This is a genomic window from Klebsiella ornithinolytica NBRC 105727 = ATCC 31898, assembly GCF_001598295.1.
Lineage (GTDB): Bacteria > Pseudomonadota > Gammaproteobacteria > Enterobacterales > Enterobacteriaceae > Klebsiella > Klebsiella ornithinolytica.
In genome coordinates, this window is sequence record NZ_BCYR01000010.1 from 113,836 (window position 1) to 170,953 (window position 57,118).

52 protein-coding genes and 1 pseudogene (2 of these 53 running past the window's edge) are annotated in these 57,118 nt (G+C 58.8%); 11 read left to right on the plus strand and 42 right to left on the minus strand.

What is annotated here, in order from left to right:
* From ROR01S_RS19035 to ROR01S_RS19100, 14 genes are all read right to left on the minus strand, one after another.
* Nucleotides 1-337, minus strand: partial view of a heme lyase CcmF/NrfE family subunit gene (locus ROR01S_RS19035; protein WP_064359786.1) — the 5' portion only. It extends 1,616 nt beyond the left edge of the window; the window shows 337 of its 1,953 coding nt (coding positions 1-337); the start codon lies at nt 335-337; its stop codon lies beyond the left edge, outside the window.
* Nucleotides 334-792 (minus strand): cytochrome c maturation protein CcmE, encoded by a 459-nt coding sequence (gene ccmE / locus ROR01S_RS19040; protein ID WP_004862993.1) that lies wholly within the window; start codon nt 790-792, stop codon nt 334-336. The genes ROR01S_RS19035 and ccmE overlap by 4 nt, the downstream gene beginning before the upstream one ends.
* Complete coding sequence (gene ccmD, locus ROR01S_RS19045) at nt 776-1,009, minus strand: heme exporter protein CcmD (RefSeq protein ID WP_004862998.1); 234 nt, start codon at nt 1,007-1,009, stop codon at nt 776-778. Before ccmD ends, ccmE begins: the two co-directional genes overlap by 17 nt.
* A complete protein-coding gene (locus ROR01S_RS19050; protein ID WP_004863001.1) occupies nt 1,006-1,749 on the minus strand; it encodes a heme ABC transporter permease in 744 nt (247 codons plus the stop codon). Before ROR01S_RS19050 ends, ccmD begins: the two co-directional genes overlap by 4 nt.
* Nucleotides 1,750-1,802: 53 nt before the next feature.
* Nucleotides 1,803-2,462, minus strand: coding sequence for a heme exporter protein CcmB (ccmB, locus tag ROR01S_RS19055; RefSeq protein ID WP_064359787.1), 660 nt, complete (start codon nt 2,460-2,462; stop codon nt 1,803-1,805).
* Nucleotides 2,459-3,082, minus strand: a complete 624-nt coding sequence (gene ccmA, locus ROR01S_RS19060; RefSeq protein WP_015584146.1) for a cytochrome c biogenesis heme-transporting ATPase CcmA — start codon at nt 3,080-3,082, stop codon at nt 2,459-2,461. Before ccmA ends, ccmB begins: the two co-directional genes overlap by 4 nt.
* Nucleotides 3,083-3,165: 83 nt before the next feature.
* Nucleotides 3,166-4,509 carry a c-type cytochrome gene (locus ROR01S_RS19065; protein ID WP_160873501.1) on the minus strand — a complete coding sequence of 448 codons (1,344 nt, stop codon included), beginning with the start codon at nt 4,507-4,509 and terminating at the stop codon, nt 3,166-3,168.
* Between the two features lie 10 nt (nt 4,510-4,519).
* Nucleotides 4,520-6,304 (minus strand): GMC family oxidoreductase, encoded by a 1,785-nt coding sequence (locus ROR01S_RS19070; RefSeq protein ID WP_064359788.1) that lies wholly within the window; start codon nt 6,302-6,304, stop codon nt 4,520-4,522.
* A gap of 2 nt (nt 6,305-6,306) precedes the next feature.
* Nucleotides 6,307-7,053, minus strand: a complete 747-nt coding sequence (locus tag ROR01S_RS19075; protein ID WP_004863012.1) for a gluconate 2-dehydrogenase subunit 3 family protein — start codon at nt 7,051-7,053, stop codon at nt 6,307-6,309.
* A 650-nt stretch (nt 7,054-7,703) separates the two neighbouring features.
* Nucleotides 7,704-8,774, minus strand: coding sequence for an ABC transporter ATP-binding protein (locus ROR01S_RS19080; protein WP_004863014.1), 1,071 nt, complete (start codon nt 8,772-8,774; stop codon nt 7,704-7,706).
* The gene (locus ROR01S_RS19085) at nt 8,767-10,536 is read right to left on the minus strand and encodes an ABC transporter permease (protein ID WP_004863017.1); all 1,770 of its coding nucleotides are present in this window, start codon (nt 10,534-10,536) and stop codon (nt 8,767-8,769) included. The genes ROR01S_RS19080 and ROR01S_RS19085 overlap by 8 nt, the downstream gene beginning before the upstream one ends.
* Before the next feature lie 107 nt (nt 10,537-10,643).
* On the minus strand, nt 10,644-11,732 hold the full coding sequence (locus ROR01S_RS19090) for an ABC transporter substrate-binding protein (protein ID WP_004863020.1): 1,089 nt from the start codon (nt 11,730-11,732) through the stop codon (nt 10,644-10,646).
* 400 nt (nt 11,733-12,132) lie between these two features.
* Nucleotides 12,133-12,957 (minus strand): phytanoyl-CoA dioxygenase family protein, encoded by an 825-nt coding sequence (locus ROR01S_RS19095; RefSeq protein WP_032717708.1) that lies wholly within the window; start codon nt 12,955-12,957, stop codon nt 12,133-12,135.
* Nucleotides 12,958-13,162: 205 nt separating this feature from the next.
* A complete protein-coding gene (locus ROR01S_RS19100) occupies nt 13,163-14,077 on the minus strand; it encodes a LysR family transcriptional regulator (RefSeq protein WP_004863024.1) in 915 nt (304 codons plus the stop codon).
* Between the two features lie 499 nt (nt 14,078-14,576).
* On the opposite strand from ROR01S_RS19100, the gene ROR01S_RS19105 reads away from it, so the two are divergent.
* Genes ROR01S_RS19105 through ROR01S_RS19120 form a run of 4 tightly spaced genes read left to right on the plus strand, consistent with a single transcriptional unit; the run spans nt 14,577 to nt 18,570 of the window.
* Nucleotides 14,577-16,097 (plus strand): amino acid ABC transporter permease/ATP-binding protein, encoded by a 1,521-nt coding sequence (locus tag ROR01S_RS19105; protein ID WP_004863028.1) that lies wholly within the window; start codon nt 14,577-14,579, stop codon nt 16,095-16,097.
* Between the two features lie 25 nt (nt 16,098-16,122).
* Nucleotides 16,123-16,995 carry a phytanoyl-CoA dioxygenase family protein gene (locus ROR01S_RS19110; RefSeq protein ID WP_004863029.1) on the plus strand — a complete coding sequence of 291 codons (873 nt, stop codon included), beginning with the start codon at nt 16,123-16,125 and terminating at the stop codon, nt 16,993-16,995.
* A gap of 20 nt (nt 16,996-17,015) precedes the next feature.
* Nucleotides 17,016-17,834: a transporter substrate-binding domain-containing protein gene (locus tag ROR01S_RS19115; RefSeq protein ID WP_064359789.1), complete on the plus strand. Its 819-nt coding sequence runs from the start codon at nt 17,016-17,018 to the stop codon at nt 17,832-17,834.
* 4 nt (nt 17,835-17,838) lie between these two features.
* Complete coding sequence (locus ROR01S_RS19120; protein WP_004863037.1) at nt 17,839-18,570, plus strand: class II aldolase and adducin N-terminal domain-containing protein; 732 nt, start codon at nt 17,839-17,841, stop codon at nt 18,568-18,570.
* A 40-nt stretch (nt 18,571-18,610) separates the two neighbouring features.
* Here ROR01S_RS19120 and ROR01S_RS19125 read toward each other — a convergent pair whose 3' ends face one another.
* The 8 genes from ROR01S_RS19125 to nqrC all read right to left on the minus strand — a co-directional run bounded on the left by ROR01S_RS19125 (nt 18,611) and on the right by nqrC (nt 27,149).
* Entirely contained in the window at nt 18,611-19,102 is a 492-nt protein-coding gene (locus ROR01S_RS19125; RefSeq protein WP_048024842.1) for a TlpA family protein disulfide reductase, read from the minus strand.
* Nucleotides 19,089-19,784, minus strand: coding sequence for an ABC transporter ATP-binding protein (locus tag ROR01S_RS19130; protein WP_004863043.1), 696 nt, complete (start codon nt 19,782-19,784; stop codon nt 19,089-19,091). The genes ROR01S_RS19125 and ROR01S_RS19130 overlap by 14 nt, the downstream gene beginning before the upstream one ends.
* A gap of 4 nt (nt 19,785-19,788) precedes the next feature.
* Nucleotides 19,789-20,919: an ABC transporter permease gene (locus ROR01S_RS19135; RefSeq protein WP_032717712.1), complete on the minus strand. Its 1,131-nt coding sequence runs from the start codon at nt 20,917-20,919 to the stop codon at nt 19,789-19,791.
* Nucleotides 20,909-22,192 carry an ABC transporter permease gene (locus tag ROR01S_RS19140; RefSeq protein ID WP_064359790.1) on the minus strand — a complete coding sequence of 428 codons (1,284 nt, stop codon included), beginning with the start codon at nt 22,190-22,192 and terminating at the stop codon, nt 20,909-20,911. Before ROR01S_RS19140 ends, ROR01S_RS19135 begins: the two co-directional genes overlap by 11 nt.
* A 2-nt stretch (nt 22,193-22,194) precedes the next feature.
* On the minus strand, nt 22,195-23,574 hold the full coding sequence (locus tag ROR01S_RS19145; protein ID WP_064359815.1) for a Fe-S-containing protein: 1,380 nt from the start codon (nt 23,572-23,574) through the stop codon (nt 22,195-22,197).
* 88 nt (nt 23,575-23,662) lie between these two features.
* Entirely contained in the window at nt 23,663-24,190 is a 528-nt protein-coding gene (locus ROR01S_RS19150; RefSeq protein WP_004863053.1) for an iron transporter, read from the minus strand.
* A gap of 18 nt (nt 24,191-24,208) precedes the next feature.
* Nucleotides 24,209-26,158 (minus strand): FTR1 family iron permease, encoded by a 1,950-nt coding sequence (locus ROR01S_RS19155; protein WP_064359791.1) that lies wholly within the window; start codon nt 26,156-26,158, stop codon nt 24,209-24,211.
* Nucleotides 26,159-26,387: 229 nt separating this feature from the next.
* Nucleotides 26,388-27,149: an NADH:ubiquinone reductase (Na(+)-transporting) subunit C gene (gene nqrC, locus ROR01S_RS19160; RefSeq protein WP_004863059.1), complete on the minus strand. Its 762-nt coding sequence runs from the start codon at nt 27,147-27,149 to the stop codon at nt 26,388-26,390.
* A gap of 443 nt (nt 27,150-27,592) precedes the next feature.
* On the opposite strand from nqrC, the gene ROR01S_RS19165 reads away from it, so the two are divergent.
* The gene (locus ROR01S_RS19165) at nt 27,593-28,552 is read left to right on the plus strand and encodes an AraC family transcriptional regulator (protein WP_064359792.1); all 960 of its coding nucleotides are present in this window, start codon (nt 27,593-27,595) and stop codon (nt 28,550-28,552) included.
* 15 nt (nt 28,553-28,567) lie between these two features.
* Here the strand turns inward: ROR01S_RS19165 and ROR01S_RS27140 are convergent, their stop codons facing one another.
* On the minus strand, nt 28,568-28,687 hold the full coding sequence (locus ROR01S_RS27140) for a small membrane protein (RefSeq protein WP_099144820.1): 120 nt from the start codon (nt 28,685-28,687) through the stop codon (nt 28,568-28,570).
* Between the two features lie 211 nt (nt 28,688-28,898).
* Between ROR01S_RS27140 and ROR01S_RS19175 the strand changes: the two genes are divergently transcribed.
* Together ROR01S_RS19175 and fdhF are read left to right on the plus strand one after the other, a co-directional pair.
* Nucleotides 28,899-29,981: a malate/lactate/ureidoglycolate dehydrogenase gene (locus ROR01S_RS19175; protein ID WP_004863067.1), complete on the plus strand. Its 1,083-nt coding sequence runs from the start codon at nt 28,899-28,901 to the stop codon at nt 29,979-29,981.
* 240 nt (nt 29,982-30,221) lie between these two features.
* On the plus strand, nt 30,222-32,372 hold the full coding sequence (fdhF, locus tag ROR01S_RS19180) for a formate dehydrogenase subunit alpha (RefSeq protein WP_004863070.1): 2,151 nt from the start codon (nt 30,222-30,224) through the stop codon (nt 32,370-32,372).
* A gap of 62 nt (nt 32,373-32,434) precedes the next feature.
* On the opposite strand, the gene ROR01S_RS19185 is transcribed toward fdhF, so the two are convergent.
* Nucleotides 32,435-33,592: a M20 aminoacylase family protein gene (locus tag ROR01S_RS19185; protein ID WP_064359793.1), complete on the minus strand. Its 1,158-nt coding sequence runs from the start codon at nt 33,590-33,592 to the stop codon at nt 32,435-32,437.
* Nucleotides 33,593-33,881: 289 nt separating this feature from the next.
* Between ROR01S_RS19185 and ROR01S_RS19190 the strand changes: the two genes are divergently transcribed.
* The gene (locus ROR01S_RS19190) at nt 33,882-35,084 is read left to right on the plus strand and encodes an MFS transporter (RefSeq protein WP_064359794.1); all 1,203 of its coding nucleotides are present in this window, start codon (nt 33,882-33,884) and stop codon (nt 35,082-35,084) included.
* Between the two features lie 57 nt (nt 35,085-35,141).
* Here the strand turns inward: ROR01S_RS19190 and ROR01S_RS19195 are convergent, their stop codons facing one another.
* The 8 genes from ROR01S_RS19195 to ROR01S_RS19230 all read right to left on the minus strand — a co-directional run bounded on the left by ROR01S_RS19195 (nt 35,142) and on the right by ROR01S_RS19230 (nt 42,298).
* Nucleotides 35,142-35,864, minus strand: coding sequence for an amino acid ABC transporter ATP-binding protein (locus tag ROR01S_RS19195; RefSeq protein WP_064359816.1), 723 nt, complete (start codon nt 35,862-35,864; stop codon nt 35,142-35,144).
* Nucleotides 35,851-36,615: an amino acid ABC transporter permease gene (locus ROR01S_RS19200; protein ID WP_004863083.1), complete on the minus strand. Its 765-nt coding sequence runs from the start codon at nt 36,613-36,615 to the stop codon at nt 35,851-35,853. Before ROR01S_RS19200 ends, ROR01S_RS19195 begins: the two co-directional genes overlap by 14 nt.
* A gap of 65 nt (nt 36,616-36,680) precedes the next feature.
* The gene (locus ROR01S_RS19205; protein ID WP_004863087.1) at nt 36,681-37,448 is read right to left on the minus strand and encodes a basic amino acid ABC transporter substrate-binding protein; all 768 of its coding nucleotides are present in this window, start codon (nt 37,446-37,448) and stop codon (nt 36,681-36,683) included.
* Between the two features lie 95 nt (nt 37,449-37,543).
* A complete protein-coding gene (locus ROR01S_RS19210; protein WP_004863091.1) occupies nt 37,544-38,443 on the minus strand; it encodes a MurR/RpiR family transcriptional regulator in 900 nt (299 codons plus the stop codon).
* Nucleotides 38,440-39,393, minus strand: a complete 954-nt coding sequence (locus ROR01S_RS19215) for an iron-siderophore ABC transporter substrate-binding protein (RefSeq protein ID WP_004863094.1) — start codon at nt 39,391-39,393, stop codon at nt 38,440-38,442. The genes ROR01S_RS19210 and ROR01S_RS19215 overlap by 4 nt, the downstream gene beginning before the upstream one ends.
* A 15-nt stretch (nt 39,394-39,408) precedes the next feature.
* Nucleotides 39,409-40,461 (minus strand): FecCD family ABC transporter permease, encoded by a 1,053-nt coding sequence (locus ROR01S_RS19220; protein ID WP_004863097.1) that lies wholly within the window; start codon nt 40,459-40,461, stop codon nt 39,409-39,411.
* Entirely contained in the window at nt 40,458-41,480 is a 1,023-nt protein-coding gene (locus tag ROR01S_RS19225; RefSeq protein WP_064359795.1) for a FecCD family ABC transporter permease, read from the minus strand. The genes ROR01S_RS19220 and ROR01S_RS19225 overlap by 4 nt, the downstream gene beginning before the upstream one ends.
* Complete coding sequence (locus ROR01S_RS19230) at nt 41,477-42,298, minus strand: ABC transporter ATP-binding protein (protein WP_064359796.1); 822 nt, start codon at nt 42,296-42,298, stop codon at nt 41,477-41,479. The genes ROR01S_RS19225 and ROR01S_RS19230 overlap by 4 nt, the downstream gene beginning before the upstream one ends.
* 516 nt (nt 42,299-42,814) lie before the next feature.
* On the opposite strand from ROR01S_RS19230, the gene ROR01S_RS19235 reads away from it, so the two are divergent.
* Nucleotides 42,815-44,884 carry a TonB-dependent siderophore receptor gene (locus ROR01S_RS19235; protein WP_086817543.1) on the plus strand — a complete coding sequence of 690 codons (2,070 nt, stop codon included), beginning with the start codon at nt 42,815-42,817 and terminating at the stop codon, nt 44,882-44,884.
* A gap of 67 nt (nt 44,885-44,951) precedes the next feature.
* Here ROR01S_RS19235 and ROR01S_RS19240 read toward each other — a convergent pair whose 3' ends face one another.
* The 7 genes and pseudogenes from ROR01S_RS19240 to ROR01S_RS19270 form a co-directional block, all read right to left on the minus strand.
* The gene (locus ROR01S_RS19240; protein ID WP_004863109.1) at nt 44,952-45,740 is read right to left on the minus strand and encodes an ABC transporter ATP-binding protein; all 789 of its coding nucleotides are present in this window, start codon (nt 45,738-45,740) and stop codon (nt 44,952-44,954) included.
* Nucleotides 45,734-46,729 (minus strand): ABC transporter permease, encoded by a 996-nt coding sequence (locus ROR01S_RS19245; protein ID WP_004863112.1) that lies wholly within the window; start codon nt 46,727-46,729, stop codon nt 45,734-45,736. Before ROR01S_RS19245 ends, ROR01S_RS19240 begins: the two co-directional genes overlap by 7 nt.
* Entirely contained in the window at nt 46,710-47,756 is a 1,047-nt protein-coding gene (locus tag ROR01S_RS19250; protein WP_004863115.1) for an ABC transporter substrate-binding protein, read from the minus strand. The genes ROR01S_RS19245 and ROR01S_RS19250 overlap by 20 nt, the downstream gene beginning before the upstream one ends.
* On the minus strand, nt 47,753-48,727 hold the full coding sequence (locus ROR01S_RS19255) for an ABC transporter substrate-binding protein (protein ID WP_004863118.1): 975 nt from the start codon (nt 48,725-48,727) through the stop codon (nt 47,753-47,755). Before ROR01S_RS19255 ends, ROR01S_RS19250 begins: the two co-directional genes overlap by 4 nt.
* An 11-nt stretch (nt 48,728-48,738) precedes the next feature.
* Nucleotides 48,739-49,827: an acyl-CoA dehydrogenase family protein gene (locus ROR01S_RS19260; RefSeq protein ID WP_044348910.1), complete on the minus strand. Its 1,089-nt coding sequence runs from the start codon at nt 49,825-49,827 to the stop codon at nt 48,739-48,741.
* A gap of 70 nt (nt 49,828-49,897) precedes the next feature.
* Nucleotides 49,898-50,984, minus strand: a pseudogene (locus ROR01S_RS19265) (LLM class flavin-dependent oxidoreductase); the annotation flags it as partial.
* Between the two features lie 141 nt (nt 50,985-51,125).
* On the minus strand, nt 51,126-52,019 hold the full coding sequence (locus ROR01S_RS19270; protein WP_064359797.1) for a LysR family transcriptional regulator: 894 nt from the start codon (nt 52,017-52,019) through the stop codon (nt 51,126-51,128).
* A gap of 107 nt (nt 52,020-52,126) precedes the next feature.
* Between ROR01S_RS19270 and ROR01S_RS19275 the strand changes: the two genes are divergently transcribed.
* Complete coding sequence (locus tag ROR01S_RS19275; protein WP_064359798.1) at nt 52,127-52,723, plus strand: cysteine dioxygenase family protein; 597 nt, start codon at nt 52,127-52,129, stop codon at nt 52,721-52,723.
* Between the two features lies 1 nt (nt 52,724).
* A complete protein-coding gene (locus ROR01S_RS19280) occupies nt 52,725-54,305 on the plus strand; it encodes a rhodanese homology domain-containing protein (protein ID WP_064359799.1) in 1,581 nt (526 codons plus the stop codon).
* A gap of 25 nt (nt 54,306-54,330) precedes the next feature.
* On the opposite strand, the gene ROR01S_RS19285 is transcribed toward ROR01S_RS19280, so the two are convergent.
* The 3 genes from ROR01S_RS19285 to mhpE all read right to left on the minus strand — a co-directional run.
* On the minus strand, nt 54,331-55,062 hold the full coding sequence (locus tag ROR01S_RS19285; RefSeq protein WP_004863137.1) for a purine nucleoside phosphorylase YfiH/LACC1 family protein: 732 nt from the start codon (nt 55,060-55,062) through the stop codon (nt 54,331-54,333).
* A 103-nt stretch (nt 55,063-55,165) separates the two neighbouring features.
* Nucleotides 55,166-56,362 (minus strand): 3-(3-hydroxy-phenyl)propionate transporter MhpT, encoded by a 1,197-nt coding sequence (gene mhpT / locus ROR01S_RS19290; protein ID WP_004863142.1) that lies wholly within the window; start codon nt 56,360-56,362, stop codon nt 55,166-55,168.
* Nucleotides 56,363-56,430: 68 nt separating this feature from the next.
* On the minus strand, nt 56,431-57,118 hold the 3' portion of the coding sequence (mhpE, locus tag ROR01S_RS19295; RefSeq protein ID WP_064359800.1) for a 4-hydroxy-2-oxovalerate aldolase. The gene runs 329 nt beyond the window's last position; the window shows 688 of its 1,017 coding nt (coding positions 330-1,017); its start codon lies beyond the right edge, outside the window — the gene reads right to left on this strand; the stop codon is at nt 56,431-56,433.

Genomic DNA, 57,118 nt, shown 5'->3' on the forward strand with positions numbered 1-57,118 from the left:
ACAGCGCCACCGCGAAAGTCCAGACGCTCAGCAGGAGCACCCACAGCAGCAATGAGCCTTCATGGGCGCCCCAGGTCGCCGCGACCCGGTACCACACCGGCAGCGCGCTGTTCGAGTTATCCGCGACATAGCGCACGGTGAAATCATTGACCACGAAGGCATGGACCAGCACGAGAAAAGCGCCCGCGACGCAGAAAAAGAGCGCGCAGGCCAGAGGCCGCGCCAGCGCCATTAGCCGCGGGTCCTGCCGCGCCGCGCCCCATTGCGGATAAATGCCCAGCAGTAGCGCGAGGCCTGTCGCCAGGCACAGCAGATAGTGCCCCAGTTCCGGCATCATGGTTGTTCTCCTTTCTTCTCCGGCTGCAGCGCCTCTTTCACTTCCGGCGGCGTATAGTTCTCATCGTGCTTTGCCAGCACCTGCCGGGCGGTAATGTGCCGATCGCCATCGAGCACCCCCTGGGCTACCACTCCCTGCCCCTCGCGGAAGAGGTCCGGCAGAATGCCCCGATAGCTGACCTCCACCACACCGCGAGCGTCGTACAGTCGGAAACTGACGTCCAGGGTCTGCGGATCACGCTTGACGCTGCCGGGCTGTACATAGCCGCCGATCCGCAGACGCTGGCCGTGATGTGGCCGCTGATGAGTTTCCGTTTTGCCATACAGGATCTCCCCCGGCGTGTAGAAGAGATCGATATTGGCGCTGAGGGCATACAGCGTCAGGCCAATGGTCAACCCGAGGCCAACCAGCACCGCCAGCGCGATCCCGAGCCGGGTTTTACGACGCGTTTGCATCGGCGCCCTCCGCTTCTGCACGGCGGCGAGCGGCGGCGATACGCCGCTCCCGGGCCTGCTGACGACTCAGCTCGCGGAACAGCGTCCGTCGCTGCCACCAGGTATGCAGCGTCAGAACCCCGAAGATCAGCAGCGTCGCCGCCACCGCCAGCCAGACATAAAATGCGTAGCCGCCCATCGCCAGAAAGGCGGCGACAGATGAAAAGGCGGGGGTCATTTCTCCGCTCCTTTTGGGGCCGTGACCAGCGCCTGGACCCAGGGCCGGCGCCGCTCCTGTAACAGAATCAAATTGCGCAGGCGCATCAGGGTCAGCGTGGCCACCAGGCTCAGGAAGGCCAGAATACAGATTCGCAACGGCAGACGCATACTGGGGTCAATCGACTGTTGCATGTTGGTCGACCCTTGATGCAGCGTGTTCCACCAGATGACCGAATAGTGAATGACAGGCAGATTCACCACCCCCACCAGCACCAGAATACCGACCGCCCTGCCCGCCAGACGGCGATCGTCGAAGGCGTGCCAGAGGGCGATAATCCCGGCATAGAGAAACAGCAAAACCAGCTCCGACGTCAGGCGCGCGTCCCAGATCCACCACGTTCCCCACATCGGTTTCCCCCATGCCGCCCCGCTGACCAACGCGATGGCCGTGCAGGCGGCGCCCACCGGCGCCAGCGCCGCCACCGTCAGATCGGCCATTTTCATCTGCCAGACCAGCCCCACAAAGGCGGCGACGGCCATCGCCAGATAGACGCCCATCGACCACATGGCCGCCGGGACATGCAGATACATAATCCGATAGCTTTGCCCCTGCTGATAATCCGCCGGCGCGTAGACAAATCCCCACACCAGCCCCACCGCCAGCAGCAGTGCGCTCAAGGCCGTCAGCCAGGGAATACAGCGGCCGCACAGGCCGTACAGCCGTTCGGGTATCGCCAGTTGATGTAATGCTTTCCACATAACGTTTGCTCACACTACTGTTTTTATGACTGCGGCAGCGTCACCGCAGCGAATTATTGCACCGTCAGCCGTAATGCGGCGGCGGTGGCGAACGGACACAACGTGGCGCTGGCGGCTAAAAACGCCGCCAGAATCGCCAGATAGCCATCCACCGGTAGCCCCGCGGCGCCAGCCTGAATGGCGCCGCAGGCAAAAATAAGCAGCGGAACCAACAGCGGCAGCACCAGCAGACTCAGCAGAACCCCGCCGCGCCGCAGCCCTACCGTCAGGCCGACGCCAACCGCACCGAGAAAACTCAGGGTCGGCGTCCCCAGCAGCAGGGTCAGCGCCAGTACGCCGGCATCGTGGGGGGCCATCCCCAGCAGCAGCGCCGCCAGCGGAGATACCACCAGCAGCGGCAGACCGGTCATCGCCCAATGGGCGAGCACCTTGACCACAACCACCGCCACCAGCGGTGTCGGCAGCAGCAGCAGTTGCTCAAGCGAACCGTCCTGCCAGTCGTCGCGAAACAGGCGGTCCATCACCAGCAGCGCCGCCAGCAGCGCGGCAACCCAGACAATGCCGGGCGCGATCTGTACCAGCAGCTGCGGGTCGGCGCCGACGCCAAACGGAAACAGGGTGATCACCACCAGGAAAAACCACAGCGGATTGAGAATCTCTGCCCCGTTGCGCCATGCCAGGCGCATTTCGCGGGCAAACAGCGTCCACATCATGCGTTTTCTTCCTCTCCGGCGCCGAGCCTTAACGTGCGCAGAGCGCAGGCCAGCGGACGCAGGGGCTGATGAGTCGTGAGAATCGCGCTGCCACCCGCCAGAACATGCTGCTCCAGCCGACGACTTAAGGTCGCAATAGCCGACGCGTCGAGCGCGGTAAACGGCTCGTCAAGGATCCACAGCGTCGCCGACGTCAACCACAGACGGGTCAACGCCACCCGCCGCTGCTGTCCGGCGGAGAGCTGACTCAGCGGGACATCTTCATAACCCGCCAGCCCCATTTCGGCCAGCGCCGCTTCTCGCGTCTGCTGCCGGGTTTGCGGGAAGAAGAAATGCAAATTTTCGTCCGCGGTCAGCGCCGTTTTGACGCCGGGCTTATGCCCGAGCCACAGCAGCTGACGATGAAACGCTTCACGCACGCTCGCCAGCGGTTCGCCCTGCCAGCTCACCGTACCGCTTTCCGGACGCGTCAGGCCGCACAGCATCCGCAGCAGCGAGGTTTTCCCGGCGCCGTTATCGCCGGCCACCTGCAGGAGTTCGCCTGGCCCGACCGTCAGAGTCAGCGCCTGGAACAGCACCCGGTCATCAAAGATGCCGCTCAGTCCTTCGGCATGCAGCATGAATGTACTCTCCTTGGTTCAGACCGCCGTTAGCGTCGACAATCCGTTCGGGATGCGCCACCCGGGCGGCGCATCCACGACGGTTACTGACCGGAAACCGGCAGTTTCGAGATGTCGACATTACCTGTCGCCTTCTCATCGCGAACGATCGACTTGTCCTTACGCACTTTTGCCACATCGCTGGCGCTCACCGGCGAGGCGTGGTTCCCCCAGCTGGTGCGGATAAAGTTGACCACATCCGCCACCTGCTGGTCATCCAGACGCCAGCCGAACGAGGGCATGGTCAGATTAGACACCGCATTTTTCACCGCCGGCGTGGTGCTGCCGGTGAGGATGATGTGGATGAGCGACGTCGCATCATCGGTCTGCACTACCGGGTTGCCCTTCAGCGACGGGAAGGCGCGCTTGTAACCCACGCCATCGGTACGGTGGCAGGCCGCACAGTTATCCACGTACAGCGCCGCGCCGGGCTTGCTGTCATCGCCCTTCCACAGATCCTTCGCTACGCTGTCTTCAACCGGCGCCGGGGTCTGTTTTCCACCGCGCGGCGGCAGCGATTTCAGATAGCGGGCAATCGCGGTGATATCGTCGTCAGAGAGATACTGCAGGCTGTGTTCCACCACATCGCTCATTCCCCCGAAGACCACGGACTTATCGTTACGCCCGGTTTTCAGGAACTCCGCCAGTTCGGCTTCGCTCCAGGTGCCCAGACCGTCGCGATTTTCGCCGCGCAGGCTGGAAGCCACCCAGCCGTCAATCGGCGCATTGCTGCCTGCCAGATAGTCGTCACCCTCGCTTTCGCTAAGCGCTTTTTCCTGCATCGTCAGGCTACGCGGAGTGTGGCAGGCCCCGCAGTGACCGAGTCCCTCCACCAGATAGCGCCCGCGCTCCAGCACCGGGTCGACCTGCGGATTCGCGACAAAATCGGCCGGCGTCGGAGCGAAGATCCCGCGCCAGAACGCCAGCGGCCAGCGCATTGACAGCGGCCACGGAATATCGGTATCGCGATTCGCCTCGGCAACCGGCGCCACGCCATGCATAAAGTAGGCGTACATCGCCCGCATATCCGCTTCGCTCACCCGGGCGAATGACGGGTACGGCATCGCCGGATAGAGGGTTGAGCCATCCTTGCGAACCCCTTTGCGCACCGCGTCGTCGAACTCCTCGAAGGTATAGCCGCCGATGCCGTGGGCGCTGTCCGGGGTAATGTTGGTGGAGTAAATCGTGCCAATAGGCGTCTCCATCGCCAGGCCGCCGGCAAAAGGTTTCCCCTCTTTACCGTTGGTATGACAGGCCACGCAGTCCCCGGCCCGCGCCAGATACTCGCCCTGCTGAATCAAATTGCTGTCCGCGGGCGCCTCTTCGGCAAACGCCGCACAGCTTAACGCACCGAGCACCAGTGCCGATAACCATTGCATTTTCATCATTTGCCTTCCTTTATGCCTGCACCAGTGGACCCGGGTTTTTCAGGTACCGTTCACGGATCGCTTTTGCTGACCAGTAGGCCAGCGCGGCCACCGTCCCCGTCGGGTTATATCCCAGCCCCTGCGGGAAGGCCGAAGCGCCGATAACGAAGACGTTATGCACGTCCCAGCTTTGCAGATAGCGGTTCACCGCGCTGGTTTTCGGATCTTCGCCCATTACCGCGCCGCCGTTCATATGGGTGGTCTGGTAGCTGGTGGTGTCAAAGTGGCTGTTGGCATTTTTCGGGCTGCCGAGCAGATATTTTGGCTTCATCGCTTTGGCGATCGGCGCCATCTTATCGAACATGAACTGCGCCATCTTGATGTCGTTTTCCTGCCAGTCAAAGGTCATTCGCAGCAGCGGCTGGCCGAAGACGTTTTTGTAGTTCGGGTCGAGATCGAGATAGTTCTGGCGGTAGGACTGGTGCGCGCCGTGGGCGTCCATCGACAGATGATGGGTGTAGGTATCGGCAACCGCCAATTTCCACTTGCTGCCCCATGCCGGCGTCCCCGGAGGAACCGGAAGTCCGGAGATGGGTTTGGTCCCGGCCTGGTTGACCCAGAACGGCGAGCCGCCGACAAAGCCGGCCTCGGCATGGTCGAAGTTATCGGCGTTAAAGTCATCCACCCCGACACCGTTACCACCGGCGCCGATAAACGGATTGGTAAAGGTATTCTTATCAAAAATAGCCTTGATGGTGGTCATATTCTGATAGGCGAAGTTGCGACCCACCACCCCTTCCCCGGTTTGCGGATCGTAGGGTTTACCAATGCCGGAAAGCAGCATCAGGTGAACGTTGTGGAACTGGAAGGCGCCGATAATCACCAGATCTGCCGGCTGCTCCATTTCGCGCCCCTGTCCGTCGACGTAAGTCACGCCGGTGGCGCGCTGCTTATCGGCGGTCAGATTGACCTTCAGAACATTAGCGTTGGTGCGCAGCTCAAAGCGCTTTTCCTGGCGCAGCGCGGGCAGGATGTTGACGTTCGGCGAGGCTTTGGAATACATGTAGCAGGCGTAGCCGCTGCAGTAGCCGCAGAAGTTGCACGGTCCCATCTGCGCGCCGTAAGGGTTGGTGTAGGAGTCCGAGGTGTTCGCCGACGGCAGATTGTAGGGGTGGTAACCCACTTCCCGCGCCGCTTTCTCAAACAGCTGCGCCGACCAGGTGTTTTTCTGCGCCGGCAGCGGGAAGTCGTCCGAACGGTCCGGCGCAAAGGCGTTGCCGCCGCGCCCTTTGCCGACTACCTGTCCCTTCACCGACCAGGCGGTACCGGAGGTGCCAAAGACTTTCTCAGCCTTATCGAAGAAGGGCTCCAGCTCGTCGTAGGTGACACCAAAATCCTGAATAATCATATCCTGCGGGATAAAGCTTTTGCCGTAGCGCTCTTCATAGTGGCTGCGCATGCGCAGTTCTATCGGATCCACGCGGAAATGGACCCCGGACCAGTGAAGTCCGGCGCCACCGACGCCGGTCCCCGGCAAAAAGGCCGCCAGCTGGCGATACGGTACCGCCTGCTGGCTGGTGTTATGACGAATAGTGACGGTGCTTTTCGACAGATCCTGGAATAACTTACGGCGAATATTGTAAGTCAGCTCGTCAACCACCTGCGGATAAGCACCGTCAGGCCAGGTATCGCGCATCGGGCCGCGCTCCAGGGCGACAACATTTAATCCGGCTTCGGTCAGCTCTTTGGCCATAATGGCGCCAACCCAGCCAAAGCCCACAATCGCGACGTCGGTTTTTTTCAGTACGGTGGTCATCGTTATGCCCTCTCCCCATTAATTGATACCGGCGGGAGGGGATAGCGTTCACCCCGTTCAACCCAGTCCATAAAGTCGGCGCGTGCGCCGGGAAAATTAATCAGCGTCCAGCCAACCATGCCTTTGTTGCCGCCATGAATCGGATCGCTGAAGAAACCTTCGCGGGTGTTTTGCAGCAGATAAGAGAAGAACAGCGAAGACGGCAGCTGTTTAAAGGCGGCGCTGCCGGCTTCAAACTGACTTAAAGCGGCATCCTGTTGTTCCGGGGTCAGCCCGGCGAACGGCTGGTGATACTGGCCCTGGCACCATTCATCGGCGTCGGCAATCCCGAGGTTGTAGATCTGTTTGGGGACCAACGGCAGCTGATAACCCATCTCTTTTGGTACATCGGGGTTAAACGGCCCCTGCATGTACCAGATGGAACCGGTGGCATACGGAGTATTCATCTGCCGATCGATAAACTCCGGTACGCCGGCTTCGCGTGCGCCAGGCCCCAGTTCATCGGCCGGAATGAGGCGCGCTACCGCGGCGTTGATAAATGCCCACTCGCGTTCGTTAAAAAACTGCGGTTTCCAGTCGCCGGTAGTCGCGGAAGCGGATCCGCCGGCAGTGGCACGCTCCGCCGCCTGCGCGGTGCTGGCGGCGGCAACCGCGCCGACGCTGCCGCTACCGATCACGACCGTGGGTATCAAAGCCATTGATTTTACTAAAAAATCACGCCTCGAATTATTGGTTTTTTCGCTCGACATTCTCACATTCCTGTCAATTAAATTACTGATTTTGTTGTTACAAGCCCAGCAAACGCTGCTTTGGAACCGATTCCAGAAAGGTACCGCTTTAGCGGACCTGCTGGCACGACGCCATTAAGTCGTACAAAAAATAAATCGCCGCTGGCGATGATGTTTATAGAGTTATCGTTTGGATATTAGTCGATTCTCATACACCGTCATGAAAAAAAGGAAAATATCCCTTTTCATTTGATAATCAGAACGCGTATGCAATATCCAGAGGGCAGAAATGGGGGTGGAATCAGCGCCGAAGTAGGTCTGACCATTTTCCCAAAAAAGAGTGATACGTATCACAAATGTTGCTTTTTTGTTTATGGTACATGGCTGTCTGGCAGCGTGCAAACGTAAGATTCCGTAAAAAGTAAACAATTTGAGCGGTTAAATTGCTTAATAACGGATATTAACTGTATTTCGCGCAATGCTTATTCGCTGAGAGACAATGCACAATGCCGCCGGCGATGAATTATTCGCCGCGACGGTGAATAGAGACAGAATATAGAATTACCGCAGGGAAATTGTTTCTTAACGGTATATTTTCATGACGCCAGTATTACGCTATTTATTTCGCGGACGGCGCTCACGCTATCGCCGTCCGCCAGAGACGTTCAGGCCTACGTTCGCGGGAAAATCCACAGATCATTGGCCGGGAAGGTCAGGTGACAATGCCCGTCGTCGCGCAGCGCTGGACCATAGGCGCGAATAGCGAAATCATCTCCCCGGGTACGGAACAGATACTCCCAGCGGTCGCCGAGATACATACTGGTTAACAGCGGTAGCTCCAGCATATTATCCTGGGGCGTCGCCCCAAGGCACAGACGCTCAACGCGGATCACCGCCGTCGCCTCCTGCCCGACGCTGACCCGTCCGTCCGCCATTCCCCACAGCGCCCAGCTCGCCCCTTCAATCCGCGCCCGACCGTCCATCACATCGGTAATCTTACCGTGCAGGCGGTTATTGCTGCCCATGAACTCGGCGGCAAACAGAGTCGCCGGATTGCCATACATCTCCTGCGGCGTCCCCTGCTGTTCAATCACGCCATTGTTGAGCAGCAGGATACGATCGGAAATCGCCATCGCTTCGTTCTGATCGTGCGTGACCATCAGCGCCGACAGCCCCAGCTTGATAATCAGCTCGCGCAGAAAAACCCGCGCCTCTTCGCGTAATTTGGCGTCAAGGTTCGACAGCGGTTCATCAAGCAGGATAACCGGCGGGTTGTAGACCAGCGCCCGACCAATCGCCACGCGCTGCTGCTGCCCTCCCGATAGCTGATGCGGATGGCGGTTTCCGAGGTGCCCCAGCCCCAGCTGATCGAGCACCGCCTGCACCCGCTGTTTCATTTCGCCAGAGGCGACTTTCCGCAGCCTGAGCGGGTAGGCAACGTTCTCGAATACCGTTTTGTGCGGCCACAGAGCGTAGGACTGAAACACCAGCCCAAGATTGCGCGCCTCGGCCGGAATTTCGCTGCGCGGATTGCCGTCATAGACCGTCTGCTTGCCGATAGCGATCCGCCCGCCGGTGGGCTTCTCCAGCCCGGCAACCGCACGCAGTAAGGTGGTTTTTCCGCTGCCAGACGGTCCCAGCAGCGACACCACTTCTCCCCGCTTCAAGGTCATCGACACCCCTTTCAGCACCGGGTTGTCACCGTAGGTCAGATGCAGATTTTCTACTGATAATTCAATCATGTAATTTCACTCCAAAGCGCAGGGCGATACCTAACCCGACCACCACCAGCAGGATATTGATAAACGAAAGCGCGGCGACAATATCGATGGCTCCCGCCGCCCACAGCGAGACCAGCATCGAACCAATGGTCTCCGTTCCCGGCGAGAGCAGATAGACGCCGGTGGAATACTCACGCTCAAAGATCAGAAACATCAGCAGCCAGGAACCAATCAGGCCGTAGCGCGACAGCGGCACCGTAACGTGGCGCGTGACCTGGCCCCGCGAGGCGCCGTTGCTCCGGGCGGCTTCCTCCAGCTCAGGCGCCACCTGGAGCAGGGTTGAGGAGATCAACCGCAGCCCGTAGGCCATCCACACAACGGTGTAGGCCAGCCAGACGCTGAAAATGGTATTGCGCAGCGCCCGCAGCTGCACAATCAGATGTTCGCGTAGCCAGTCGGCCACCGGCAGCGCCGAGAGCCAGCCGTTTTTCAGCGACTGATCCAGCCACATCGGCAGGAATAAAAACACCCACAGGAACGCCAGTCCGGCCAGCAGGCCCGGCACCGCACGCGGAACCAGCACGCTGTAGTCGAGAAAGCGCGTGACATTATCCGCTTTGCGATGCATCGCAATCCCGACAAACAGGTAGCAGATCACCGCCAGCGCGCCGCCGAAAATACCGATGGCCATGGAGTTGACGATGGCCCGCAGCAGGTTCGGCTGCTGCCAGATATTACGGAAGGTCGCCAGCGAGAGTTCATCCCAGAGAGAAACCCCCACCCCCCAGTTGGAGATAAACGCCCGCAAGGCTACGCCAATCAGCGGCACGCCGATAGTCACGGTCAGCCAGAAGACCACCACTCCGCCGGCAACCCAGCGCCACTTGCCGAGCGGTAGCGCTCGCGCCTGCGACGCTTTGCCCTTCATGGTCACAAACCGATTGGCCGTGCGCATCAGGCGACGCTGCAGCATGACCAGCGGAATGGTGATGCAGATAAGGACGACCGCCACCGCCGCCATCAGATGATAGGAGGGCGTACCGAGTTTATTGGTGAGCTTATACAGGTAGGTGGCCAGCACCATGTTGCCTTCCGGGTCTCCCAGCACCAGCATCAGACCAAACACTTCAAGGCCGAGGAAAAACAGCAGCACGCAGGCATAGAGAATCGACGGACGTACCATCGGCAGGCTGACCGAGGTCATCACCTGCAGCGGAGATGCCCCTACCGTCCGCGCCGCCTCTTCGACATCCGAACCGACGCTACGCAGCGCGGAGGAGATATAGAGATAGGCATGCGGGACGTGAGTCAGCCCGGCAATCACCACAATGCTGAACATGGAATAGATATTCCACGGCACAACCCCCAGCAGCTGCTCTGCCCATTGCGAGAAAAACCCGACCGGTCCGGCGGCGACCACATAACCAAAAGCCAGTACCATCGGAGAAACAAAAATCGGCACCAGAATCAGCGGTTCAATAAACCGTCGCCCGGGCAAATCAGTACGCACCATTAAGAATGCGAGGATCCCGCCCAGCGGTATCGCAATCAGCACCAGCCCCACCGCCAGAATAAAACCGGACTTCAGCGCGAGATAAAAGTCGGGGTCGGTAAAAATAAATTCAAAGGCCCCGAGGCTGAATTCTTTGCTGCGGGCGAAAAACGGGGCGGAAAGAAAGCTCTGCACCACGATAAATAACAGCGGGATATAAATCACTAATGCCGTTATCACTACCACGATGCCACGCGGTAGCCCCTGCCACTTTCTGCGTATTACATTCATAGCTTATCCCTTTGGTCAGGCGCGGAGTACAAACCAGACGGGTGTTGAAAACCGGGAATACCCGGCGCGAAAAGGCGGCGCATCCGATGATGCGCCTCCGGCAGGTATTATTTTGCGGCGGCGGTACGCCATTGTTTGATAAATTCCAGACGTTTTTTCGGTTCCAGATATTCCAGTAACGTTTCATCGACCGGAATCGGCTTCAGCGCATTACCCAACATTTTGGTCATGCCGTCGATATCGTTTTTACCTTCAATATCATTACGAATAGAGGGAATATCCGCCTGGTTGGCCAGAATACTCTGCCCTTTTTCCGACAGAACATAATCGAACCACAGTCTGGCGGCATTCGGGTGTTCGGATTCCTGAGTAATAAACGAGACCCGCGACAATACCAGCACATAATCTTTTGGATAGGAAATGCCTAATGAGGGATCGGTTTTCGCCCGCGCCTCGGCGTAGGAGCCGAGAATGTTATAGCCCAGAAGGTTTTCACCCGAGGAGACCCTCTCCATCATGGTGCCGGTTGAAGACTGCACGGTCAGACCGCCTTTCGCCATCCCGGCCAGATCGGCGAAATAGTTGGCGTCGGCTTTGCTGTCCTGTACCGCCAGCATGAAGCCCAGCCCCGATTTCTCTATATCGTAGGTGGTCACTTTGCCTTTGAATTTATCCGCCTGCGCGGTGACCAGTTTGGCCAGCGCGGTGTGCGAATCCGGGACATCACCCTGCGGAATCAAACGTTTGTTATAGATAAAGACCACCGGTTCGTAGGTGGTTCCATAGGCTTTTTGCTGCCAGACCGCCCATTTCGGCAGCTTGCTCAGTTCCGGAGAGGCGTACTTTTCGGCATAATCCGTCGCCAGTTTTAGCGCCGTATCCATCGATGAACTCCAGACCACATCGCCGCTCCCGCCGCCCGCCGCCTGCTCGCTGATATAGCGGTTATAGAGTTCGGTACTGTTCATATCGTTATATTCAACTTTTATCCCGGGGTATTGCGCCTCAAACCCTTTAATTAACGGGCCTGCGGCTTTGGTATCCGTCGTCGAATAGATCACGACCTTACCCTCTTTCACCCCGGCATCAACCACTTTTTGATAATCAGCCGGGTAACCCTGAGGTAATTCTGCCAGAACAGAACAGGAGAAGACTGTCGTCAGTGAAACCACTAAACCACCAATTTTCCTATGCATAAAACCAACCCTTAATTATCATTTATTAAACACAAATTTAACATATAGCGAGACATCAGGACGTTGCAATGACGGGGGGTGTTTTTTTCCGGCTTTTGTGACGCTGGCTTAATTTAAATAAACTGGCGCCCGCGGCGGTCAAAAAATCGGGGAATAAGGCGAAGAATATTTACCCCGCCCGCCAGCGAATATTAAGAAACCTTAAGAATCAGCGGCGCTGTTGATTAAACGGGCGCCGTGCCTTTCCTGCAATAGAATGGCTGCAGGCCACAACTGACCTGCAGGAGGGCAATTTACCGCCACTGAATTGCGTTGCGGAAAATAATATGGGCGATAGGGCTAACAGGGGAAAATGGTGGCCGGGCAAATTCAGGCCGCGAGGAGACGGCCCGGTGATAATTCAACATGACTCTCGCGGCCAGACCCGGGGAAACAGCGGCGAGACCAGCGCCTCGCCATCTTTCAGCGTCAGCTCCGGGAACGGCGGCGAGGTGACTCCGCCGCGATCGGCGAAGGTGGCGTCATCCCCGACCCAGCGAGCGGAGAAAACCCGCCGCGCGCGCGCGGTCGCATTGCCCCGCGCGCCGTGCAGCGTCCGGTAATGAAAGGCGACTGCATCTCCCGGCTCCAGCGCCCAGCTAACAATATCGTAATCGTCCTGATGCGCATCAATATCCGGCAGCTCTTTAAAACGGCTGTGCGCGTAAAGCTTTGAGCCGTTAAAACGGGTTGGGCTGAACTCGTCGCCCCAGCGGTGGGAACCGCGGATGCAGCGCAGCGAGATCGCTTCCGCCACCGGGTCCAGCGGGATCCAGAAGCTGACGTTTTGCTGCCCTTCGACGCAATAATAGGGCTGATCGTGATGCCAGGGCGTCACCGTGCTGCCGCCGGGCGGCTTCACCAGCGTATGTTCATGGAAAAACGTTGCCGTCTTCGATTGCATCAGCGCTGCGGCGATTTCCGCCGCCGGCGAATGCAGGACAAAGCGTTCAAAGTCAGGGATCCGCGACCAGTTGCAATAATCCTGAAAGAACGGGGCGGAGCCATCTTTCGGTACAACCGTGCGGGCGTGGCCATACTCGCTGGGGTTGGCCATCAGCTCCGCGACGCCGGCGGCCAGGCTTTCAATCCACGGCCTGAACACCCCCTTCAGCAACACGACGCCATCCTGCTGATAGCTGTCGATGGTCTGCGAATCAATATGTGGGTCACGCTGATTTTGCATAGCTAACCTTCCTGTATGGAGAGATGAGGCGGCTGAAGGTGCCCCTGGCAAGCCAGCGGTTTAGCCACCGCGAATGGAACCCACACAGAATATTTAATCCGCCATCGCGGGTAAATTATTATAAAACGAGTCGCTGAATAGAAAATTACGAGCCTTAACGGCAGCGTGAAATAAATAAGCCTGCAGTGACCGCAGGCTTATTTATTCAAAAATGTGCGGGGGTTAATTCAATACTGCGGCAATAGTCCATAAACAGTTGCGTGGGTCGGGTTGGTTCATTATTGGCAAGATGCGCCATAATTAATGTCGAAGCGGGCATCTCATCTTCAATATCTAACTGCACCAGTTTCTCGCCGTCATAGGTCATATCGCACAACGGCCGGGTGACTAATACCGAAAACCCCAGTCCCTGTCCTACCATACAGCGAACCATTTCGATCGAGGGCGAACTGTACGCCACTTCAGGGTGATAGCCCTTCTCTTTAAATATGGTGATGAAATAATTCTTGCTGGGCACCGCATCGAGCAAAATCATCGGTTCATGGCTGAGTTCCTGCAAGGTGACGCTATTTTTCTGCGCCAATGGATGGCTGGCCGGCAGCAGCGCATAGGGTTTATGCGGCGCATTCAGCATCTCTTTATTGACCGAATGACCTAATTCCAGATCGTAGACCAGCGCTAGATCGAAACGCCCGCGATGCAGGCCGTGCATTAACTCATGCTGTTCACCGTCATACAGCTGGAGGGTAATGTCGGGGTACATTTTTTTAAACCCGGCGACCAGCTTTGGCATGTACAGCGGCGCGACGGACTCAAAGCAGCCGACGGAAATCGTCCCGGAAACCAGCTCTTTATCGGCGCGGGAGTTTTGTTCAAACTCATAGGAGAGCCGCAGCAGCTCTTTTGCTTTCTCATAAAAACGCCTTCCGCAGGAGGTCAGCGAGACGCCCTGAGCATGATGGCGAATAAACAGCTGCTGCTCAAAAGTGCTTTCAAGGTTTTTAATGGCAATCGAGATCGACGGCTGGGCAATATGGAGCTGCCGGGAGGCTTCAGCGATACTCTCGGTCTCTACAACGGTGACGAAGTATTTAAGTTGTTTGAGCGTGAATCGCGTCATAGCCTCACCCTTTACGGAATATTGTCACAAGCGGAAACGGTATAGTTTCCTGATATGCAATTTGCAAGCATCGTGCCATTTCACCGGGATTCGCTTATTTCCTCGCTGAGCAAATGATTTATTTAGCGTCCCGGCGAAGTCAACATTATACCGACACCGCCGCATCCGCTTAATTGCACCAACCTGAATCAGGCTGCACCAAATTAATTCCTCGCGCGCCCCAACATGGCACAACTCGCGATTTAAACGCCCGTTCCGTTATCCCTTCCGCGCAATTGTTTTTTTAATGTTTAGTTCTTGTTTCGTACTCATTGCTTTAAATTCATTGGAATTAATCCACCTGTATAGTTTTTTTAAACTTAAAGGCCAAAAATTTACTAATTGCCTCGCAGCGAAAACTGCCAGCATAGTGTTATTGCAAGATAAACCCTGGCGATGCCCCATTTTTGATCATCGGTATCGCATTCATGTCCATTCATTATGGCGAGTGAAATAGCCCATGACGTTTAACTGGAACTACATGTTAAGTCTGCTCAGCGATGCAGATTTTTGGCAGGCCACCTGGACCGTCATTAAATTAAGTCTGCTGACCTGGGGTTGCAGTATTGTGCTGGGATTTGTTCTCGCCCTGGCCAAGCAGTCGCCGCGCAAACTGTTTAATCTTCCGGCGCGGCTCTATATCTGGCTGTTCCGCAGCCTGCCGCTGCTGGTACTGCTGATATTCGTCTATAACCTGCCCCAGGCGGTGCCGTCGTCAGCGCCAGTGCTCAACGATCCGTTCTGGGCCGGCCTGCTGGCGATGGTGCTGAGTGAGGCCGCCTACGTCGCCGAAATCCACCGGGGCGGCCTGCTTTCAATACCTAAAGGCCAGAGCGAAGCCGCCCGGGCGCTGGGACTGCGCTATGCCGGCACCCAATGGCGGGTGATTATTCCTCAGGCGCTGCGCGTCGCCCTCCCGGCGTTGGCCAACGAATATATTGCCGTCGTGAAACTCAGTTCGCTGGTGTCGGTCATCTCCCTGACCGAGATTTTAATGGTCGGCCAGCGTCTGTATTCGCAAAATTTCCTGGTGATGGAAACCATGGCGGCAGTGGCGTTCTACTACGTGCTGATCGTGACCGTTTTCGACTTCCTGCTCAAACGGCTGGAGAGCTATCTCGATGTCACCCGGCGGAAAGTCACCCGCCCCATCGACAGCGAGATGCAGCGGCTGGCGACCCAAACACGCCCGGTAATCGTGCGCAGCGCGGTCGATAATCCGCAGCCGGCGCTGCAGGCGTCAAAACTGCACAAAGCCTATAACAATGTGGAAGTGCTCGGGGCCGTCAGCCTGCAAATTCAGCCGGGTGAGGTGGTTTCAGTGATTGGCCCTTCCGGCTCCGGGAAAACCACGCTGATCCGCCTGCTCAACGGACTTGAGCAGATCGACAACGGCGAAATTCGGATCAACGGCCAGCCGTTTATTCACCTCGATCGCCAGGGCGTGCAGAAACCGCGTTTTATGGAGAATGCGCAGTACCGCCTCAACATCGGCATGGTCTTCCAGAGTTTTAACTTGTTCCCCCATCTGACGGTTCTCGGCAACCTGCTGCTGGCGCCGCGCTACCATCGGCTGGCCCCGGACGCCGAGTTGAAGCAGCAGGCCTGCGAATTACTGCATAAGGTCGGCATGCTGGAGCACGCGTGGAAATATCCGCACCAGCTCTCTGGCGGCCAGCAACAGCGCGTCGCCATTGCCCGGGCCCTGATGATGCGACCGCAAATCATGCTGTTCGATGAACCCACCTCGGCGCTTGACCCGGAAAAGGTCAATGAAGTGCTCCAGGTTATCGAATCGCTGGCCCATGAAGGCATCACCATGGTCATCGTGACCCACGAAATGAATTTTGCCTTCAAAGTCTCTGACCGGATTGTCTTTATGGAAAAAGGGCGCGTGGTGTGCGACGACACGCCGCAGGCGATGCGCGACGGTAACCACCCGCGCGTTGACGCCTTCCTGAAAGATGTCTCCCTGGCTTAACTCTCCGTTTGTGAAAGGAAAAATTATGATCGCGCAGTGGCAAATCGAACAGTTTCATCAGCAGGGTTTTCTGGTGGTCGAAGGGGTGCTATCGCCTGACGAAATCGCCGCCTTGCAGCAGGATTTTGACGGTTGGGTCGAAGAGAGCCGCCGCCACACCGAGGTGTGGGGCGAGACGCTCGACGGTCGCCCGCGTTTCGACCTTGAAGGGGATCACCGCGCCGATCACCCCTCGCTGCGCCGGGTCAGTTCGCCGACGGAGATTTCCGTCGCCTTCGAACATGCCGCCCTGCAATCGCGTATGGCGACCATCGCCGCCCAGCTGATCGGCGGTAGCGGCACCCGTTTTCATCACAGCAAAATCAACTCCAAGCTGCCGTTTACCGCGACGCAGGTGAAATGGCATCAGGATTTTCTGTTCACGCCGCACAGCAATGACGACATCATCACGGCCCTGCTGATGATCAGCGACGTCACGCCGGAAAACGGCCCGCTGAACGTGGTGCCGGGGAGCCATAAGGGGCCGCTGTGGTCCCACTGGCAGGAGGGGCGTTTTACCGGTTCGGTTGACGACGAGGTGGTATCCGCGCAGTGCCAGCAGCCCGCCGCCTGCTTTGGCCCCTCAGGCTCGGTGTGCTTTATGCATACCCGTCTGCTCCACGCCTCGAGCCCTAATGAGACCGAACTGCCGCGGACGCTGTTTATCAGCGTTTACGCCGCCGAGGACGCCCTGCCCTTTGGCGAAAACCCCTTACCAAGCCTGCACGCGGGCCAGCTGGTAGCCGGCGTGGAGAGCGGCCTGGTACGCAGCGCCGCCAACCAATTACGTTTGCCGCAGAAGCCGCGCGGTGCCTCATTCTTCGTTCAGCAGGCCGGCCACGATCTTGCCAGCATGTAATGTCATCCCTGGAGGTTTTTATGAAACGATTTAATGCTCTGCTTCTTTGCACCGCCGGCGCCCTGACCTCGTTCAGCACTTTTGCGGCGTTCCTGCAGCCGGGGAAAATTACCGCCGGTTCGGATATGACCTTTTATCCTTATGAATATATGCAAAACAACCAACCGGCCGGTTTTGATATTGAGTTTCTCGCCGGTCTGGCTAAAACCATTGGCCGCGAGGCGGTGAATACCGATACCCGTTTTCCTAATCTGATCCCCGGTCTGCAGGGCGGGCGGTTCGATATTACCAACTCCTCGATGTATATCACCGCCGAACGCCTGAAGGTGATTGACATGGTGCCATACCTGAAAAGCGGCGAATCGATCCTGGCGCTTAAAGGCGCCAGCTATCAGCCTAAAACTCCGGAAGCGTTCTGCGGCCATAAAATCGGCTCGATGGGAGCCACCTCCTGGCTGGCGCAGCTGCAAAAACTGTCGGCGGACTACTGCGTGAAGAAAGGCCTGCCGCCCATTGCGCTGAGCGAGTACAGCACCGATCCGCAAACCACCCAGGCGCTGCTGTCGCGGGCGGTGGAGGCGCAGATTACCGATGCGGCGGTGGCGCGTGGCGTCGTTGAGAAACTGGGCGACCGGATCGTTATCTCTTCCGATACCTTAATTTACCCGGTGCTGAACGGCTTTGGCGTCAAAAAAGGCAACAGCGAAGTGAAAAACGCCCTTGAGGAGGGGCTGAAGAAATTCAGCGCCACGCCGGAATACGCGGCGCTGCTGAAAAAATATCACTTCCAGCCGCCGACGGAAGACGACCTGAAAACCCTGATGCCGAAAGCGGAGTAAGGCGATGGCTTACTCTTTCGAAGAACAAACGCGGATCGATCTGGCGGCGACCTTTCGCATCATCGCGCATCTCGGCATGCACGAGGCCGTCGCCAACCACTTTAGCGCGGCCCTGTCGCCGGACGGCAAACAGTTTCTGCTGAATCCGAAGTGGAAACACTTTTCGCGGATCCGCGCCAGCGACCTGCTGCTGCTGGATGCCGATGATGAAGCGACCGCGCAGCGACCGGACGTGGACGCCACCGCGTGGGCGATCCACGGCCAGATCCATCAGCGGCTGCCGCAGGCGCGGGCGGTGCTGCATCTGCACCCGATCTACACCACCAGCGTCGCCTGCCTGGCAAACCCGCAGATCCTGCCGGTCGATCAGAATAGCGCGCGCTATTTTAATCGCGTGGCGGTGGATACGCTGTATGGCGGGATGGCGGATACCGTCGCCGAAGGGGCGAGGCTGGCCGGGCTGCTGGCGGATAAACGCCGCCTGCTGATGGGCAACCACGGGGTACTGGTTACCGCCGCGACCATCGGCGAGGCGTTTGACGATATCTGGACGCTGGAGCGGGCCTGCCAGATTCTGGTCACCGCCTGGTCAACCGGCCAGCCGCTGAAGGTGTTGTCGGCTGAGGTGGCGGAGAAAACTGCCCAGGACTGGGAGAACATCGCCGATTTTTCCCGCCAGCACTTCGCCGAAATGAAGCAGCTGATGATTGATGCCGATCCTTCGCTGCTGGACTGAGCGATAACCCCTCTGTCCCGGGCCAGCGCCCGGGATGCCGCTATTCAGATTGGGCAAGGCGGGTAAAAACCGCCTGGAGCTCTTCGGGTTTTCGCCACCCCTGATGCAGGTCGCGCACCCGCCCGCGTGCGTCAATCACTATCGATGTCGGCGTCCCGATCACCTGATAACGATCCTGAGTAATATGAAGCTGATCGCGCAGCACCGGGTAGCTGATGCCATGCTTCGCCAGCAGCGGAGCGATATCCACCTGCTCCGGGTCGGTATTCACCCCCACCACCACCAGTTTATCCGGCCAGCGTTGGCTGAGCGCCTGCAGCGTATCCATTTCCGCGAGACAACCTCCGCAGCTGGCCGACCAGAAGTTGAGATACACCGCCTTCCCTTCCCAACGTTCCAGGCTGGCAGGTTTCCCTTGCAAATCAAAAGCCGCCAGCGCAGGTGCCGTCTCACCACGTGCCAGCTTCTCTTCTTTACAGCCGGCCAGGAGCAGAACCAGCAGCATCGCTATCATCACTTCAGGCATGCGCATGGGGATTCATCTCCTCACCGAGATATTTGCCGTGCTGGAGCCGAACGATACGGTCGGCGAATTTTCCCAGCGCCGGGTTGTGGGTCACCATCACGATAGTGCGCCCCTGACGATGCAGGTCGGTCAGCAGGTCCAGCACCCGCTGTTCATTCTCTTCATCCAGGTTACCGGTGGGCTCATCGGCAAAAATCACCGGGGGTTCATTCACCAGCGCCCGGGCAATACAGACTCGCTGCTGCTCCCCGCCGGAGAGCTGGCTGGGTAAATGGGTCATGCGATGTTCAAGGCCAACCTGCGCCAGCACAGCCCTGGCCGCCGCCTCATCGACGACGCTGTGGTAATGCTGCGCCAGCATGATGTTTTCCAGCGCCGTCAGAAAGGGAATCAGATGAAACTGCTGAAACACCAGGCCTATCTTCTGCGCGCGAACGCGCCGTCGCCCTTCTTCATCCAGCGCCGCGGCATCGGTTCCGTCGAGGATAACCTGCCCCTCGCTGGCGGTGTCCAGACAGGTCAGAATATTCATCAGCGTCGTTTTCCCGGAGCCTGAAGCCCCCATAATGGCGACGAATTCACCGCGGGCGATGCACAAATTAATGTCATCCAGCGCGGTAACCTCTCCGAAGCGCTTAGATAAATGACGGGTTTCAATCGCCATCTGACGTAAAGGCGTGACGGTCATGGCGTTATTCTCCTTTCAACACTTTTGCCGGTTCAACGCTCACCGCGCGGCGAACCGGAACAATGGCCGCCAGCAAGGCGACCAGTAAAGACAGCGCCAGGGTAATCGGCAGCACCGGCAGGCGCAGCGAAATAGTGGCATTAAACACGGTCAGCCCCAGCAGTTGGGCGAGCAGATAGCCGAGCAGCCAGCCGCAGACCACCGCTGCCAGAGTGATAATGCTGGTTTCGAGCAGCATCTGGCGGATAATATCGCCATTGCTGGCGCCCAGCGCTTTTTGCAGCGCAAACTCACGGGCGCGCTCGCCTACAATTGCCATCAGGGTGGTATTCACGCACAGCGACGACAGCGCCAGAATCACCAGAGAAACCAGCCCCATCAGCCCTTTGATTTTATCCAGTACCTGACCTTCGGTTGCCGAGACCTTACGGATCGGGCGGATCTCAAGAGCGGGATAGCGCTGCTGCAGCTGCCCGGCATAGTTTTCCACCTGGCCGAGATCGTTACTGACGCTCAGCAGGCCGTGGCTGATAATACCGGGCTTTTGCAGCCACGCCTGCGCCACGTTCAGGCTGACAATCAGCATGTTATCGGTCGCGTCACCGGCCTCGACGATCCCCTTGACCAGCAGTTTTTTGCGCCGCTGATGATCCACCAGCGTGACGCTATCGCCCACGTTTAGCGCCAGCCGCTGAGCCAGCTTAACGCCCACCATCGCATGGCGATCGTCAAAGCTGACGCCGATCCAGTTGCCGCTGACCTGCCAGTACGGCACCAGCTTTTGCAGCGACTCAAACCACACGCCGACGATCGCCACTTTTTCCAGCTCGGTACGCGCCGTGCCGTATAGCCAGGGGCTGGCGCCATGAATCAGTCCCTTCGGCGCATCGTCAAGAATCGCCTGCAGGGTCGGCTCCGGCATACGGGTGCCGTGCCCCGGGCCGATATAAAAATTTGCGCCGAAGGTCCGCAGCTCCTCGCTCATTTTGCTGTTGATGTCAAACCACACGGCGGAAAGCGCCGTCACGATGGTCGCACCAACCGCCAGCGCGGTGAACACGACGCTGACGCGCTGCAGACGCAGACGCAGCGCCCGCCAGACCAATAGCCACAGCATGTCGCGCTTAGCGGCCATACAGCACCTCCACGGGATAAAGTCGGGCGATACGACGCGCCGGGAACCAGGTGCCGATAAGCGCAATCAGCACTGCGATCACCAGCACACAGGGCACCACCACCCAGGCAAAGTCGAGCGGCGTGGCAAAGAGCATCAGGCCAATCATCTTCGCCAGCCCCCAGCCAGCGATGCAGCCCAGCCCCCCACCTGCCAGCCCACCCAGCGCTGCTTCGAGATAAAACAGCAGCAGAATTTGCCACTGTCGGGCGCCAAGCGCTTTCATCAGGCCGATCTCCCGGGCTCGCTCCATAATGGTACTGGTCATCAGCGAGGCAATCCCCATTGCCGCAGCGGCCAATGCCGCCAGGGTAACGACCGCCATCAGCAGCTGAATTTTATCGATAACTACGCCCTCCGAGGCCGCAACCTGCCAGACCGGGCGCACCTCCGCACCGGAAATGGCCTCCTCCAGCTGGTGAGCGATAGAAGAGACGTATGCCGTGCAATACCACAGGTCATACTCTTCGGCGTTGAGAGCCTCGAGATTCTCACGCGCCCGGCGCGACAGCTCATTTTCGGGTACCGTCAGCGCCGATACGCGAATTGCCTGTACTTTTCCCGTCAGACCCAGCAGCTGCTGTACGGTGCTAAGCGGCATCACCAGTTGGTTGTCTTCATCCCCCCCGCTGGAGAGAACGCCGCTGACCACCACATCCACGGTCTCGTTCGCCACCTGGAGCCTGAGATGGTCACCGGGTTGCCAGCCGTAATTACGCGCCAGCGCATGGCCGACTAATGTTTGCGGCGTCTTGCCTACAGGTTCCTGCGGCCAGTTGCCGGTAACCTGCCAGAACGGACTGACCGTGCGCTGCCCGGTCTCATAGCCCTCTTCATCCGGTATCGCGACCGGCTGACTGAAGAAGGTCCCGAGTATGCGGATATCGTGCCCGTCAACGGTCGCCTCGCCGCTGAGCATGGGAGCAAACCCAACGATATTATTTCGCCAGAAAATATCCTTAATATTCGCCAGCTCGGATTCATCAAGGAAATCATCGCTGGCCAGCGGGTTGCTTTGTTCGCTGAATAACGCAGGTAGCGCTGCCTGCCCTGCCGGTTCAATTAAGATATTGGCGCCGTAGGATTTCAGTTCCCGGGACATTTTGTCACCGATGTCGATAGAAATAGCCAGCAGCGCCGAGATCAGACTCGTGGCCAGGAAAACGGTTAACACCGCCAGCGCTTTGCGGCGCAGATTACGCCCCCATGACTGATAGATCATTCGCCACAGCATGGTTACTCCTCCTGCACCGTGCCGGGAACAAACGCCTCTGGCGCGTTGCGGAAACGGTTGTAGTTTGCTTCAGAGGCAAAAAACCAGGTTCTGCCTGCGTAGCTGTATTTATACTCTGCGGTCGTGTTGGTCAGGACCGTCCCGTCCACCGGGTCGGTCACGTTGATAGTCAGCACGGTAGAGAAATAATTGCCTCCGACGGCCAGCGCCGTACCGGGTATCGTCAGCTCACGTTCGTCGTTATGCCAGCCATCGATCGGTACCGGATTACAGCCGCCGGGTTTACCAATCGAAGGAATGAATATGTGTACCCCGCAGGCGACACAAATCACCTGATTACCTTCCATGACATATCCCTGATCGCCGCACAGCAGGCAGGCATCAAATACCACGCCAAAGCGTAATTTGTCGGGATAGCGGTTGATGACAAAGAAGCGAACCGCCTTTCCGTCGTCTGCCACCCAAACGAAACGGTGCAGTTTTCCGTCGCGAACCTGGGTAAGCGGAATATGGACCAGACCATCAGCGGCAAGGCTGACCGGCTGAGCTTCCGAGAGCCTCGGCGGTTGCGAGGCCACCAGATCCCACCACAGCTGGCCACCTGAAATCACCAGCGCACAGCAGATCGTCGTTAACCAGAGGCGGACAGCGCTGCGCCGCTCGGCCAACGCCAGTCGACGGGCAACCGGCGCCGTCGCCGCCTTCACCGCCCGGGCATAGCTACGGATAGCCGGGGTCCAGCACAGGCACAGCAGCAGGAGCACGGCGGCGGCAAGCCAGCTATACCAGGCGGCATTGTTGGTCACCCTGGCCACAAAACTCAGCAGCGGCTTCAGTAAGGGGATGATTTGCAGCTTCATCAACAGCAGCAGCAGATTGCCGAACAGCGGCAGCCACAGCAGGATCATCAGGAGAATTGTCAGCGGCCAGTACGGCCAGCTCATCCGCCGCAGCAGCAGAGCGCACAGCACCGCGGCCAGACACAGCAGCGCAACGGCCAGCGCCAGCGCGGTCAGGTTCAGCAGCAGGTCGGTATTCAGCACGTGGGTGGAGGTTAATCCGCCAAGATTGGGATCCAGAGCCCAGTGACGGGCGGCGCCAAATACGAGGATCCATTGCCACACGTAGCGCAGACGCGGCGTGGCCCACCAGAAGCTCAGTAAAAACAGCAGGGAAAGGAGGATTTCTCCGCTCACCAGCATCAGCTGTAGCGTCTGGCTCCCGCGAATAAACAGTCCGGCCAGTAGCCCACAGGCCAGCGCCGTGAGCAGCGTCCACGTGAGGGGGCGCAGTGAAGGAGGTTCGCCGCGGCCCCAGAGCACCGAGGAGAGCAGCGTTATGCAGAAAAAAACCTGCAGCGTGGTGACGAAAAAATAACTCATAACTTCGACCCGGTTCGGCGGATAATGTGCAATCCGCATGCGGTAATACACCGCAGGACGGCATGCTGGCCATCCTGCGCGACGAACGTTAGTTCAGGCCGACGTATTTGAATTCATAGCTGACATCAAACGGTTTCCACCAGCGGCCAACCCCGGTTTCGCTGTCGGTATGACGGTGCATCCCAGCTTTTGATGGCGGTTCAATGTGATACGTCACTTTATAATTGCCGACGCCCATCATTTTAATATTGGCGCCATAGTGTGGACCGTCGCTCGCGACCATCGGCATAAAAGTCCCTTCCTGCTTTTCACCGGTATCGCTATTGACCAGGGTATAGGCAATCGTCAGATAGGGAATCCATTCCCCGGCGCCAAAACCATTCTTTCCCCCTTCAACCGCATGAATATCGGCCTCCAGATGGATATCTGATTTCGCGGCCGGCAGACCCATTCCGCGCGGTTCCATATCAATCGGCTGAAGATAGACGGCGGCGATCTCCATCTCATTCATGGTGACCGGTTCACCGGCCGGATACTCTTTAAAAGCCAGCGCCGCGGGCGCGGTAAAAATAGCGGCCACGGTGGCAGCGATAATCAGGCTCTTTTTGATGGTCATTTGACAAATCCTCTCGTCTTAATTTGTTGAAGTATTATTTTTTATCTGTGCTGTGGGTAGGTGATTGCGACGGAGCGTAATCCACAGGGCGACCAGGGCAGCAATCAGTAAAATCACCTGTGGCGTCAGGGTTTCCAGATAGGGATAAATGCCCAGCCAGCTGATTTCGGGCACGCCGCCAACCAGCGTAGGCTGAAACAGTTTGCCTTCTATCAGTTCAAGGACACCTTTACCGGCAAAAACAAATGCCATCAGGTACATAAAACCGCCGGTGAAGATGAAGAAGGGTTTGAGCGGCAGACGCACCACCGAGTAGCGCATGATGAGCCACGCGGCCAGCAGCAGCACGCAGCCAATAACAAACCCGGCGCCGATGGCAAGATGCCCGGAAACACTCTGCGCGTCGCCCACCAGGGCGTAATAAAACAGGACCGTTTCGGCACCTTCCCGATAGACGGCAAGAAAGCTGGTCAGCCATAGCCCCACCAGCGAGCCGCGAGAGAGCGAATGCGTCAGCTTACCCTCCAGCCAGGCTTTCCAGCGGCGGGATTCAACCTTCGACAGCAGCCAATAGCTCATAAAGAACAGCATCACCACGGCGATCAGCATGGTAATCCCTTCCAGCAGCTCCCGACTGGCGCCGGAGCGGGTAAACACCAGTTGGAAAACGACCGCCGTCGCCACGCTGGCAACCAGCGCTACGATCACCGACTGACGAATCAGCGGCAGCTTGTCGTGATGGTCATTTTTCACCAGCCAGGCCACGATGGCCGCCACAATCAGCAGCGCCTCCAGCCCTTCACGGACAATAATCATCAGGCTGTATAGCAGCAGGCTCCACTGCGTCTCTTCCCCCTCGCCCAGCATCGCCACCGCCTGATGCAGATCGGCTCGTAGCGCAGCGGCTTCAGCCACCAGTTTGTCCTGCGGCTGCCCGGCCTTCATCAGGCTGACCAGACGGGTGAAGTGGGCCTCAAGACGGGTTTTAAATGCGGCATCGCGGGAGCCGATTTTGTTCTCCATCCCGCTGGCTTCAAAGCGATCGAAGTAGGTGTCCTGAATATCCAGAATGGCATCGGACGCCTCGCCGTGCTGGTAGCGCGTCAGCGCCGCCTCGATACTCTGGTTGATCCCCGTTGCAACGTTGGCCCAGTCAGCGGCCGGCGCGCCAGCGGCGAGCGGAGTGTTCCCTTCGTCTGCTGTCGGGGCATTCACCGGCTGGTCATCGCGGGTCGTCGGCAGCCCGGGCAATATGTCTTCGAGTTCCTGCAACAGCGTCGTCACCTGATAAGCCACGTCGTTCAGACGATCCGGCTGGGACGTCAGCGCAATCAGGGCGGTAAACTGCTGGTTAATGGCCGCCGCCTCTTTTGCCGAGCGGTTTTGCCGCACCGACATTTCCATCTCTGAGTTTTTAAACCCCTGATAGTGCGCCTGCTGCACCTGCTGACTGGCGAGGGGGTAATTTCCCGTCTGATAGGTGCTCACCGCCTGCGCCAGCAGATCATCGATGGTGCGGAAGCTGTTCTGCCAGTGCAATGCGATATCGCCCCGGGTCAAAGCGGTATGCTGCTCTTCCGCCACCAGCCGATGACCGCCATCCAGCACAGGCTCAACGTCGCGCAGCGCTTTCTTAAGTCCGTCCACCCGAGCCTGAACCTCTTGCAGCGGCTTGCCGTCTGCAATCATGCGACGGATGTCACCGAAAGTGCTCTCCATTTCGTAGCTTTTGCGCGCCGAAAAATTGATGCGGATAGGGCCTTCGAGGTTTTCAAACACTTCGAAATAGGCGGCCTGCACTTCCCGACGCGCCTCGTTGTTTTTTTGCTGCTGGTAGAGCTCGATCGTTTTATCCAGCCGGTGCTCAATATCCTCGATCAGCGGCGCGTAGCGGGTTTGCGCCGTCGCGCAGGCGCAGAACAGGACGCTGAGCAAAGTGAGCAGCAGAAAAGAGCGAGGAGCTGACATGACGGGTTCCATTAACGGCAATGATAATAGTTATCATTGTCATTTTTCCTTGCAGTCCACATGACCCAGATCATGAAAATGTCAAATGGTGACAATTTATGTAAAAAGCTGCAAAGAACAACACGTTTTGTGTCGGCTGCGCGCGTCCGTTTTTGATGTCATCCCCGCCCGCAAGATAAAAAAACGACGCCGGAAGTGGCGTCGCGGCAGGGAGGCAAACGGCTGAAGGTTACTGGGTTAATATCGCGGGATTATCCTGCAGATGGCGGAGAAAATTGGCGTAACCTTGCTCCCCCATCCAGAAATTGATGCTTTTCTCCACGCCGGTTGAGGTCAGGGTCGCGCCGCTGATGCCGTCAACGGTATAGGCGTCATGCTGGCCGGTATTGTCCTGAACAACCTGCAACGCGGGCCGCCCATGTTCATCGCGGATTTTTTTCCCTGCCCACTGCCTGCGCCACTGCGGGTCTTCCACCCTCGCCCCCAGCAGCGGCGTCTCATTCTGCTGGTAATAGATCAGGTCATTTACCGTACGGCCATCCGTGCGGAGAGCAACCAGCGCATACATCATTGATTTGGCGCCCTTACCGTAGACCGGCAGAATAATTTGCTGAATACGCTGGTCGGTATCACGGACCAGGTAAATATCCACCAGCGCGCAGCGACGCCGGATCTGCGCCGGGTCGCGGTTCGGTGGCAGGTCTGCACAGCGCTGGTGTTCTTCGCCAGTCTGCCCGGCAGGTACCAGCTCGCCGCGATCGAGATTCAGCTGGCGAGTCACGATGCGTGCCTCGAACAGCGCTCTCAACGTTTGCTCGTCGCGATGCCCGTTGTTCGTTAATCCGGCGACGTTGAGGACCGCAGCTTCCGTCTCTTCATTGACCGGCTCCGCAGCGTCATCCTTGAGCAATAAAAAATAAACAGCAACAATTGCAAAACATAAAACACAAACAACCATCAAAGATAGAACAATTATTTTACTCTTGCGCATACGCGTATTTTCCCCGTTGCGAAATGAATGTCTCTTTTTAGATTGCGATGATTTTCATCCTGCTGTCCACTCTCTTTTTTTGTTGTTGCGCGAGCCCGAGGAAGATGAAAAATAACAAAGACGGGGTTGATTTATTTTATTAAAATGTCAAAATAACAACTCAAAGCGCCCACTTAAAATACAAAAAAAGAAATTAAAATTAATTAATAATATATTTCAAGGCCGCTAAAATATTAACCAAAAATAGATTTCCGCTGGTTGATGCGGCCAGCCTGTCACCGCGATGTGCTACGGATTGATTGCTTTCCACGCAATACTGCATAATCTCCCCTCAGGCCAATGTAAAAAACCGGCCGCCCGCTGGCTTTCATGAAGATTAATATTATAATCAGAGGGATAAAACAGAACTACCTGCCAACGTCAACCCGGGATAAGAGACAAGCATGTCCAGACCTTCGACGCTGTACGTTCCACATGTTTTAAGCGCGGCGGATATCGCGCCGGAAGAGCGCTATCAGCAAATAGCACAAAACCTCAGCTGCTATGGGATCAAGGTGGTGAACAACCGCCATCCGGCAGACATTATTGCTAATCACAAAACCATCTCCGGAGTTTCTGGCGACTATTGTAGTGCGATGGGCTCAAGGAATGAGACGTTCTTCGATCCTCATCAGGTTGCAGAGTCCTCTGTTTATATCTCATTATTAGTCCACGGCCACCAGTTAATTAACGGCAGAAAAAAATCTGCCGCCGCGCAGGTGAATCCGGGAATGTTGATTGTTCACCAGCGTAATGATTATTACCATTATCAATGTGACGATGTTAAACAGCTGTATATCATTCCGCATAATGAGAAAGTCAAACCATTATTCAGCGGGAAACTCACTAGTCCCATTATTTCACTGGAAAACCATCCTTTAGCGCTATTTTTAAAATCGCATATGCAGCTCCTCGATCAACGGTCAGACCGTTTATCACCGCAAGAAACCGCCGCTATCGTCGATAGTTTGCATCAAATTTCACTGCTGGTGCTGGCCGATGTGGCCAAGGAAAAAGGACTGCGTTCATGCGGAAAATTAAGCCATATCGTCAATAGTGCAAGAGCGTTTATTACGCTCAACTATCATCAACACCAGCTCTCTCCCGACCAGCTTTGTCGGACGCTGCGCTGCTCGCGAGCCAGCCTTGACCGGGCCTTCAACGAACAGGGAACCTCGGTAATGGCGGTAATCAAAGAGATCCGCCTGGAGGCCGCCCGACAGCTGTTGGAAAGCAATCCCCATCTGCCCGTCGAGCGCGTCTCCTGGCTATGCGGCTTCATCAGCCACCCGTTATTCAGCAAACACTTTCGCGAAAAATATCATCTCTCGCCGAAAGCCTGGCGCGATAACTATCCATATTAAAACCGCGCATTGACGTTAACGGTGGCGGAATGATTTAAAATGTGTCGCCCTACGCTCTTTAATATAGCTGAGTAAACAATAGACGGATATTCCCAGCAGGGCGATGGCGACGATAATTAACAAGAGCGTGCTGATATTCATTCTGGTTTTCTCTTTCACATTGATTATCATTTTTATCATAGTGATTATCGCCGCCGCGAACAGCACCTGCGGCCTCAATCCTGTTCTCTGCCCCTCAATTCTCTCCTCGGCGCAAAGTATTGATCTTCTTCGCCCAGGAGCGCAGCATGGAAGCGCAAACTTAACAAAACAACAACACAATCAAATAGGTCACAGGAGCGTATCAGTGCAAACCGGATATCGTTTTCAGGCGACGGATCTGCATCAGTTCGTCAACACTCTCTTCATTCAGCTTGGCAGTTCTCCCACCGAAGCCTCCCTTGTCGCCGACCATCTGGTGGCCGCTAATCTCGCCGGCCACGACTCACACGGCGTGGGGATGATCCCGAGCTACGTGCGTTCTCATGCGCAGGGGCATCTGCAGCTTAACCGCCATGCCAGCGTGATGAAGGACGCCGGCGCGGTGGTGACGCTCGACGGCAACGCAGGCTTTGGTCAGGTGGTAGCCCATGAAGCGATGCAGAAAGGGATTGAGAAAGCCCGGCAACACGGTATGGCGGCTATCGCCCTGCGCAACGCGCATCATATCGGACGCATCGGCTACTGGGCCGAGCAGTGCGCGGCGGCAGGTTTTATTTCGATCCACTTCGTCAGCGTCGTAGGCGACCCGATGGTTGCCCCGTTTCGCGGCAAAGACAGCCGCTTTGGCACCAATCCGCTGTGCGTTATCTTCCCGCGAGAAGGTCAGCCTCCGCTGCTGCTCGACTACGCCACCAGCGCGATTGCCTTTGGCAAAACGCGCGTCGCCTGGCATAAAGGCGAAGCCGTTCCGCCCGGTTCACTGATTGACGCCCGAGGCGAACCGACCACCGACCCGGCGGTCATGCAGACGTCGCCGCTGGGTGCCCTGCTCACCTTTGCCCAACATAAAGGCTACGCCCTCGCCACGCTGTGCGAAATCCTCGGCGGCGCCGTTTCCGGCGGCCAGACCACCCACCAGCAGAGCCTACAGACCTGCGTTGATGCCATCTTCAACTGCATGACCACCATTATTCTCGACCCGAAAGCCTTCGACGCACCGGATATGCAGCGCGAGACGGAAGCCTTCATCGACTGGTGTAAACAGTCGCCTCACGATGCGCAGACGCCGATTCTGGTGCCGGGCGAATGGGAAGAAGCCAATCGTCAGGCGCGCCTGGCGCAGGGCATTCCACTGGATGCCGGAAGCTGGCAGGCCATCTGCGAAGCGGCGCTGGAAGCCGGATTCCCGGCGCAGGAACTGGCGCAGTTTCAGCCCAAAATGCGCTAGCCTCTGACAGAACGCCCTTCCCGGGCGTTCTGTTACGTCATCGTCATTAGTGACGACATCACGACGATACCTCCGCAGCACGAATTAATCCCCTTATATATCAACGCATTAATTTTGGCACAACTTCTGCATACCGCTCCTGCCTTCCGCTTGCATCGCGGCGAAAGGATTCTATGACGATGGCGGGCCGGGCCCGGCCTGACCATCGATCTTCATTCACTGTTAACAGGTCTGTTACTGATGAAAAAAATCACAAGCGTTTGCCCTTATTGCGGGGCGGGTTGCAAACTCAAGCTGGTTGTCGATAACAATAAAATTATCCGTGCGGAAGCCGCCGATGGGGTGACCAATCAGAATCAGCTGTGCCTCAAAGGGTATTACGGATGGGATTTTCTTAATGATACTCAGCTGCTTACCCCACGCCTGAAGCAGCCGATGATTCGCTACCAGAAAGGGGGGAAACTCACCCCGGTCAGCTGGGACGAGGCGATTCGCTATACGGCTAAAAAACTCCGGGAGATTAAAGAACAGTATGGCCCGCGCGCGATTATGACGACCGGTTCGTCTCGCGGTACCGGGAATGAAACCAACTATGTGATGCAGAAATTTGCCCGGGCGGTGTTAAACACCAACAACGTCGACTGCTGCGCCCGCGTGTGTCACGGTCCGTCGGTAGCGGGTCTGCAGGTGGCGCTGGGTAACGGCGCGATGAGCAACTCCATCAGCGATATTGAACACTCAAAATGTCTGCTGGTCTTTGGCTACAACTGCGCCGATTCCCACCCTATCGTCGCCCGTCGGGTGATTAAAGCGCGCGAAAACGGCGCGAAAATCATCGTCTGCGATCCGCGACGAATTGAAACCGCCCGCATTGCCGATCGCCACCTGCAGCTCAACAACGGCAGCAATATGGCGCTGGTCAACGCCTTCGGCCACGTTCTGCTGGAAGAAGATCTCTATAACCATGATTACGTCGAACGCTTTACCGAAGGGCTGGACGCCTACCGTGAGGCGGTGAAAGCCTACTCGCCTGAAGCGGTGGAAGCGGTCACCGGCGTCCCGGCGCAAGAGGTACGTCAGGCGGTGAGAATGTTTGCCGCCGCGCCGTCGGCCACGATTATGTGGGGCATGGGCGTTACGCAGTTCGGCCAGGCGGTCGACGTGGTGAAAGGCCTCGCCAGCCTGGCTCTGCTGACCGGTAATCTCGGCCGGGAACATGTCGGCGTCGGCCCGGTGCGCGGGCAGAATAACGTCCAGGGGGCCTGCGACATGGGCGTGCTGCCGAATCTGTTCCCCGGCTATCAGGAGGTGACCGATCCCAACGTCCGCGCCAAATTTGCCGAGGCCTGGGGGATCGACCCGGCCATAATGGATGACAAAGTCGGCACCCGTATTACCGAAGTTCCGCATAAAGCGCTGAGCGGGGAGATCAAAGCCTACTACATCATGGGGGAAGACCCGCTGCAGACCGAAGCCGATCTGGGGCTGGTGCGTAAGGGCATCGAGGCGCTGGATTTTGTCGTGGTGCAGGATATCTTCATGACCAAAACCGCCGAAATAGCCGACGTGCTGCTGCCGGCCACCTCCTGGGGCGAACACGGCGGCGTCTTCACCTGCGCCGATCGCGGTTTTCAGCGCTTCGAAAAAGCCATCCCGGCCCCGGGCAACGTAAAACGCGACTGGGAGATCATCAGCCTGCTGGCCAGCGAAATGGGCTACCCGATGCATTACGACGACAACCAGCAAATCTGGGACGAAATGCGTGAACTGTGCCCGCTGTTCTACGGCGTCACCTATGAAAAAATGGGCGATATGAACCACGTGCAGTGGCCGTGTCCGACGCTCGAACATCCCGGCACGCCTTGGCTGTATAAAGGAAACCGCTTTGATACCCCGTCGGGGAAAGGTCAGCTGTTTGCCGCGCCGTGGCGTGCGCCGGCGGAGACCCCGGATGCCGACTATCCGCTGGTGCTCTGTACCGTGCGCGAAGTCGGCCACTATTCGTGCCGCTCGATGACCGGCAACTGCGCGGCGTTGCAATCCCTTGCCGATGAGCCCGGTCGCGTGCAGATAAGCCGCGCCGACGCCGACCGGCTGGGGATCGCCGATCGGCAGCTGGTGTGGGTGAGCTCGCGTCGCGGAAAAGTGATTACCCGCGCGGATATCAGCGATCGTATTAACCACGGCGCCGTCTATATGACCTACCAGTGGTGGGTCGGTGCCTGCAATGAGCTGACTCAGGACAACCTCGACCCGGTCTCGAAAACGCCGGAAACCAAATATTGCGCGGTGAAGATAGAAGCCATCAAGGACCAGCTCTGGGCAGAGCAGTTTGCCTGGCGCGCCTACAGTGACATGAAAGCGCGCCTGAAGGCGGCAGTAAACGCCTGATTGTCGGGGGAGAGGTATCGCCTCTCCCTTTCACGGCGATCGCAACAGGTTCCGCCGTGGCGTCAGCCCGCCGGCAGCAGTTTTTCCACCAGCGCCGTCCACAGCGTCACGCCGTGTTCAATCAGATCGTCGTTAAAATCATAGCTGGCATTATGCAGCGGTTTCGACGGCGTTTCGCCATCGGTACCGATCCAGAAATAGGCGCCAGGGCAGGCCTCCAGCATGCAGGCAAAATCCTCCGACGCCATCGACGGCGCGATCTGCCCGCTCACCGCCGCCTCGCCCAGTACCGCCACCGCCGCCTCGCGCACCTTTAGCGCCTCCGCGCGATGGTTTTTGGTCACCGGATAGCCGGGATACCAGGCAATGCTCCCCTGCACGTCGGAGACCTGCGGCTGCGTACTGACATAGTGCGCAATCAGCCCTTTCACTCGTTCACGCACCCGGTTGCTCAGGCAGCGGAAGGTGCCGCGCAGCACCACTTTGTCCGGTAAAACGTTAATCGCTTCACCGCCGTTAATCTGGGTAATGCTGACGACCGCCGACTCTTGCGGCGACAGGCGACGCGAGGGGATCGTCTGCAGGGCCATAATCAGCTGCGCGGCGGCGACAATCGGATCGGCGCCGCTTTCCGGCATCGCCGCATGGCAGCTTTTGCCGGTCAGGGTGATTTCAAACGCATCCAGCGAGGCCATCATCGGCCCTTCGTTAACCGCCACGTGCCCCAGCGGCAGCCCGGGCCAGTTATGCAGCGCGTAGATACCGTCCATCGGGAAACGTTCAAATAGCCCCTCTTCCACCATCTTGCGCGCACCGCCGAGGTTCTCCTCGGCCGGTTGAAAAACAAAATGCACCGTCCCGCGAAAGCGGCGAGTCTGCGTCAGATGGGCGGCGGCGGCCAGCAACATAGCAGTATGACCATCGTGGCCGCAGGCGTGCATCACGCCCGGATTACGGGACTTGTAGCTGACGTCACCCAGTTCAGTAATCGGCAGCGCGTCCATATCGGCGCGCAGGCCGATAACCGGCCCGGGGCCGTTCTCCAGGGTGGCCACCACCCCGGTCCCTGCCAGCCCGCTATGCACCTGCAGGCCAAAAGATGTCAATAATTCAGCGACGCGACGCGAGGTTTTCTGTTCCTGGTAGCCCAGCTCCGGGCAGGCATGAAAATCACGACGCCAGCGGATGGCCTCGGCGATCGATGAAGGCGATACTGCCATGTGTTACTCCTTTCCTGCACAGCATCAACGCTGAACGAGTATGAAATCGGGATACATTTTATGCATGCGCCCGTCGCTGGCGGAATGCCCTCTTCGTTATATCCTTTCGCCAGCGCGCTGACAACACTCCCCGGAGGCCCGAACGGCGCGTTTTGCCGGGTGCCCGCACCCGCGTATCAATATTAGTAGTCATTTCAACGGTGACAGCGCGCATACGATTAATTAATATTCAGGGTCGTCGGCACTTTGCCGGATTATCCACCTGTTGACTTCCGTTATCGGGAATAAAATGTTTAACCCAGACCAGAATCGCCTTGCCCCCACGCTGGCGATGATTATGGCCGCGTCATTAGTGGGATTTATCACCGGTTATACGGTGCCTTTAATCAGCCTTGAACTTGCGCAGCAGCAGATAGACACGGTCTATGTCGGCCTGCTGGCCGCACTGCCGCCGGCGGGGATGATGCTCTCGTCGTTTCTCTCGCCCGCGCTGTGCCGTCGTTTTGAGATGGGCACCCTGCTCACGGCCAACCTGATCCTGCTGGCGCTCGCCACCATCGCCTCCTGTCTGACCGTCGATCTGCTGCCGCTGCTGCTGCCGCGCTTTCTGACCGGTATCGCCTCCGGGGTGATCATCGTGCTTGGCGAAAGCTGGATAACCGGCGGCGCGGCGGGTAAAAACCGCGCGACGCTGACCGGTATTTACGCCTCGGCATTCACCGGCTGCCAGCTGGCCGGGCCGCTGCTGATCTCTGCCGGCGCCGATTATCAAATCTGGGTGCTATTGGCCGTCGTCGGTCTGACCGCAGCCTGTCTGTTGATGCTGCGCCATCTGCCGAGCGGAAGTCGCGAAAGCCTTTCTGAACGCGCCAGCTGGCGTAGCCTGGGCGCGTTTTTACCGGTTCTGGCGTCCGGCGTCTTCTGCTTCGCCTTCTTCGACGCCAGCATTCTGGCGCTGCTGCCGCTCTACGGGATGGATAAAGGGCTGAACGAAGCGATGGCGGTCCTGCTGGTGACCATTGTGCTAACCGGCGATGCCTTCTTCCAGGCGCCGCTGGGCTGGGTAGCCGACAAATTTGGTATCCGCCGCGTGCATCTGAGCTGCGCGGCGGTGTTTTGCCTCGCCCTGGTGGCGCTGCCATTCCTGCTGGCGTCGCCTGTACAGCTCATTGTCGGGTGTCTGATTCTTGGCGCGGCGGCGGGGGCGCTATATACGCTCTCGCTGGTGCGCGCCGGTAAAACCTTCAGCGGGCAGAAGCTTATTATGATCAACGCGCTGCTGGGCTTTTTCTGGTCGGCGGGCAGCGTTGCCGGGCCGGTTGTCAGTAGCCTGCTGATCAGCGTCTCCGGCTATGATGGCCTGCTGATCGCCCTGCTGGCCTGCGGAGTGTTGTTCCTGCTGATTCAGTGCCTGGGGAAAACGGAGAAAACGCTGCTGGCGAATGAACGCCAGGACCGCGATGACGACGATGCTCAGACTGAAACCGCCTGAGATGCAACGGCAAGCGCCATCAGCGGATGCTCCCTGATGGCGCGCCGTCGTACGGTATTATAATACCTTGCTTAAAAAGGCCGCGGTGCGCGGATTGACCGGAGCGGTAAAGATCTGCTCTGGTCTCCCCTCTTCCTGAATAATACCCTGATCGATAAAGATAACCCGGTCAGCCACTTCACGGGCAAAGCCCATCTCGTGCGTGACGATAACCATCGTCATCCCTTCGCTGGCGAGATTTTTCATCACTTCCAGCACGTCGCCCACCAGCTCGGGGTCCAGCGCAGAGGTCGGCTCATCAAACAGCATAATCGAAGGCTTCATCGCCAGCGCGCGGGCAATGGCCACCCGCTGTTGCTGGCCGCCGGAGAGACTGGAGGGCCAGGCGTCACGCTTATCGCTTAATCCAACCTTCGCCAACAGCTCCTCCGCCAGCAGCACCGCCTGCGAACGGCTCACGCCGTGCAGGTTGACTGGCGCCATGATCAGATTTCCCAGCACCGTCATATGGGGGAACAGATTAAAGCGCTGAAATACCATGCCAACGCTTTCCCGCATCTTGTTCAGATCGGTGCTGCGGTCGTGGGCGGCAAAGCCGTTGACTTCGACGATGCCTTCGCTGACGCTTTCCAGCGCATTCATACAGCGCAGGAACGTGCTTTTTCCGGAACCCGACGGCCCGATAATACAGACCACTTCCTGCGGTTTAATATCGCAGCTGATGCCCCGCAGTACGTGGCTGTCGCCGAAACGTTTGTGCAGATTATTAATGTGAATCACTTTTGCCAAACCTCTTTTCCAGACGGTTAACCAGCTGCGCCAGCAGGAAGGTAATGACCCAGTAGACCAGAGAAATGGTCAGGTAGGGTTCCCAGTAGGTGGCATAGGCGCCGGACACGGTACGCGCGGCATAGGCCAGATCGGCAAGACCAATCGCCGAAGCCAGCGAAGAGTCTTTGACGATGGCAATGGCATTGTTCCCCAGCGGCGGCAGGATCCGCCGAAAGGCCTGCGGCAGAATCACCTGGCGCATGGTTTTCCACCACGGCATCCCCAGCGCGCGTGAGGCTTCCATCTGCCCCTTATCAATCGACTGAATCCCGGCGCGGAAGATTTCCGAGACATAGGCCCCGGCATTAAGGGTAATGGCCACGATACAGGAGAGAAACGCGCCGTAGTTAGAACGCAGTTCGCGGGCGAAATCGGCGCTCATCAGCCCATGGCTGACCAGCAGACCGTCACGCGGGTTGATAAACAGCGGCACCAGCGCGAAGTGCACCACCATAATCTGCACAAACAGCGGGGTGCCGCGAAACGCGCTGACGTAAACGCGCACCGGATACTGCACCAGATAGCGCAGCACATATTTCCACGCGCCGTGTTCCGCTTTCGCCATACGCCCAAGGCCCAGCGTCAGGCCCCACAGAGTACCGAGGATCACGCAGATAATGGTACATTTAATGGTCATCAAGGCGCCGTCCATAAACAGCGGACCGTACTCCTCGATGATCTCCCAACGGAATCCCGTCATAGTGCTTCCCTAAAAAATACGGCTATCGCACGCGTCGATAGCCGTCATGAAAACCAAAAGATGAATTATTGCGCAGGCAGCGTCGGGACGTTGTCGTCAAACCAGGTTTTATAGATTTTGGCGTAGGTGCCGTCGGCGACGATTTTCTTCAGACCGGCGTTGATTTTCGCCTGCAGCTCAGCGTTGCCTTTGGCCACCGCAATACCGAAATACTGACGTTCAAACCTGGCGTCCGGCACCAGCCTGAACTGCTTCTCCGGGTGCTGTTTGATGTAGTATTTCACCACGCCCACATCGCCCACCGCCGCGCTGACGCCGTCTTCAAACAGCTCCTGCAGCATCAGCGGGGTATTATCAAAACGCTTAATAGAGGTGCTGTTTTTACCCAGCACATCAGAGACCACGATATCGCCGGTGCTGGAGTTCACCACGCCGACCTTCTCACTCTTCAGCGCTGCCAGGGAGGTCACTTTGGAGTCTGCCGGCACCACGATGGACTGTTCAGCCGGGAAGTAAGGAGCGGAAAAATCAACCATCTGTTTACGCTTATCGGTGATGGTTATCCCGGAGATAATGATGTCGCGGTCGCCGGAGCCGAGAGTGGCGAAGATCCCTTCCCACGGGGTATTCACCAGCTTGATATTAAAGTTTTCCGCTTTGGCGATCGCTTTGATGATATCGATATCAAAACCTTCCAGCTGCTTCTGGCTGTTTTCATATTCAAACGGGCGGTAGGTCCCGCCGGAACCGACAACGTACGTCTCCTGTGCCGCCTGCGCGCTCCCTGCCAGAGCCACCAACAGACAGCACGCCTTCATCCATTTTCCCATCATGACAACCTCTTTTTATGCATTAATTTTGCATAAAAATACACATCATCACGATTACTTGCAACAGGAAACCTTTCAGCCTGTGAATTATCGCGTACTTAGCTGCGTTTACCGCCGGATTTACCAATCGCTTTATGCAGTTCGTTAATGCGCTTCATTGATTTCATGGTCCGCTGCGGCGTGGTGGTCGCCACCGACAGCACCAGCATTTCGAGACAGACCAGCACCGTACCGTGCAGCGGTACCCGGCCGTTATCGCCGCCGCGCGGAACGTCGATCACCACCTGCGCCTCCTGGCTGAAGCGTGAGTCCACCGCCTGAGTTAACAAAATCGTCGGGATCCCCAGCCGCCGGGCTTCACGCAGCGCGGTCATCCCTTCGCGATGCGGCGATTTTTGTCCCATCATAATCATCACATCGCCGCGCTGCAGACCGATCAGCTGCTCGGCAAGGCTGAAGCCGGTGCGGTTGAGCACGCTGGACGGTAATCCGATACGGCTGAACAGCCTGCCGGTGTACTCCGCCAGAATCCCCGATGCCCCGATGCCGAAGATCGCCACCTGCCGCGCCTCGCTGAGTAGCGCTACCGCCTGGGCGACGGCGGCGCGATTGGTGGGGCGAGAGAGCACTTCACAGGCGCGTTGATGGCCCTCCAGCACAAAATCAATGCTCGAATTCACATCGCAGGAGAGCGCATTCACCGTTGACAGCATCTTCTCCGATGAGGTGATGGAGGGGCCGAACCAGCGCTCCATGGTCTGCTTCAGTTCGCGCAGTCCGGCAAAGCCCAGCGCCTGAATGGCCCGCACCACCGTGGCATCCGAAGTCTGAGTCGCCGCGGCGATCTCCATCGCCGTGCGCTCCAGCACCACTTCCCGGTTTTCGTTGATATAGCTGACGACCGCCAGCAGCCGCGGCGAGAGCTGGTGCGCCCGGGCGCGAAAGCGTTCGCCGAACAGGTCGACCCGCCCTTTCTCTCTTTTTACCGGGGTTTTCATTTCAGCTCCGCCGGCAGCGGCCGACCGGCAATGTGCGACTGCACCTGTGCCACCATCAGGGTCAGAGCGGCAAAGGAGTTGGAGATAACCTCCTCACGCGGCAGCAGGATATAGCGACCGGTGCGGCAGGCACGCATAAAGTCGCACCAGCCGGGCATCACCCCTTCCATCGCCTGCAGCTCCTCCTGCGGTTTACCGCCGGTATCCGAGCGCCAGGTAGCAAAAACAAAATCTGCATCCAGCTCCGGCAGCTGTTCGGCGCTGACGTCAATACGTTGGCCGTCAGGGATCTTGTCGATCAACGGCGGAAAACGAAACCCGGCGTCGCGCAGTACCCGTCCCAGCGCGTGGTAAGAGTGGTGAACGGTGACTTTGCCATTGTTGGCCTGAATAACCGACACCGTGATGTTGCGGGTATCCACCATCGCTTTGAGCTGGGCTATCTGCGTCTGATAGCGGCGCTCAAGAATGGCCAGCCGCGCTTCGCTGCCGGTGAGCTGCGCCAGCTTGCTGTAAATTCGCGGCGCGCTGCCCTGCAGATGGTCAATGCTGACCGTCGGTGCAATCTTCGCCAGCTGTTCCACAGAGACGTGGCGACTCGGTTCGGTAATAATCAGATCCGGCTTCGCCGCTGCAACGGCTTCGAGGTCAATATCCGCGGTGCCGATAAACTGAATCGCGCTGTTATCAAAATCGACCCCGGTCAGCTGGGCGCTGGAGCGCAGATAGTGGCTACCGTCGGGGCGGGTGCGCCCGTGGCTGGCCACCGGCGGCACGCCAAGCTCAATCAGCGGAATCGTGATATCCAGGTCGTGCATCGAGACGATACGCTGCGGATGCAGCGGCACCGTCACCACCCGCCCTAAATCATCAGTAAACGTTTGTGTTTGACGCTCGGCGGCGCCGGTCACGCCCGCCGCTAACAACAGCAAAGAAATAAGCCAACGCATAGCAACCCTTCTACATTACAGGGCGTCACGACGACGCCACAGCAGCAAGATAAAAAACGGACACCCCACCAGCGCAATAACAATTCCGGCCGGAATTTGCAGCGGCGCGAAGGCCAGACGGCCGAGAGTATCGGTAAACAGCACCAGCAGCGCGCCAATCAACGCGCTGCCGCACAGGAGCGACACCTGACCACCGCGCAGCAGAAAGCGTGCCATGTGCGGCGCCATCAGCCCCACAAAACCAAGGCTACCGACGCAGGAGACGCTGGCGGAGGTGAGCAGCACCGGCGCAAAAAAGCGCAGCAGGGTCAGCTGCTGCAGGCGTACGCCGAGTCCCACGGCGGTACGGTCGCCAAGCAGCGCCACATCTGCCGCCCGGGCGGTCAGAAACAGAATCAATGTCCCCGGCAACGCCCACAAAAAGGCCACCAGCAGCAGCGTCCAGGTTGCCGCATGCAGACTGCCGGCAAGCCAGATCATCGCCGTTTGCACATCGCGCACATCGGCGGTGGTCATAAAAATGCCGACCGCCGCCGCCAGCGTCCAGGAGACGCCGATACCGATCAGAATGAAGCGCGGCCGCGAGCAATCCCGGGCCAGAACCAGCACCAGCAGCGCCACCAGCGCCCCGCCGAGAATGCCCGCCAGCGGCCGCCAGACCAGCCCGACGGCGGGAAAGAACAGAATCAACGCCAGCACGACCACGCTGGCCCCTTCTTTGACGCCAATCAGCCCCGGATCCGCCAGTCCGTTTCGGGTGATGCTCTGCATCGCCGCCCCCGCCAGCCCGAGCATGGCGCCGCACAGCAGCGCCATCAGCAGCCTGGGAAGGCGAATATCAAACAGGATAAAGCGTGACTGGTCGCCAACATTTTCCGGGGCAAAGAGCGCACGCGCCAGGGTACCGGCAGGCAGCGGGAAGCTGCCGCGCGTCAGGCCAAAGCTTGCCAGAAGCAGAATGGCAATAATCAGCACCGCGGCGATGTTCAGCGCCGCAGGGCGCAGGAGCAGATGGCAGCTCCCCGCGCGAAGGGGCCGGAAACCGGCACGGCGCACCGCGTTTTTCATTTAAAAAACCTCGCCGCGATAAAGATAAATACCGGAGCGCCAACCAGCGCAGTCATCGCCCCGGTCGCCAGCTCCTGCGGCGCCACCAGGGTGCGGGCGGCGATATCCGCAAACAGCAGCACCAGCGCCCCGACCGGCGCCGCCAGCGGCAGCGCCAGACGAATATCTTCGCTGATCAGGCGACGAATAACGTGTGGCACCACCAGTCCGACAAAACCGATCGGCCCGGCGACCGCCACTGCCGCACCGCACAGTAGCGCAATAGCACCCAGCCCCAGCAGTCGGGTCTGAAGAATGTCCACCCCCAGCCCCAGCGCCACCTTGTCGCCCAGCGCCAGAACGTTCAGGCGAGGCGCGATAAGCAGCGCGAGCAGGCCACCGGCCAGCGCCGGAAGCGTCGCCGATCGTAAAACTGGCCAGTTGAGTCCGGCAAGATCGCCTGCCAGCCACGTGCGCATCGCCAGCAGCGTTTGTTCATCCAGAATCAGGATCGCGGCGGTGACCGCCGAGGCAAAGGCGGAGAGCGCCACGCCACAGAGCGTGATGCGTAGCGGCGTCGCCCCGCCGCGCCCGGAGGTCGCCAGCAGCATGACGCCGCCAAACAGCAGCGCAGCGCCGGCGGCGGCAATCAGCGGGCGACCTGACGTCATTCCGCTCAGACCCAGCGCCGATGTTGCGACTACCGCCAGTGAGGCGCCGGCATTAAGCCCCAGAATATGCGGTTCCCCCAACGGGTTACGAATCACCGTCTGCAGCAGCACTCCGGCGACGCCCAGCGCCGCGCCGGTCAACAGCGCCGCGGCGAGGCGAACCAGACGCAGCTCGACAATAATCCGCTGGTCAAAATTACGTGGATCGTAGTGAAACAGCGCCTGGAGCACCGTCTCCGGCGCAATCCAGCGAGCCCCCAGTCCCAGCTGCACCACCGAACCGACAATCAGCAGCAGCGTCAGGAGCACGAGCGCGCGTTTTGGCCGCGCCTGGCGGCGGCGGTGCAACAGCAGCGCGGAGGCGCTCATTGGGCTTCCTCCTGCCGCGCGCGAAAGGGCATAAAAAAGGGTTTACCGGTCTGCGGGTTGAGCGACATCTGGACCTCAACGTCAAACACGGTTTTGATCAGCTCCGGGGTACAGCTGGCGTTTTCGTCCACGATCCCGGCAATACGCCCTTTCTTGAGGAACACCAGGATATCGGCATAGTTCACCGCAAAGTTAAGGTCGTGCAGCACGGTGACCACCGTGCGTCCATGGTCACGGGTCAGGGTTTGCAGCAGTTCGAGGATATCGACCTGATAGCGCAAATCGAGCCAGGTGGTCGGCTCGTCCAGCAGAATCGTCGGCGTTTCCTGCGCCAGCGCCATCGCAATCCAGCAGCGCTGGCGCTGGCCACCGGAGAGGCTGTCTACCGGCAGATGGGCAAATTCGGCGGTGCCGGTCAACGCCATCGCCTCTTCTACCGCCCGCTCGTCGGCATCAGACCACTGGCGCATCAATCCCTGCCAGGGGTAGCGACCGCGGGAAACCAGCTCAAAGACCGTTAATCCTTCGGGAGTGAGCGGCGACTGAGGCAGAATCCCCAGCTGACGTGAAACCGCCCGGGTCGGCATAGTGTGAATCGTCTGACCATCCAGACGCACGCTGCCGCCAAGCGGTTTCAGCATGCGGGCAATCGTCGACAGCAAGGTAGATTTACCGGAGCCGTTAGCCCCGGCCAGTACCGTCATTTTACCGTGAGGAATCGTCAACTGAATATCATCGACAATCAGGATCTGGCCGTATCCGGCCGACAGGGAATCCAGCACGATTCCCTGCTCTGCAGGCATCACCCGCTGTGGCATAACTCGCTCCTGCGCCGCAACGGCGTGGCATCAGCCAGCACGTTCTGCACTCAAACAAAAATAAATCTCATTCTCTTTTGATCATGCTGCGGATGAATGTAGTAGTCAATACTCTGTTTTATCGGACATAAATTGCCTGCACTACCAGGATCCCCGCATAAAGAAGTTTAATTTTTATACATAAAAAACAAAAAATTAGCTCAAAAAAACGGATAAGAAAAAGCGCCGCAATCACCGATCCTGCAACGGTTAATTTTTTATCTTACATAACATTTACTACTACATTCTCTCGTGATTGAATGATTCTCAATTACATGTCTGAACGCAAATCATCGCGACCAACAGGCAGATAATATTTTTAAGGGCAATGATTTAATTGGCTTTTTCTGTCTGCAAAGGACAGATTCGTTCACGAGAAACAGACAAATGACGCGATCAACGATCCCTTTCACAACGCTGAAAGGGCGAGCTCTTTTTTCACTGATATTTTTGGGTTCTTTTACCTCACCGGGATTAATTGCAGCAGAAAACAGCGCCAGCAAAGAGAAAACGGCTGGCGACGAAACCATGACGGTGGTCGCCGCGGGTGCTCAGAGCGACACCAACGGCTATCAGCCGGTTGCCAGCTCAACGGCGACCCTGACGTCGATGCCGCTGCTGGATATTCCGCAGGTGGTAAATACCGTCAGCGACAAGGTGCTGGAAGATCAGCACGCCACTACCCTTGACGAGGCGCTGTATAACGTCGCCAACGTCGTCCAGACCAACACCCTCGGCGGGACCCAGGATGCCTTTACCCGCCGCGGTTTTGGCGCCAACCGCGACGGCTCAATCATGACCAACGGTCTGCGTACCGTTTTGCCGCGCAGCTTTAATGCCGCCACCGAACGCGTAGAAGTACTGAAAGGCCCGGCCTCCACGCTGTACGGCATTCTTGACCCCGGCGGATTGATTAACGTCGTCACGAAACGCCCGGAGAGAACCTTCGGCGGATCGATTTCCGCCACCTCCAGCAGCTTTGGCGGCGGTACCGGCCAGTTTGACGTCACCGGCCCCATCGAAGGCACGCGGCTGGCCTACCGGATCATCGGCGAGTACCAACATGAGGATTACTGGCGCAACTTTGGTAAAGAGAAAAGCAGCTTTATCGCCCCTTCCCTGACCTGGTTTGGCGACAGGGCGACGGTGAACGTGTCGTACTCCCATCGCGACTACAATACTCCGTTCGATCGCGGTACCATCTTCGATCTTAATACCGGTCACGCGGTCAACGTCGATCGGAAAACGCGCTTTGACGAGCCGTTTAACGTGACCGATGGTTATTCCGATCTGGCGCAGCTGAACGCCGAATATCGCCTGAACGATGCCTGGACCGCCCGCTTTGACTACAGTTACAGCCAGGATCACTACAACGATAACCAGGCCCGGGTGACGGCCTACGATTCGGCCACCGGCGATCTGACCCGCCGCGTTGACGCCACCCACGGCTCAACGCAAAAGATGCACACAACTCGCGCCGATTTACAGGGCAACGTGGTCGTCGGCGGGTTTTATAACGAAGTCCTCACCGGCATCGCCTATGAGAATTACGATCTGCTGCGCACCGATATGATCCGCTGTAAGAATGTGAAAGGGTTTAATATTTATAACCCGGTCTACGGCACTGTCGGCACCTGCAGCACCGTTTCGGACTCCGATAGCGATCAGCGTATTCAGCAGGAGAGCTACGCCGCCTACGTTCAGGATGCGCTCTATCTGACCGACAAGTGGATTGCCGTCGCCGGGATGCGCTATCAGTATTACACCCAGTACGCCGGCAAAGGGCGTCCGTTCAACGTCAACACCGACAGCAGCGACCAGAAATGGACGCCGAAATTTGGTCTGGTGTATAAGCTGACGCCAACCGTGTCGCTGTTCGGTAACGTGGCGCAGTCGTTTATGCCGCAGTCATCGATCGCCAGCTACATCGGCAATCTGCCGCCCGAAGAGTCTACATCCTATGAAGTGGGCGCCAAGTTCGATCTGTTAAGCGGTATCACCGCCAACATCGCGCTGTTTGATATCCATAAACGCAACGTGCTGTACACCGAAGCCGTCGGCGATGAGACTGTCGCCAAGACCGCCGGGAAAGTGCGTTCACGCGGCGTCGAGGTGGATCTGGCCGGTTCGATTACCGATAACCTGAGCGTGATCGCCAGCTACGGCTATACCGACGCGAAAGTGCTCGACGATCCTGACTATGCCGGTAAGCCGCTGCCCAACGTCCCGAAACACACCGGTTCGTTGTTCCTCAGCTACGACATCCATAACGTCTACGACAGCAATACGCTGACCGTCGGCGGCGGCGGTCGCGCGGTGAGCAAACGCTCCGGCACCAACGGCGCGGACTATTATCTGCAGGGCTACGCGGTCGCCGATGTCTTCGCCGCCTATAAGATGAAGCTGCAATATCCGGTGACGCTGCAGGTTAACGTGAAGAACCTGTTTGATAAGACCTACTACACCTCATCCATCGCCACAAACAACCTGGGCAACCAGATTGGCGATCCGCGGGAAGTGCAGTTTACGGTGAAAATGGACTTCTGATCGCATCACCACGCCCGGACAGCGCCATCGCGGCCTGTCCGGGTCTATCCGTTGCTCCTGCGCCAGACTACCAGTCCTCCGCCTGCCCCAACATGCGTAAAATATCCTGTCGGTGCTGCAACAGCTGCGGGTTATCCCGATGCCGGGGAAAGGCCAGCGGTAGCGTAAATTCGCCAATGATACGCCCCGGCCGCGGCGACATCACCAGCACGCGTTCGCATAGCAGCAGCGCCTCTTCAATGTCATGGGTCACCAGCAGGCTGGTGTAGCCCTGCTGCTGCCAGAGCGTAATCAGCTCGCGCTGCATGCCGATGCGGGTCAGCGAGTCCAGTTTGCCGAGGGGCTCATCGAGCAGCAGTAAACGCGGCTCGTTGAGCAGCGCGCGCGCCAGCGCGGCCCGCTGGGCCATCCCGCCGGAAAGCTGCCGGGGCCACGCCTGGCTGAATCCCTGCAGACCGATACGCGTTATCAGCGCATCGGCCTGCGCTTCACGCCCTTTTTTGCCCTGCGCCTGCGGCCCCAACAGCACATTTTGCCGCACCGTCAGCCACGGATAGAGCGTCGGATCCTGAAACACCAGAATGCGGTCGGGCCCCGGACCGCCCATCGGCGCGTCATCTATCCGGATCTGCCCGCCCTGCATGGGTTCCAGTCCCGCCAGCAGCCGCAGCAGCGTCGACTTACCGCAGCCCGAAGGTCCCAGTAGCGCCACGCTCTCTCCCGGACGCAGCCGCAGACTGATATTTTCCAGCACCGGCACCGTTTCCCTGCCGAGGGAAAAGGCATGGTGCAAATGGTGAATCTCGATGCCCGCGCCAACCCGGGCGCTGTTCTGGGGTGCCGCTGTCGCTACCATGTCATCCCTCCTCGCTGCCACTTCAGCAGCCGATCGCGCACCATAAACAGCCCGCTTATCAGGCCGGAACAGAGAAAGGCCATGACCAGCAGCGCGGCATACATATTGGGGTAAGCCGCCCAGCCCTGCGCCCACTGCAAATAAAAACCGATGCCCGATTTCACGCCAACCATTTCAGCGACGATCAGCACTGAGAACGATGCGCCCAGCCCCATGAACAAGCCGACAAACACATTCGGCAGCGAGGCGGGAATCGCCACCCGTAAAATCAGAAAACGCTGGCTGGCCCCCAGCGTGCGGGCGACGTCATACCAGGCTTTATCGATACTCATGACCCCGGACCAGGTCAGCACGGTGACCGGAAACCAGGTACTCAGCGCAATCAGAAACACGCTTGCCCCAAAGCTGGAGGGAAAAATAAACAGGCATAGCGGCAAGAGCGCCGTTGAGGGCACCGGGCCAAGCAGGCGCAGGACCGGATGCAGCCAGTAGCCGATACGCTGCGACCAGCCAATCGCCAGCCCGCTGATAAAACCGCAGGAGGTGCCGAGCAGCACCCCAAGCCCGAGCAGCCCCAGAGAGTGCAGCAGACTATCCAGCAGCCGCGGCCAGTCGTCGACCAGGACTTCGATCAGCGCCTGCGGCGGCGCAAAAAACGGCACCGGCAGGATCGCTGTTTTTGCCGTCAGCCACTGCCATAACGTAAACAGCAGCGGCAGCAGCGCCAGCCACTTTCCGGCCGCGAGCAGACGACCGCCCCGCTGATGCCAGTAGCGGCAACTCAGCGCCAGCGCCAGCAGTCCACCGGCGATGGCGAGCTGACTCATCGCCCACCCCGCGCTGTAGGGCCAGCGTCGCCCGACATCCGGCCACGCCAAAGTAAACATCCCGCCCGCCAGCCACAGCGCGGCGGCCAGCAGCCCTTCAGACCACAACGGATAGCGCCCCCCGGCGCGCGACAGCGCCCGATCAGGCGAATACGTTGGCATAAATACTCTCCGCAAACTGGTGAGGATTGGTCCCCGGTTTGATCACCTGTACCCGCTGCAGATCGCTCACGTACTGGGTCAATTCATTCACAAAGGCTTCTCCTACGGCGTGGTGTCCATGCCCCTGGCCATGAAGGATCCCCGAGACTTCGGCCTCATCGGTGTTTAATGCATGGGCCATGAACGATTGCGCCACGCTTTCGGGGTGAGCCGATGCATAGCTGTGCGCCTCGAGAATCGCCTGGGTCAGCGCGGCGGCAACCGGTTTGTGATCCCGGGCCAGCGCCCCGCTTACCCCCAGCACGCAGCAGCTCAGGTTGGCGTAATCGCCGCTCATATTGCTGGCGATCAGCTGATATTTCCCGCTTTGCAGCAGGCGGAAGCTAAAGGGCTCGCTGCCGCTGATGGCGGCAATCTCCTGCTTATCCAGCGCGATACTGAGCAGATCCGCCGGGTAAACTTTCCACTGCACGTCGCTTATCGGATCGATGCCATGTCGTTTGAGCAAAATAGCGAAGAAGTTTTTGTCCGGTCCGGCCATATCGGTGACGCCAATCGTCTGCCCTTTCAGACTCTCCAGGCCGCCAAACGGCGAATTTTTTGCCGTCAGCAGATTCAGACAGCCGCCGTGCGTTCCGGCCGTCAACTTGACGTCAAAACCCTGCTCCAGCGCCTTCAACCAGCGCAGCGCCATCCCGACGCCGGCATCGGCCTTGCCGGTCGCGATGGCCTCCAACAGCACATCGGTCGAGTTGCCGAAGTTAACGAACTCAACCTCAAGGTTGTATTTGCTGAAAAACTTCTGCTGCTCAGCGACCGCCACCGGCGCGAGGCAAACCGCGCTCTTGTTGATGGCCAGCTTCAGCTTGTAGGGTTCCGCCAGCCGCAGCGCCAGGTTTTCACCGTTTCCGCCCTCCGCCGGCATCGTGGTCATCGTATGCGCCCACAGCGGCCAGGCGGCCGCTGCCAGCATGGTTCCACCGCTGAGCTGTAAAAAGCGGCGGCGTGAGAAAGCGGACTGATTCATGGTCTGTTCTCCTGAGCGGCCGGGACATCAGGCAGCGTAAATCGGGTATCAAAGGTCGGCGTGACATCCAGCTTCGCGCGAATCAGACCATTGGCCTGATAAAAGTCGGCGGTCGCCTGCTGCTGTTCAATGGTGCGCGAGTCCAGACGCTGCCACTGCGACTGGCGGTTAGCAAACTGCGCCCGGGCAATGTCCGGCGGGAAACGGATGATGTCACCAAGGGTTTTGCCATAGCTCTCGAGATTGGCGTAAGCCCAGCGCTCCGCCCCAGCCAGGCGGGTGAGATAATCCTGTAGCGCCGCGCGCTTAGCCGGATCCTTTAAGCTTTCATCCGTTGCCGCCAGAAACGTATTCCCCGGCAGCAGCCCTTTACCGCTCACCAGAATCTGACCTTCGGCGGTTTTCACCAGCTGGGTGGTATAGGGTTCCCAGGTCGCCCAGGCATCGACCGAGCCGTTGAGTAAAGCCACTTTGGCATCGACCGGGCCGAGAAATACCCACTGCACCTCTGTCGGTGAGATCCCCGCCTGCTGCAGGGCTTTCAGCGCCACGTAATGACCGATCGAACCTTTCCCGGTGGCGATCCGCTTACCTTTTAAATCCGCGGCGCGCTTTAGCGAACTTCCCGGAGGAACCAGCACGGCCGTGCCCGCCGGGTTGCTTTTATCGACGGCAATGGCCTTTACCGGCGCGCCGTTGGCGAGGGCAAATAACAGCGGCGCATCGCCAATAATCCCGGCGTCTACCGCGCCGGCGTTCAGCGCTTCCGCCAGCGGTGCGGCGGCCGGAAACTCAGCCCACTTGATCTCATAGCCAAGGTTTTGCAGCGCGTTGGCCGCTTCGAGTTGCGAGCGCATGCCCCCTTTCTGATCGGCAATTCGCAGAGTGATGCGCTCCTGCGCCGACGCCAAAGCGCTCAGCGCCAGCAGCGAGAGCCCCGCGGCCAATCTTGTTATTGTTCGTTCGTGCATAAACATTATCCTTATGATTGAAAAGCGTGTTGACCCGCCGCCTGCCACGCGCTGTCGCTCTGCGGCGTATGCACGCGCCCGCACAGCACGTTGCGATAGTGGCGTTCAAGAGGATGTTGTCGGCTAAGGCCATGATTGCCGGTAAGCTCCAGCGCCAGAGTCACGACCTGCACCGCGTTGTCGGTAATGGTGACCTTGGCCAGATTGGCCTCGGTGGCGGTCAATTCCAGTCCGGCGGCCTGTTGCAGCAGACAGCGGTTCGTCAGCAGCCAGCCTTCTATCTGACCTGTTTTTTCCTGCACACGCGGTAGACGGGAGAGCGGGTGCCCGAGGTTGGCCGGCGCCCGCGTACTTAGCCAGCCCAGCAACCAGTCCCGCGCCGCGCGGGCCACGCCGTCATAGATCGCGGCTAACAGCGCGGTCTGTCGATTGGCGAAGAGACGGAAACGTTCGGCATCCGCGGCGGGAGGCGCAGATGCCGGCCAGATATCCACCGCATTTTGCCGGGGGATCGGTACATTTTTCAGTATCACTTCATGGCTGCCGGTCGCGCGCATTCCGGCATGGTCCCAGCTTTTAATAATGGTGACACCGTCACTTTCTCGCGGTACCAGCCAGGTGCCGACCTGCGGATCGAGATCGTCGCTTCGTGCCCAGATAGCCAGCCAGCTTAGCCCTTCAACGCCGGTGGTATAGAGTTTGTGCCCGTTAAGACGCCAGCCGTCGGCGGTACGTGTTGCAACCGTCTGCGGCAGCCCCCCGCGCGCCGGCGAGCCGAGTTCAGGTTCAACTCTCAGGCTGTTGATCAATCCCCCTCGCTCGACGGCATCGCGATAGACCTGCCGACGCAGCGGTTCCGCCCAGCCGTCGCTCTCCGCCAGACGCAGATGATGCAGATACTGCATACAGACGATCAGCGCCGTCGCCGGTTCCCCCCACGCAATGGCGGTAATCGCCTGCTGCAGCCGGGCCAAATCCGCCCCCGCCCCGCCATACTGCGCCGGCGTGGCAAGGCTCAGAAAACCGCTCTGATGCAGGAGCGCGAGATTGTGGTGGGGAAAATCGCCGCTACGGTCAAGCTCTGCCGCCTGTTCGGCCATCTGCTGACGAATGTGGGTTAGCTGCCGCAACCAGTCGGCCTGCGGCCGCAGGGGCTGTTGACCGGAAAGCGTCACGATGCGCGCTCCTGAATCGCGCGCTGAGCCGCTTTTTCGCGAGCAATCGGCAGCAGAGCCTTCCCGTATTCCCGCGCATCGTTTAATGGATCGAAGCCGCGAATCAGGAAGTTGCGCACCCCGAGGTCGTAATAATCCAGCAGCGCATCGGCAACCTGTTCCGCCGTTCCGACCAGCGCGGTGGAGTTATGGCCGCCGCCAACCAGTTTCGCAATACCGGTCCACAGACGTTTATCCACCACATTTCCCTGTTCTGCCGTGGCCCGCAGGCGCCGTGCCCCTTCGCTGTCTGGCTTCGCTTTGAAACCCTGGCCCGCCTGCGCCGCCCGTTCGGAAGCGACATGTAAAATATGCTCGGCCTTCTCCCAGGCCTGCGCTTCGCTGTCGGCAATAATCGGCCGGAATGAGACGCTAAAATCAATGTGGCGCTGATGCTTCGCGGCTTCGGCCCGCACCCGACGGATGGTCTCCGCCGTTTGCCCTAACGATTCGCCCCACAGGGCAAAAACATCAGCATGTTTACCGGCTACCGCAATGGCGGCCTCGGACGAGCCGCCGAAGTAGATCGGAATGTGCGGTTGTTGCAGCGGGCGGATTGCCGACCACGCCTGCTCGGCCTGATAAAAGTCATTGTCGATATCAACGGGCTGTTCCGCAGTCCAGACTTTTCGCACCGTATCCAGGAAAGCATCGGTACGCGCGTAGCGCTCGTCATGGTTGAGGTAGTCACCATCCCGACGCTGTTCGGCATCGTTGCCGCCGCTGATGATATGCACCGCCAGACGCCCGCCGAGCAGATGCTCCAGGGTAGCAAACTTACGTGCCGCCAGCGTCGGCGAGACGAATCCCGGGCGATGGGCCAGCAGAAAATTGATTTTCTCCGTCGATAACCCGGCCAGCGCGGTAACCAGAAAGCCATCCGGCTGATCGGACCAATGCCCCACCAGCAGGCGATCGAAGCCGGCCGCTTCGTGAGTTTGCGCAAAGCGCACGATATAGTCGCGGTCAAAAACCGGTCCTGCCGGGGCGATGGTTTCGGATGAGAGGCGATGGCCGATCATCCCGAGAAACTGAATGCTCATAACATAACTCCTTGCGTCGGGTAACGGTGGCCGCAGCGGCGGCGCCTGTCGTTACCCTATACATCGGCAGTTAATGAGCAAAATGCATTTTTATCATATCTTAATATGCAAAATTAGCATCTTGGTAATTTAATATACTATTCAGTCAGATAGAGTTAACTGCTGGACGATTTTCCCGGCAAAAAAAGTGAACGGCTGCTGTAGATTCGCCAGATTCTGTGCGCTCACCTGCCACAAGCAGACCGCCGGCTGGAAATCGGCTAACATCAGGGCTGTCACCTCATCGCGCCACGGGCTGGCGGCCAGCGCCGCACGCGGCACCAGACCCAACCCTTGACCCTGAGCGACGAGGCCAATTTGCAGGTGAGCGCCCGCTGTTTCGACGTTCAGCTGAAGCCGCAGCCCCTGAGCCTGTAGTTCACGAATTAACCCTGCCCGCAGTCCGCAGCCGTCAGGGTTAAGCACCCAGCCCTGAGACGCGCAGTCCCGCAGTTCAGCGGCCTGCAGGCGCAGGCTTTTCGCCGCAATCACCACAATATCCAGCGAACACAGCAACCGGCCGACATAGCCGTCGGCAAAGACCTGCTGTGCCGGCCCCATCGCCAGCATGCCATCCAGCTCGACGCTCTCGAGCCGCTTTTGCAGCAACCCGCTCCAGCCGCAGGTGACCTGCGGCTGGAGCTGCGGAAACTGCTGGCGTAGCGCCAGCAGCGCCGGCTGAAGCGCAATTTCCGCCACGCTCTGCGGTACGCCGAGGCGCAAAATACCGTGCGGTTCGGCCTGCGGATCCAGCAGCCCGTACAGCTTTTTTGTCTCCCGCTTGATGCTCAGGCATTGCTCATAAACCCGGTGCCCGGCAGCAGTTAGCGTCAACGGCCGGGTCTGGCGCTCCAACAGAGTCACCCCGAGAGTTTGCTCCAGACGCTGCAGCCGTCGGGTAATGGCCGACTGGGTAATTCCCAGATATTCCGCCGCCTGATTGAGGGAAGAAAACTGTACCGTCGCCAGCAGGGCGTCAATGTCGTCGATGCGCATAGAATCCTTAATGTGAATTTTGCATATTAATATATGCGTAAATTGCATTTAAATAATATTAACGCCTTTGTTAGCGTAATGACCAGTCCCTCTGACAGGAACCGTACATGACCGCACCACGACTGGAAAAACTACGCCATTTTATTCAAGAAGTTGATGCCCTTCATCGGCAGTTCACTGACGAATCGCCTCTGCTGGAGGCGGTGGCGCAGCGCCTGGCGCGGCTGGTCCGGCAGGATGACTGGCTGCCGGACGAGTACGCGTTGCCGCATCCCCACCACTATCAGCAATACCTGCTGCACGCCGATTCCGGACAACGCTTTTCGATCGTCAGCTTTGTCTGGGGGCCCGGGCAGGCCACGCCGATTCACGATCACCGCGTGTGGGGCGTCATCGGCATGCTGCGCGGCGCGGAAGAGAATCAGCGCTATCGCCTCGATGCGACAGGCCTTCCGGTGGCCGACGGTATTGCCGGACGACTCTCCCCGGGCGAGGTCGAAAAAGTCTCCTCCCGCGATGGTGATATTCACCGCGTCAGTAACGCGTTGGCGGAGAGCGTGTCGATCAGTATCCATGTCTACGGCGGCAATATTGGCGCCGTTAAACGTGCCGTCTATACGCCGGAAGGTCTCGTCAAACCCTTTATTTCCGGTTACTCCAATCGCCACTTACCCAATATCTGGGATTTCCCGAAGGATAATTAATATGCCCATCCACACTTATCGCCAGCCGGCACAAGTGCGCCAGTCGCTGCTCGACCACGCCGAACTGGCGCTGATTGACGTGCGTGAAGAAGCGGATTTTGCCACCGCTCACCCGCTGTTTGCGGCCAATCTTCCGCTGAGCAAGCTCGAGCTGGAGATCCACCGTCGGGTGCCGCGGCTGACGACGCCGCTCACCGTTTACGATAACGGCGAGGGGATGGCCGCCCAGGCCGTCGATCGCCTGCGCGGCTGGGGATATCAAGATGTCGCGCTGCTGGAAGGCGGCCTGAAGGGTTGGCAGCGCAGCGGCGGCGCGCTCTTCCAGGACGTTAACTCCCCCAGCAAAGCGTTCGGCGAGCTGGTGGAGAGCCAACGGCAGACCCCCTCTCTGGACGCGGGAGAGCTGAAGGCGCTGATTGACAGCCGTCAGCCGGTGCTGATTGTCGACGCCCGACGGTTCGATGAGTATCAGACCATGAGTATTCCGGGCGGTATCAGCGTTCCCGGCGGTGAGCTGGCGCTGCGTATTGACGGACTGGTCGATTCGCCGCAGACGCCAATCGTCGTCAACTGTGCGGGACGCACCCGCAGCATTATCGGCGCCCAGTCGTTGATCAATGCCGGCGTGAGCAACCCGGTCTATGCCTTACGTAACGGCACCATCGGTTGGACGCTGGCCGGACTGGCCCTCGATCGCGACCAGCAGCGCCGCTATGCCGAGGAATCGCGGGCTTCGACGGCGCGTCTTCAGCAGGTCAGCCAGCTGGCGGAAAAAGCCGGAGTGGCGGTTATCGACCAGGCCACGCTCCGGCGCTGGCAGCAGCAGACCGACCGCACCACCTATCTTTTTGACGTCCGCAGTCCGGAGGAGTACGCCGCAGGTCACCTGCCGGGAAGCCTCAGCGCACCGGGCGGCCAGCTGGTCCAGGAGACCGATCACCACGCCAGCGTTCGCGGCGCACGTCTGGTCTTAGTGGATGATGATGGTATTCGCGCGGCGATAACCGCCTCGTGGCTGGCGCAAATGGGCTGGGAAACGGCAATCCTGCGCGGTCTGAGCGCGGCGAACTTTAGCGAACGCGGCGTACCGGCCGCCAGCCTGCCCGCGGCGCCTGCGGCAGAGGAGATCGACGCATCCCGGCTGGCGGCGCTGTTGCGCGAACCGGGAACGGTGGTTCTCGATTTCACCACCAGCGCCAACTATGTGGCGCGGCATATTCCCGGGGCATACTGGCTGATACGCTCGCGGCTGAAACAGGCGCTGGCGCTGATTCCCTCTGCCAGCCGTTACGTACTGACCTGTGGCAGCAGCCTGCTGGCACGCTACGCCGTCGACGAAGTGGCGGCGCTGACCGGCAAACCGGTGCAGGTATTAAGCGGAGGCACCGCCGGGTGGATCGCTTCAGGTCTGCCGCTGGAGCATGGCGCAACCCGTCTGATCAGCGCGCGTAGCGATCGCTATCGTCGCCCCTATGAAGGAACCGATAATTCCCGCGAAGCGATGCAGGCCTATCTGGAGTGGGAGTATGGCCTCGTGGCCCAGCTGGCAAACGACGGGACGCACGGGTTTACGGTACTGTAGCGCGGCAGCGCGATGCCGGGTGATATCAGGCCTCGCGCATAATCCACGAGTACTGGAACGTTTTCTCTGCCGGGAAGTGCGTACGCCGCCGGAACGACCCCAGCGACTGCGGCGTACAGTAGGTACAGCTGCCCAGCCATTCAATATGACTTTCCGGCACCCCGGCGCGGCGTAACAGCAGCTGGCCAAAAGCCCGCAGATCGAACCACATTGTGTCGTCACCCGTCGCCCGCGCTTTTTCCGCCGCAGGCTCAGGGCCACGGCGGTGCAGAAACAGCCGATCGCGGTGCTGTTTGACCAGCCCGGCCACCGGCGTCGCCAACAGCGCCTGATAAAATGCCGCCGACACTTCATAGCAGCAGACCTGAATATGCGGCCCGATCGCTACCACGACCTCGTCCGGCGGTATGCCATGTCGGGCAAAGAGATCGAGGCTATTAGCAATAATGCCGGTCGCCGCACCGCGCCAGCCCGCATGTACGCTGCAGACAAAGCGCCCGTCGCGGGAAGCCATCAGCATCGGCAGACAATCGGCAGTCACCACTCCCACCTTTTGCCCACTTGATGCGGTAAAAACCGCGTCGGCATGCGGGCGGTCGGTAAGCGGCGCCGGCTGCTGAAAATGATGAACCACATTGCCGTGCACCAGCTTCACCGGGGCCATTTCGCTGTAAGGAAAGGCGGCCGTTTCGTGGACATCGAGAAAGGCGTAGCGAATGCCGGGAATATCGCTAAGTAACCGGGATTGAAAAGACATGGCGGCAGAGATGATCAATGGGTGATGATTTACCGTATGCCAAAGTCTGCCGTTGCGCAAGGTGGCGCGGTGCCGGGTCCTGAAACATAACCCGGCGCCGTCATCAGGCTATTGATTGCCGTCTCTGGCGATTCATCAGCCAGAATACCGCCACGCCAGCCAGCAGAATCCCCGGCGCGGCGGCGGCCATTACCCCAACGGTACCGGCGCCCAGCGCCAGCATTTTTCCCGCCAGCAGCGGACCGCTCATCGCCCCCAGCCGCCCGACGGCCACCGCCGTCCCCACCCCGGTGGCGCGAATTTCCGTGCGGTAGAACAGCGGCGCCAGCGCGTACAGTACGCTTTGCCCGCCGGTGGCAAACAGCCCGGCCACAAAACCCGAGAGCAGCATCGCCGGAAAGGAGGAGGCGCAGCCCAGCGCCAGCAGCGACGCCAGCATACCGCAATAGATCAGCAGCGACATCAGCAGCGGACTCAGTTTATCCAGCAATGCCCCCAGCAGCAGCGTGCCGCAGGCGGCTCCCAGCTGCAAAACAAACATGACGCCAGCCGCCTGACCGGCGCGAAATCCCTGACCTATCAGCAGCATGGGCAGCCAGTTGATCAGCATGTAGACCACCAGCAGCGTAAAGAAATAGCACAGCCACAGCAGCAGCGTGGCGCTGGCGTTTTCCGGCGCCAGCAGCGTCCGTAGCGGCGCACTCTGCATACCGGCGCGAAAGACGGCGGACTCAGGCAGCCAGCGCAGCAGCATCGGCACCAGCAGCAGCGGCACAACGCCGCCGACCCAAAACACCGTCTGCCAGGCGGAGGTTTCCCCCCAGAATCCCAGCACCGCTGCCAGCGCGGCGCCCACCGGCACCCCGCAGTACATCAGGCTGACGGCGGTACCGCGAAATCGCGGACCGGCCGCTTCGGAGGTCAATGCAATAAGATTCGGCAGCGCCGCCCCCAGCCCCACACCGGTCATCAGGCGTGCCAACAGCAGCATCGGAAAGCTCCCTGCCAGCGCGGTAGCGATGGAAAACAGGCCGAACAGCGTGACCGCAGCGATCAGCAGCCGTTTGCGGCCGTGGCGGTCAGCCAGGATTCCCCCCACCAGCGCGCCGGGAAGTAACCCGAGAATACCGGCGCTGAAGATCCAGCCCATTTGCATATTATCGAGCGCGAAGGCGTGAGCCATCCCGGCGGCGGCGATCCCGGCCGCCTGAAGATCCAGCCCTTCCATCAGGGCAACCATAAAACAGAGCCCGATGGTTAACATCAGGCGTGAAGCCGATCCAGAGGTTGTCGTGGTCATAGGGTACCTGTGCGATAGCGAAAACGGTGCAGGTGAAGGACGGCTGATTCGTTGCCAGCCGCCGGTTTTTATTTCGCGCGGTTGAGCAGGTCCAGCGCCACATCGACGATCATATCTTCTTGGCCGCCCACCATCCGTCGCTTGCCCAGCTCGACGAGAATATCGACCGCGTTCAGACCGTAGCGCGCGGCCGCCACTTCGCTGTGGCGCAGAAAGCTGGAGTAAACCCCGGCATAGCCCAGCGCCAGGGTTTCGCGATCGACGCGTACCGGACGATCCTGTAGCGGCCGCACCCGTTCATCGGCCGCGTTCATCAGCGCATACAGATCGGTGCCGTGGTTCCAGCCAAGTTTGTCCGCCGCAGCAATAAAGACCTCCAGCGGCGCATTCCCCGCCCCGGCCCCCATGCCGGCAAGGCTGGCATCGATGCGGTCGCAGCCCTCTTCCACCGCGGCGATGGAGTTGGCGACGCCGAGGCTCAGGTTATGGTGCGCATGCATCCCGGTGGCGGTTTCCGGCTTGAGCACCGCCCTAAGGGCGCGGAAACGATCGCGAATATCGTGCATATTCATCGCCCCGCCGGAATCGACCACGTAAATGCAGGTCGCGCCGTAGGATTCCATCTTAAGCGCCTGCTGGGCCAGCTGTTCCGGGCTGATCATATGGCTCATCATCAGGAAGCCAACGGTGTCCATCCCCAGCTCGCGGGCAAAGGCGATATGCTGGGCGGAAACATCCGCTTCCGTGCAATGGGTT

Bases quoted from the DNA above. Each gene is read 5' to 3' on its own strand.
- ccmE (WP_004862993.1), bottom strand. From the start codon at position 792: ATGCAAACGCGTCGTAAAACCCGGCTCGGGATCGCGCTGGCGGTGCTG.
- ccmD (WP_004862998.1), bottom strand. From the start codon at position 1,009: ATGACCCCCGCCTTTTCATCTGTCGCCGCCTTTCTGGCGATGGGCGGC.
- ROR01S_RS19050 (WP_004863001.1), bottom strand. From the start codon at position 1,749: ATGTGGAAAGCATTACATCAACTGGCGATACCCGAACGGCTGTACGGC.
- ccmB (WP_064359787.1), bottom strand. From the start codon at position 2,462: ATGATGTGGACGCTGTTTGCCCGCGAAATGCGCCTGGCATGGCGCAAC.
- ccmA (WP_015584146.1), bottom strand. From the start codon at position 3,082: ATGCTGCATGCCGAAGGACTGAGCGGCATCTTTGATGACCGGGTGCTG.
- ROR01S_RS19065 (WP_160873501.1), bottom strand. From the start codon at position 4,509: ATGATGAAAATGCAATGGTTATCGGCACTGGTGCTCGGTGCGTTAAGC.
- ROR01S_RS19070 (WP_064359788.1), bottom strand. From the start codon at position 6,304: ATGACCACCGTACTGAAAAAAACCGACGTCGCGATTGTGGGCTTTGGC.
- ROR01S_RS19075 (WP_004863012.1), bottom strand. From the start codon at position 7,053: ATGTCGAGCGAAAAAACCAATAATTCGAGGCGTGATTTTTTAGTAAAA.
- ROR01S_RS19080 (WP_004863014.1), bottom strand. From the start codon at position 8,774: ATGATTGAATTATCAGTAGAAAATCTGCATCTGACCTACGGTGACAAC.
- ROR01S_RS19085 (WP_004863017.1), bottom strand. From the start codon at position 10,536: ATGAATGTAATACGCAGAAAGTGGCAGGGGCTACCGCGTGGCATCGTG.
- ROR01S_RS19090 (WP_004863020.1), bottom strand. From the start codon at position 11,732: ATGCATAGGAAAATTGGTGGTTTAGTGGTTTCACTGACGACAGTCTTC.
- ROR01S_RS19095 (WP_032717708.1), bottom strand. From the start codon at position 12,957: ATGCAAAATCAGCGTGACCCACATATTGATTCGCAGACCATCGACAGC.
- ROR01S_RS19100 (WP_004863024.1), bottom strand. From the start codon at position 14,077: ATGACGCGATTCACGCTCAAACAACTTAAATACTTCGTCACCGTTGTA.
- ROR01S_RS19105 (WP_004863028.1), top strand. From the start codon at position 14,577: ATGACGTTTAACTGGAACTACATGTTAAGTCTGCTCAGCGATGCAGAT.
- ROR01S_RS19110 (WP_004863029.1), top strand. From the start codon at position 16,123: ATGATCGCGCAGTGGCAAATCGAACAGTTTCATCAGCAGGGTTTTCTG.
- ROR01S_RS19115 (WP_064359789.1), top strand. From the start codon at position 17,016: ATGAAACGATTTAATGCTCTGCTTCTTTGCACCGCCGGCGCCCTGACC.
- ROR01S_RS19120 (WP_004863037.1), top strand. From the start codon at position 17,839: ATGGCTTACTCTTTCGAAGAACAAACGCGGATCGATCTGGCGGCGACC.
- ROR01S_RS19125 (WP_048024842.1), bottom strand. From the start codon at position 19,102: ATGCGCATGCCTGAAGTGATGATAGCGATGCTGCTGGTTCTGCTCCTG.
- ROR01S_RS19130 (WP_004863043.1), bottom strand. From the start codon at position 19,784: ATGACCGTCACGCCTTTACGTCAGATGGCGATTGAAACCCGTCATTTA.
- ROR01S_RS19135 (WP_032717712.1), bottom strand. From the start codon at position 20,919: ATGGCCGCTAAGCGCGACATGCTGTGGCTATTGGTCTGGCGGGCGCTG.
- ROR01S_RS19140 (WP_064359790.1), bottom strand. From the start codon at position 22,192: ATGCTGTGGCGAATGATCTATCAGTCATGGGGGCGTAATCTGCGCCGC.
- ROR01S_RS19145 (WP_064359815.1), bottom strand. From the start codon at position 23,574: ATGAGTTATTTTTTCGTCACCACGCTGCAGGTTTTTTTCTGCATAACG.
- ROR01S_RS19150 (WP_004863053.1), bottom strand. From the start codon at position 24,190: ATGACCATCAAAAAGAGCCTGATTATCGCTGCCACCGTGGCCGCTATT.
- ROR01S_RS19155 (WP_064359791.1), bottom strand. From the start codon at position 26,158: ATGTCAGCTCCTCGCTCTTTTCTGCTGCTCACTTTGCTCAGCGTCCTG.
- nqrC (WP_004863059.1), bottom strand. From the start codon at position 27,149: ATGCGCAAGAGTAAAATAATTGTTCTATCTTTGATGGTTGTTTGTGTT.
- ROR01S_RS19165 (WP_064359792.1), top strand. From the start codon at position 27,593: ATGTCCAGACCTTCGACGCTGTACGTTCCACATGTTTTAAGCGCGGCG.
- fdhF (WP_004863070.1), top strand. From the start codon at position 30,222: ATGAAAAAAATCACAAGCGTTTGCCCTTATTGCGGGGCGGGTTGCAAA.
- ROR01S_RS19185 (WP_064359793.1), bottom strand. From the start codon at position 33,592: ATGGCAGTATCGCCTTCATCGATCGCCGAGGCCATCCGCTGGCGTCGT.
- ROR01S_RS19190 (WP_064359794.1), top strand. From the start codon at position 33,882: ATGTTTAACCCAGACCAGAATCGCCTTGCCCCCACGCTGGCGATGATT.
- ROR01S_RS19200 (WP_004863083.1), bottom strand. From the start codon at position 36,615: ATGACGGGATTCCGTTGGGAGATCATCGAGGAGTACGGTCCGCTGTTT.
- ROR01S_RS19205 (WP_004863087.1), bottom strand. From the start codon at position 37,448: ATGATGGGAAAATGGATGAAGGCGTGCTGTCTGTTGGTGGCTCTGGCA.
- ROR01S_RS19210 (WP_004863091.1), bottom strand. From the start codon at position 38,443: ATGAAAACCCCGGTAAAAAGAGAGAAAGGGCGGGTCGACCTGTTCGGC.
- ROR01S_RS19215 (WP_004863094.1), bottom strand. From the start codon at position 39,393: ATGCGTTGGCTTATTTCTTTGCTGTTGTTAGCGGCGGGCGTGACCGGC.
- ROR01S_RS19220 (WP_004863097.1), bottom strand. From the start codon at position 40,461: ATGAAAAACGCGGTGCGCCGTGCCGGTTTCCGGCCCCTTCGCGCGGGG.
- ROR01S_RS19225 (WP_064359795.1), bottom strand. From the start codon at position 41,480: ATGAGCGCCTCCGCGCTGCTGTTGCACCGCCGCCGCCAGGCGCGGCCA.
- ROR01S_RS19230 (WP_064359796.1), bottom strand. From the start codon at position 42,298: ATGCCACAGCGGGTGATGCCTGCAGAGCAGGGAATCGTGCTGGATTCC.
- ROR01S_RS19240 (WP_004863109.1), bottom strand. From the start codon at position 45,740: ATGGTAGCGACAGCGGCACCCCAGAACAGCGCCCGGGTTGGCGCGGGC.
- ROR01S_RS19245 (WP_004863112.1), bottom strand. From the start codon at position 46,729: ATGCCAACGTATTCGCCTGATCGGGCGCTGTCGCGCGCCGGGGGGCGC.
- ROR01S_RS19250 (WP_004863115.1), bottom strand. From the start codon at position 47,756: ATGAATCAGTCCGCTTTCTCACGCCGCCGCTTTTTACAGCTCAGCGGT.
- ROR01S_RS19255 (WP_004863118.1), bottom strand. From the start codon at position 48,727: ATGCACGAACGAACAATAACAAGATTGGCCGCGGGGCTCTCGCTGCTG.
- ROR01S_RS19260 (WP_044348910.1), bottom strand. From the start codon at position 49,827: ATGGCCGAACAGGCGGCAGAGCTTGACCGTAGCGGCGATTTTCCCCAC.
- ROR01S_RS19270 (WP_064359797.1), bottom strand. From the start codon at position 52,019: ATGCGCATCGACGACATTGACGCCCTGCTGGCGACGGTACAGTTTTCT.
- ROR01S_RS19275 (WP_064359798.1), top strand. From the start codon at position 52,127: ATGACCGCACCACGACTGGAAAAACTACGCCATTTTATTCAAGAAGTT.
- ROR01S_RS19280 (WP_064359799.1), top strand. From the start codon at position 52,725: ATGCCCATCCACACTTATCGCCAGCCGGCACAAGTGCGCCAGTCGCTG.
- ROR01S_RS19285 (WP_004863137.1), bottom strand. From the start codon at position 55,062: ATGTCTTTTCAATCCCGGTTACTTAGCGATATTCCCGGCATTCGCTAC.
- mhpT (WP_004863142.1), bottom strand. From the start codon at position 56,362: ATGACCACGACAACCTCTGGATCGGCTTCACGCCTGATGTTAACCATC.